49 protein-coding genes (2 of these 49 cut by a window edge) are annotated in these 57671 nt (G+C 66.8%); 38 read left to right on the top strand and 11 right to left on the bottom strand.

Annotated features, from left to right (window positions below; translation table 11 throughout):
- On the bottom strand, positions 1–247 hold the 5' portion of the coding sequence (locus ASF63_RS13465; protein ID WP_056514783.1) for a MarR family transcriptional regulator. The gene continues 215 nt to the left of window position 1, outside the view; 247 of the gene's 462 nt are visible here — the first part of the coding sequence; it begins with the start codon at positions 245–247; the stop codon falls past the left edge of the window.
- 164 nt (positions 248–411) lie between these two features.
- On the opposite strand from ASF63_RS13465, the gene ASF63_RS13460 reads away from it, so the two are divergent.
- The 3 genes from ASF63_RS13460 to ASF63_RS13450 all read left to right on the top strand — a co-directional run bounded on the left by ASF63_RS13460 (position 412) and on the right by ASF63_RS13450 (position 4610).
- Positions 412–2256 (top strand): flavin-containing monooxygenase, encoded by a 1845-nt coding sequence (locus ASF63_RS13460; RefSeq protein WP_056514781.1) that lies wholly within the window; start codon positions 412–414, stop codon positions 2254–2256.
- Positions 2253–3269 (top strand): SMP-30/gluconolactonase/LRE family protein, encoded by a 1017-nt coding sequence (locus tag ASF63_RS13455; protein WP_056514778.1) that lies wholly within the window; start codon positions 2253–2255, stop codon positions 3267–3269. Before ASF63_RS13460 ends, ASF63_RS13455 begins: the two co-directional genes overlap by 4 nt.
- Positions 3270–3386: 117 nt before the next feature.
- Positions 3387–4610, top strand: a complete 1224-nt coding sequence (locus ASF63_RS13450) for a family 1 glycosylhydrolase (protein ID WP_056514775.1) — start codon at positions 3387–3389, stop codon at positions 4608–4610.
- A 30-nt stretch (positions 4611–4640) separates the two neighbouring features.
- Here ASF63_RS13450 and ASF63_RS13445 read toward each other — a convergent pair whose 3' ends face one another.
- Entirely contained in the window at positions 4641–5228 is a 588-nt protein-coding gene (locus tag ASF63_RS13445) for a TetR/AcrR family transcriptional regulator (RefSeq protein WP_056514771.1), read from the bottom strand.
- 102 nt (positions 5229–5330) lie between these two features.
- Here ASF63_RS13445 and ASF63_RS13440 point away from each other — a divergent pair, with 102 nt between their 5' ends.
- The 4 genes from ASF63_RS13440 (at position 5331) to ASF63_RS13425 (ending at position 10783) form a co-directional block, all read left to right on the top strand.
- Positions 5331–7499: a hypothetical protein gene (locus ASF63_RS13440; protein ID WP_157534335.1), complete on the top strand. Its 2169-nt coding sequence runs from the start codon at positions 5331–5333 to the stop codon at positions 7497–7499.
- A gap of 301 nt (positions 7500–7800) precedes the next feature.
- Positions 7801–8961: an ABC transporter substrate-binding protein gene (locus ASF63_RS13435; RefSeq protein ID WP_056514766.1), complete on the top strand. Its 1161-nt coding sequence runs from the start codon at positions 7801–7803 to the stop codon at positions 8959–8961.
- Positions 8958–9893: a carbohydrate ABC transporter permease gene (locus ASF63_RS13430; protein ID WP_082478134.1), complete on the top strand. Its 936-nt coding sequence runs from the start codon at positions 8958–8960 to the stop codon at positions 9891–9893. Before ASF63_RS13435 ends, ASF63_RS13430 begins: the two co-directional genes overlap by 4 nt.
- On the top strand, positions 9890–10783 hold the full coding sequence (locus ASF63_RS13425; protein ID WP_056514761.1) for a carbohydrate ABC transporter permease: 894 nt from the start codon (positions 9890–9892) through the stop codon (positions 10781–10783). The genes ASF63_RS13430 and ASF63_RS13425 overlap by 4 nt, the downstream gene beginning before the upstream one ends.
- An 83-nt stretch (positions 10784–10866) precedes the next feature.
- On the opposite strand, the gene ASF63_RS13420 is transcribed toward ASF63_RS13425, so the two are convergent.
- The 3 genes from ASF63_RS13420 to ASF63_RS13410 form a co-directional block, all read right to left on the bottom strand.
- A complete protein-coding gene (locus tag ASF63_RS13420) occupies positions 10867–11643 on the bottom strand; it encodes an ATP-binding cassette domain-containing protein (RefSeq protein ID WP_056514757.1) in 777 nt (258 codons plus the stop codon).
- A complete protein-coding gene (locus ASF63_RS13415) occupies positions 11640–12731 on the bottom strand; it encodes an ABC transporter permease (protein ID WP_056514755.1) in 1092 nt (363 codons plus the stop codon). The genes ASF63_RS13420 and ASF63_RS13415 overlap by 4 nt, the downstream gene beginning before the upstream one ends.
- Before the next feature lie 75 nt (positions 12732–12806).
- Positions 12807–13835, bottom strand: coding sequence for a substrate-binding domain-containing protein (locus ASF63_RS13410; RefSeq protein WP_157534334.1), 1029 nt, complete (start codon positions 13833–13835; stop codon positions 12807–12809).
- Between the two features lie 134 nt (positions 13836–13969).
- On the opposite strand from ASF63_RS13410, the gene ASF63_RS13405 reads away from it, so the two are divergent.
- Complete coding sequence (locus tag ASF63_RS13405) at positions 13970–14821, top strand: sugar phosphate isomerase/epimerase family protein (RefSeq protein WP_235560791.1); 852 nt, start codon at positions 13970–13972, stop codon at positions 14819–14821.
- Positions 14822–14837: 16 nt separating this feature from the next.
- On the opposite strand, the gene ASF63_RS13400 is transcribed toward ASF63_RS13405, so the two are convergent.
- Complete coding sequence (locus ASF63_RS13400; RefSeq protein ID WP_056514745.1) at positions 14838–15599, bottom strand: GntR family transcriptional regulator; 762 nt, start codon at positions 15597–15599, stop codon at positions 14838–14840.
- Between the two features lie 161 nt (positions 15600–15760).
- Between ASF63_RS13400 and iolC the strand changes: the two genes are divergently transcribed.
- From iolC to ASF63_RS13360, 8 genes are all read left to right on the top strand, one after another.
- Positions 15761–16717: a 5-dehydro-2-deoxygluconokinase gene (iolC, locus tag ASF63_RS13395; protein WP_056514742.1), complete on the top strand. Its 957-nt coding sequence runs from the start codon at positions 15761–15763 to the stop codon at positions 16715–16717.
- Positions 16714–17625, top strand: coding sequence for a hypothetical protein (locus ASF63_RS13390; protein WP_056514740.1), 912 nt, complete (start codon positions 16714–16716; stop codon positions 17623–17625). Before iolC ends, ASF63_RS13390 begins: the two co-directional genes overlap by 4 nt.
- 23 nt (positions 17626–17648) lie before the next feature.
- Positions 17649–19169, top strand: a complete 1521-nt coding sequence (locus ASF63_RS13385) for a CoA-acylating methylmalonate-semialdehyde dehydrogenase (RefSeq protein ID WP_056514737.1) — start codon at positions 17649–17651, stop codon at positions 19167–19169.
- Positions 19170–19231: 62 nt separating this feature from the next.
- Positions 19232–20170 carry a 5-deoxy-glucuronate isomerase gene (iolB, locus tag ASF63_RS13380; protein WP_056514734.1) on the top strand — a complete coding sequence of 313 codons (939 nt, stop codon included), beginning with the start codon at positions 19232–19234 and terminating at the stop codon, positions 20168–20170.
- Positions 20170–22083, top strand: coding sequence for a 3D-(3,5/4)-trihydroxycyclohexane-1,2-dione acylhydrolase (decyclizing) (iolD, locus tag ASF63_RS13375; RefSeq protein WP_056514731.1), 1914 nt, complete (start codon positions 20170–20172; stop codon positions 22081–22083). Before iolB ends, iolD begins: the two co-directional genes overlap by 1 nt.
- An 18-nt stretch (positions 22084–22101) precedes the next feature.
- Complete coding sequence (locus ASF63_RS13370) at positions 22102–23052, top strand: sugar phosphate isomerase/epimerase family protein (RefSeq protein ID WP_056514729.1); 951 nt, start codon at positions 22102–22104, stop codon at positions 23050–23052.
- A 27-nt stretch (positions 23053–23079) separates the two neighbouring features.
- Positions 23080–24093 (top strand): Gfo/Idh/MocA family oxidoreductase, encoded by a 1014-nt coding sequence (locus ASF63_RS13365; protein WP_056514727.1) that lies wholly within the window; start codon positions 23080–23082, stop codon positions 24091–24093.
- 17 nt (positions 24094–24110) lie between these two features.
- Positions 24111–24977, top strand: a complete 867-nt coding sequence (locus tag ASF63_RS13360; protein WP_056514724.1) for a sugar phosphate isomerase/epimerase family protein — start codon at positions 24111–24113, stop codon at positions 24975–24977.
- Positions 24978–25115: 138 nt separating this feature from the next.
- Here the strand turns inward: ASF63_RS13360 and ASF63_RS13355 are convergent, their stop codons facing one another.
- On the bottom strand, positions 25116–26564 hold the full coding sequence (locus tag ASF63_RS13355; protein WP_235560790.1) for a sugar porter family MFS transporter: 1449 nt from the start codon (positions 26562–26564) through the stop codon (positions 25116–25118).
- 176 nt (positions 26565–26740) lie between these two features.
- On the opposite strand from ASF63_RS13355, the gene ASF63_RS13350 reads away from it, so the two are divergent.
- Complete coding sequence (locus ASF63_RS13350; RefSeq protein WP_056514719.1) at positions 26741–27148, top strand: tautomerase family protein; 408 nt, start codon at positions 26741–26743, stop codon at positions 27146–27148.
- Between the two features lie 27 nt (positions 27149–27175).
- On the opposite strand, the gene ASF63_RS13345 is transcribed toward ASF63_RS13350, so the two are convergent.
- Positions 27176–28210, bottom strand: coding sequence for a LacI family DNA-binding transcriptional regulator (locus ASF63_RS13345; protein ID WP_056514717.1), 1035 nt, complete (start codon positions 28208–28210; stop codon positions 27176–27178).
- Between the two features lie 141 nt (positions 28211–28351).
- On the opposite strand from ASF63_RS13345, the gene uxaC reads away from it, so the two are divergent.
- From uxaC to ASF63_RS13310, 7 genes are all read left to right on the top strand, one after another.
- The gene (uxaC, locus tag ASF63_RS13340) at positions 28352–29749 is read left to right on the top strand and encodes a glucuronate isomerase (protein ID WP_056514716.1); all 1398 of its coding nucleotides are present in this window, start codon (positions 28352–28354) and stop codon (positions 29747–29749) included.
- Positions 29746–31044, top strand: coding sequence for a mannitol dehydrogenase family protein (locus ASF63_RS13335; RefSeq protein WP_056514711.1), 1299 nt, complete (start codon positions 29746–29748; stop codon positions 31042–31044). Before uxaC ends, ASF63_RS13335 begins: the two co-directional genes overlap by 4 nt.
- Before the next feature lie 131 nt (positions 31045–31175).
- Positions 31176–32735, top strand: a complete 1560-nt coding sequence (locus ASF63_RS13330; RefSeq protein ID WP_056514710.1) for an ABC transporter substrate-binding protein — start codon at positions 31176–31178, stop codon at positions 32733–32735.
- 55 nt (positions 32736–32790) lie between these two features.
- A complete protein-coding gene (locus ASF63_RS13325; protein WP_056514708.1) occupies positions 32791–33732 on the top strand; it encodes an ABC transporter permease in 942 nt (313 codons plus the stop codon).
- Positions 33729–35552 carry a dipeptide/oligopeptide/nickel ABC transporter permease/ATP-binding protein gene (locus ASF63_RS13320; protein WP_235560789.1) on the top strand — a complete coding sequence of 608 codons (1824 nt, stop codon included), beginning with the start codon at positions 33729–33731 and terminating at the stop codon, positions 35550–35552. The genes ASF63_RS13325 and ASF63_RS13320 overlap by 4 nt, the downstream gene beginning before the upstream one ends.
- Positions 35549–36373 (top strand): ATP-binding cassette domain-containing protein, encoded by an 825-nt coding sequence (locus ASF63_RS13315; protein WP_056514704.1) that lies wholly within the window; start codon positions 35549–35551, stop codon positions 36371–36373. The genes ASF63_RS13320 and ASF63_RS13315 overlap by 4 nt, the downstream gene beginning before the upstream one ends.
- A complete protein-coding gene (locus ASF63_RS13310) occupies positions 36370–37836 on the top strand; it encodes a glycoside hydrolase family 43 protein (RefSeq protein WP_056514701.1) in 1467 nt (488 codons plus the stop codon). The genes ASF63_RS13315 and ASF63_RS13310 overlap by 4 nt, the downstream gene beginning before the upstream one ends.
- Here the strand turns inward: ASF63_RS13310 and ASF63_RS13305 are convergent, their stop codons facing one another.
- Positions 37837–38451, bottom strand: a complete 615-nt coding sequence (locus ASF63_RS13305) for a TetR/AcrR family transcriptional regulator (protein ID WP_056514697.1) — start codon at positions 38449–38451, stop codon at positions 37837–37839.
- A gap of 100 nt (positions 38452–38551) precedes the next feature.
- Between ASF63_RS13305 and ASF63_RS13300 the strand changes: the two genes are divergently transcribed.
- The 10 genes from ASF63_RS13300 (at position 38552) to ASF63_RS13255 (ending at position 50158) form a co-directional block, all read left to right on the top strand.
- Positions 38552–39796, top strand: a complete 1245-nt coding sequence (locus ASF63_RS13300; RefSeq protein ID WP_056514696.1) for a glycoside hydrolase family 1 protein — start codon at positions 38552–38554, stop codon at positions 39794–39796.
- A gap of 27 nt (positions 39797–39823) precedes the next feature.
- Complete coding sequence (locus ASF63_RS13295) at positions 39824–41194, top strand: MFS transporter (RefSeq protein WP_082478131.1); 1371 nt, start codon at positions 39824–39826, stop codon at positions 41192–41194.
- A gap of 27 nt (positions 41195–41221) precedes the next feature.
- Positions 41222–42049 (top strand): SDR family NAD(P)-dependent oxidoreductase, encoded by an 828-nt coding sequence (locus tag ASF63_RS13290; RefSeq protein WP_056514990.1) that lies wholly within the window; start codon positions 41222–41224, stop codon positions 42047–42049.
- Between the two features lie 78 nt (positions 42050–42127).
- Positions 42128–43933, top strand: a complete 1806-nt coding sequence (gene uidA / locus ASF63_RS13285; RefSeq protein ID WP_056514695.1) for a beta-glucuronidase — start codon at positions 42128–42130, stop codon at positions 43931–43933.
- 29 nt (positions 43934–43962) lie between these two features.
- The gene (gene manD, locus ASF63_RS13280; RefSeq protein ID WP_056514692.1) at positions 43963–45201 is read left to right on the top strand and encodes a D-mannonate dehydratase ManD; all 1239 of its coding nucleotides are present in this window, start codon (positions 43963–43965) and stop codon (positions 45199–45201) included.
- Positions 45198–45713, top strand: coding sequence for a gluconokinase (locus ASF63_RS13275; RefSeq protein ID WP_235560788.1), 516 nt, complete (start codon positions 45198–45200; stop codon positions 45711–45713). Before manD ends, ASF63_RS13275 begins: the two co-directional genes overlap by 4 nt.
- 23 nt (positions 45714–45736) lie before the next feature.
- Entirely contained in the window at positions 45737–46774 is a 1038-nt protein-coding gene (locus tag ASF63_RS13270; protein ID WP_056514689.1) for a LacI family DNA-binding transcriptional regulator, read from the top strand.
- Between the two features lie 146 nt (positions 46775–46920).
- Entirely contained in the window at positions 46921–48360 is a 1440-nt protein-coding gene (locus ASF63_RS13265; protein ID WP_056514686.1) for an MFS transporter, read from the top strand.
- Positions 48353–49324, top strand: coding sequence for a Gfo/Idh/MocA family protein (locus tag ASF63_RS13260; protein ID WP_056514681.1), 972 nt, complete (start codon positions 48353–48355; stop codon positions 49322–49324). The genes ASF63_RS13265 and ASF63_RS13260 overlap by 8 nt, the downstream gene beginning before the upstream one ends.
- A 33-nt stretch (positions 49325–49357) precedes the next feature.
- Positions 49358–50158 carry an SDR family NAD(P)-dependent oxidoreductase gene (locus tag ASF63_RS13255; protein WP_056514677.1) on the top strand — a complete coding sequence of 267 codons (801 nt, stop codon included), beginning with the start codon at positions 49358–49360 and terminating at the stop codon, positions 50156–50158.
- Positions 50159–50219: 61 nt separating this feature from the next.
- Here ASF63_RS13255 and ASF63_RS13250 read toward each other — a convergent pair whose 3' ends face one another.
- Entirely contained in the window at positions 50220–51887 is a 1668-nt protein-coding gene (locus tag ASF63_RS13250) for a serine hydrolase (protein WP_056514673.1), read from the bottom strand.
- 229 nt (positions 51888–52116) lie between these two features.
- Positions 52117–53046 (bottom strand): LysR family transcriptional regulator, encoded by a 930-nt coding sequence (locus ASF63_RS13245; RefSeq protein WP_056514670.1) that lies wholly within the window; start codon positions 53044–53046, stop codon positions 52117–52119.
- Positions 53047–53170: 124 nt separating this feature from the next.
- On the opposite strand from ASF63_RS13245, the gene ASF63_RS13240 reads away from it, so the two are divergent.
- From ASF63_RS13240 to ASF63_RS13225, 4 genes are all read left to right on the top strand, one after another.
- Entirely contained in the window at positions 53171–54772 is a 1602-nt protein-coding gene (locus ASF63_RS13240) for an ABC transporter substrate-binding protein (RefSeq protein WP_082478127.1), read from the top strand.
- An 81-nt stretch (positions 54773–54853) separates the two neighbouring features.
- Positions 54854–55870, top strand: coding sequence for an ABC transporter permease (locus tag ASF63_RS13235; protein ID WP_056514664.1), 1017 nt, complete (start codon positions 54854–54856; stop codon positions 55868–55870).
- Positions 55867–56760, top strand: a complete 894-nt coding sequence (locus tag ASF63_RS13230; protein WP_082478125.1) for an ABC transporter permease — start codon at positions 55867–55869, stop codon at positions 56758–56760. The genes ASF63_RS13235 and ASF63_RS13230 overlap by 4 nt, the downstream gene beginning before the upstream one ends.
- A protein-coding gene (locus ASF63_RS13225; protein ID WP_056514661.1) for an ABC transporter ATP-binding protein crosses the window boundary here: on the top strand, positions 56757–57671 show its 5' portion. 81 nt of this gene lie beyond the right edge of the window; 915 of the gene's 996 nt are visible here — the first part of the coding sequence; its start codon is at positions 56757–56759; the stop codon falls past the right edge of the window. Before ASF63_RS13230 ends, ASF63_RS13225 begins: the two co-directional genes overlap by 4 nt.

Raw genomic sequence — 57671 nt, 5'->3', positions numbered from 1 at the left:
GCCCCTGGTCGACGAGCCGCTCGACGAGCTTCGACATCGTGGCGAGTGACACCTCGAACGACGACGCGAGGCCACTGATCGTGCTGCGATCCGACACGACGGTGGATGTCAGCACCTTGAGCTGCTGGATCGTCAGCTGCGTGCTCAGCAGGGAGCCGATCATGCGGGGGAGTGAGCGCACCGAGACCGCCAGGGTGAGGGCATCGATGTTCTCCAGTGCCTCCGCACGCCTCCGGTCATCGCTCACACCTGTACCGTAACGCGCTCTGGGGGTATTCCCAGCGACATTTACTTAGCTTCAAGCTAACCTTCTGACAAGGAACCGATCCGGGGTCGTGTCGGGCTCAGGTGAACGGCGTCCCCGGTTCGCGTCGACCTGTGCCCGCGCCCCGGCGACAGGAGGACGGAACCATGGCGGACGACGCACACGGCATCGAGGATGAGACCCAGCATCTCCGGGCGCTGCGAGAGAAGTACGCGCAGGAGCGGGAGCGGCGGGTCCGCCCCGACGGAGCGACCCAGTATCGATCGGCTCTCGGCGAATACGGCTACTACGCGAAGGATCCGTACACGCCGAGGCTCGACCGGGAGCCGCTGCGAGACCGTGTCGAGGCGCTCGTGATCGGAGCGGGTTTCGGCGGGCTGCTCACCGGCGCGGGGCTGCGTGATGCGGGGATCGCATCCGTGCGGCTCATGGACGAGGCGGGTGACGTCGGGGGAACCTGGTACTGGAACCGATACCCCGGCATCCACTGCGACATCGAATCGTACGTCTACATGCCGCTCCTCGAAGAGACCGGCTACATCCCGAGCACGAGGTACGCGCCGGGCGAAGAGATCCGTCAGCACGCCGTGCGCATCGCGGAGCACTACGACCTCTACCGCGACTTCGTCGGGCATACGCGGGCGACAGGGCTCACGTGGGACGAGGAGGCCGCGGAGTGGGTCGTCGAGACTGACCGCGGCGACGTGTTCCGCGCTCGCTACGTGATCACCTCCTCGGGCACGCTCACGCAGCCGAAGCTCCCCGGCATCCCGGGGATCGAGCGCTTCACCGGGCACACCTTCCACACCAGCCGCTGGGACTACGCCTACACGGGCGGATCGGCGGACGGCGGGCTGACGAAGCTCGCCGACAAGCGGGTCGCCGTGGTGGGCACGGGGGCGACGGGGCTGCAGGTGATCCCGCACCTCGCCGAGCATGCACGCGAACTCCTGGTGTTCCAGCGCACGCCTTCGACCGTCGACGTGCGCGACAACCGCCCGACGGATCCGGAGTGGGTGGCGACGCTCTCTCCCGGGTGGCAGCGCGAGCGGATGGACAACTTCCTCGAGGTGCTGGCCGGTGAGCCCGTCGAGTCCCTCGTGGACGACGGGTGGACCTCGACGCACCGGCTGCAGCGGAGCATCCTCTCGGGAAGTGTCGACGGCTCTGTGCCGGACGAGGACCGCCTCCTGCGCGAGGAGCTCGACGACGCGGCGAAGATGGATGCGCTGCGCACCCGGGTCGACGAGATCGTCGACGACGCGTCTACCGCGGCCGCGCTCAAGCCCTGGTACCGGTACATGTGCAAGCGGCCGGGGTTCAGCGACCTCTATCTGCAGGCGTTCAACCGGTCGAACGTCACTCTCGTCGACACGGCGGACACCCACGGCATCACCGCACTCACCGAGACATCGATCGTCGTCGGCGAGGCGGAGTACGAGGTGGACTGCCTCATCTTCGCCACCGGATTCGACGTCGGGGTCTCAGGGGTGGTGTCGGGCACCCTGCCCGTGTCCGGGCGGGGAGGGCGTGCGCTTCTCGAGGCCTGGGGGCTGGGGCCGCGGACGCTGCACGGATTCACCACCCACGGGTTCCCCAACCTGTTCCAGCTCGGCCCGATGCAGAACGCGAACTCGGTGAACTTCGTGCACATCCTGCAGGAGCAGGCGCTGCACATCACCGCGGTGATCGAGCGGGCCGAGCGGGTCGGCGCTCGCCGCATCGAGCCGACCGCCGAGGCCGAGGACGCCTGGTGCCGCACGGTCGTGGAGACCTCGAGAGATGTATCGGAGTTCCAGGCCCAGTGCACGCCCGGCTATTACAACGGAGAGGGTTCGCGCACGATCGGCGGGCTCACATACTCGCCGGGACCGGTCGCCTTCCATCGCCTGCTGCGCGAGTGGCGTGAGGGAGACATGGCCGAACTGCTCGTCGTCGATGATGCGGACGAACGCATGCGCGAGTCGTCGGAGATCGGAGTCTCGGCATGAGGCCGGCGCTGGCGACCGCGGTAGGTGCGATCGGGGTGGTGGCTCTGCTGGTCGGCTGCGCGCCCGCCTCTTCGGATGCGTCGCAGACCGACGCTCCATCGGACGGGCCCGCTGCGGAACAGATCTCGGACGAGCTGCTCCAGGTGACCGAGCCTCACGAGCTCACCGGCGGGACGCTGCTCGAGGGGCCGACTTTCCACGAAGACGGTTCGCTCTTCCTGGTCGACGTGATGGCTCCCGCCGGGGAGGCCAAGGTGCTGAGTGTCGACGTGGCGGAGCGCACGGTCGATCAGGTCTTCACCGACGAGACGAGTGCGTTCACCTCGGCGCAGTTCCACCCGAGTGACGGCCGCCTGTACCTCACCGACTTCCTCGGCGGTGGTGTCATGAGCATCACGGCTGAGGGAGAAGACCCGCAGGTGCACTTCTCGGGCGACGTCGACGGCATCGCGATGCTGCCCGACGACATCGCGTTCCATCCCGACGGCACGATGTTCGTGACCGACACCCGCGGCATGGACGCACCAGGATGGGAGACCCCGGGGCGTGTGGTGAGAATCGGCACCGACGGGCAGGCGTCGACCCTCGCGGGCGACCTTCCCTCCCCGAACGGCATCGTCTTCGACGAGGAGGATGCGGGGCTCTGGGTCGCGCAGTACAACGCGAACCGGATCGACTACTTCGCCCTCGACGAGACGCGCACCCGGGTCGTCTCGGCGTATCCCGCGATCCACGTCGACGGCGGGATCGGACGCATCGACTCGACCGCGGTCGACGCCGAGGGGAACATCTATCAGATGTTCCACGAGAAGGCCGAGATCGTGGTCTTCGCCAAGACCGGTGAGCAGATCGGCACGATCCGCGTGCCGGGTGAGGGGCTGGAGTCGGCGACCAACATCGCCATCGCACCCGGCACGACCGACGGATACCTCGTCGTCAGCGGGCCGGCGGGCGGGTTCGTGCACACCTTCGAGGCCTACGGGGAGGGCATCCGTCAGTCCAACGGCGGGTGAAGCCACCCGCGGGAGTCTCGGCGGGCGAAGGGCGCCCGCCGAGACCTGTGCTTGGGGACTCCTCGACGTATCGGCTAGTATTCTGAAATTACTAGTTGACTCAGAATTGGAGCATCGATGCCCACGTTCCCGAAGAACTTCCTCTGGGGTGCGGCCAGCGCGCCGCACCAGGTGGAGGGCAACAACGTCAACAGTGACTTCTGGATGCAGGAGGCGCACATGACCGGGGCCGATCGCAGCGGCGACGCGCTGGACAGCTACAACCGCTTCCCCGAGGACATCGCTCTCGTCGCCGACTCGGGCTTGGACACCTATCGGTTCGGGATCGAATGGGCCCGCATCGAGCCGGCTCCGGGCCAGTTCTCGCGTGTGCAGCTCGCTCACTACCGGCGAATGATCGACACGGCGTTGGCGGCAGGAGTGCGGCCCTTCGTCACGCTGCATCACTTCACCTCGCCGCGCTGGTTCGCCGAAGAGGGAGGATGGCGCTCGCCGCAGGCCATCGACAGATTCCGTGCGTACGTCGAGGTCGCGGCGACGATCCTCGACGGTGTGGAATGGGTCTGCACGATCAACGAGCCGAACATGCTCGCGATCATGGTGGGCGAGGCCGAGGCGGCTCTGGATCCGGATTCCGAGACCGAGTGGCTCAGCCCGACGCTCGAAGCCGACACCCCGCGCCCGGTCAAGCCTGCGCCGTCGGAGGAGATCGGTCGACGCCTCATCGAGGCGCACCACGCCGCGCGAGAGATCCTTCGCGCGCGCACCGATGCCCGCATCGGGTGGTCGGTCGCCAACCGTGCGTTCGAGACGCGTCCCGGGGCCGAAGAGGTGCGGCGCCGATTGGAGCATGTCTGGGAAGACCTGTATCTGGAAGCTGCGGTGGACGACGACTACATCGGCGTACAGGCGTACTCGGCTCAGTGGGTCGGTCTCGACGGGATCGAGCCGCACCCCGTGCGCCCCGACAACACGCTGGTGCGCACGGCTTACCGTCCGGATGCCCTCGGGATCGCAGTGCGCCACACGGCTGAGGTGCTCCCGCAGGTGCCGGTCGTCGTCACGGAGAACGGCATCGCCACGTCCGACGACGCGCGCAGGATCGCCTACACCGACGCGGCCCTCGGCTCCCTCGCGGAGGCCATGGACGACGGCGTCGATGTTCGCGGCTACATCCACTGGAGCCTTCTCGACAACTACGAGTGGGGTCACTGGGATCCGACCTTCGGCCTCGTCGCCGTGGATCGGGAGACCTTCGAGCGTCATCCCAAGCCCAGCCTGCGGTGGCTCGGGAATGTCGCGAGGCGGAACCGTGGGGGAAGCGGCGACGGCGCGGTGTGAGCCGGGCTCGCAGTGGTCGAGGCGGGCGCGTCAGTCCAGTGCGCCCGCTCCGAGCAGTGCGCGGATGTGCGATTCGACCCGGGCGCGGATGTCGAACGGCGGACCCTGCATCCACTGCAGCTGCAGACCTTCCCAGGCTGCCAGCAGAAGATGCGCCGCAGCATCCGGATCGATGGAGTCGTCGATCCGCCCTGCCTGCTGCAGCCGGCGGATGTCTGTGGCCACGACAGCCGTGGATCGCGCCCAGCGCGCTTGGAAGAAGTCGTTCGCCGGGTGCGAGGGGTCGGCGGAGGCCCCGGCGAGCTCGTTGTAGAGGCGGGCATAGTTCGTGCGCCGCACCCCCGCTTCGGCGCGCTCGCCCATCTCGGCGATCGCGCCTGCTTCGGCCCCCCGCGCGCGGATGTTCTCCTCGTCGTGCTGTGCGAGTGCGGCGATGAACAGCGCTTCCTTGGTGGGGAAGTGGTAGAACACGGTCGCCTCGCTCGTCTCGGCGAGCTCGGCGATGTCCGACACCGACACGTTGCGGTGGCCGTGCCGGCGCACGAGATCGAGTGCGGCCCTGCTGAGTGCCTGGCGTCGTTGGTCCGACTTCGCGTACGGACCTCTCTTCTGGGCCATCAGCGTCCTTCCGATTGCTCTTGAGTGTGGCGCTCAGGCAATGTTATGCTCATCCGGCCAAAGTAATAGTCGACTCAGAATTGAGTCGAGGGAAAGGTGAAGATGCCTGCGTCGACCGTCGATCGCCGTCGCCTCGTGCGACGGCACAATCCTGTGCTGACGGCCGCGCATCCCACCGCGGCTCTCACCCTCGGCAATGGCGACGCAGCGCTGACGGTCGACATCACGGGGCTTCAGACGTTCCCCGACGCCCATGAGCTTGTTCCCGACCCTCACCGGGTCGCGGTCGCCGGAATCGACGGGCTGCCCGAGCAGCGCGTGCGGGTCTTCGACGCCGATGACTTCCAGATTCCGCTGCGCACGCAGTCGTCGTGGGGCTGGTACCGCACCAGGACGACGCGAGAGTTCGATCGTGACGAGACGGTCACCCGGTACGACACGGCGCGAGGTGCGGTTCCGTATCTCGACCGGATGGGGCTCCAGAGGGCTGGCGATGAGATCGCCGACGAGTTCGCCGCCGGTGCCTGGTTCCACTACAACCCGCGGCGTGCCCACCTCGGACGTCTGGCCCTCACACCGCCGGTCGGTCGACCCGATCGCATCGACGTCACCGCGGTGAGGGATCCGAGGACCGAACTGGATCTCTGGTCGGGTCGCGTGCACGCGCAGTTCGTGCTCGAGGGAGAGTCGGTCACCGTGACGACGGTCGCTCATCCCGAGAAGGACGTCTTCGCCGTGTCGGTCGAATCGCCACTGCTTCAGCACGGATGGGGTGTCGCGTGGATCTTCGACACTCAGCCGGACGACTTCGCGACATTCGAGCTGCCGCTGGAGGAGTCCACGCACTGGGAACGCCATACCCCCGGGCACTGGACCGCTCGCCGTCGCATCGAGACGACGGCGTATCGGGTCGACATGTCGACGAACGGTGGGCTCGCGCTCCGCGGAGCCGACGCCACCGTCGCCACATCGGACGGAGAGCGGCTCGAGGTCGTCGTCTCCCTGCATGCCGACGACTCGGTCGACGATCTGCGCCAGCCGACGTATGGTCAGGTCGCCCGTGCCGCGGAGACATGGTGGGAGGGGTACTGGTCGAGCGGCGTCGCCGTCTCCTTCGAGGGCAGCGACGACGAGCGAGCGACCGAACTCGAGCGTCGCGTCGTCCTGTCGCAGTATCTGGCCGCCGTCAACAGTGCGGGATCGACCCCGCCTGCCGAGACCGGGCTGACCTACAACACGTGGACCGGCAAGTTCCACCTCGAGATGCACTGGTGGCATGCCGCGCACTTCGCCCTGTGGGGGCGGGGGCACCTGCTCGAGCGCAGTCTCGGCTGGTACCACAGTGCGCTCGACGCCGCGCGTTCGACGGCCGACTGGCAGGGGTATCGCGGTGCCCGCTGGCCGAAGCAGACCGACCCCTCGGCGGCCGAGTCGCCGAGCAACATCGGCGTCTTCCTGGTGTGGCAGCAGCCCCACATCATCCACCTTCTCGAGCTGCTGCGGCAGGAGGGCCGGGGCTCGGAGTTCTTGCGAACGCACTACCCGCTTGTCGAGGCGACCGCGGAGTTCATGGCGGATTTCGTCGAGGAGCGGGACGGCGCCTTCCACCTGCCGCCACCGATCATCCCCGCTCAGGAGAGCTATCTCGCCGACCGCAGGACGAACGCCGACCCGACTTTCGAACTGGCGTACTGGTCATGGGCTCTCGAGGTCGCCAACGAGTGGCGCTCGCAGCTGGGGCTCGGGGTGCAGCCTGAGTGGGAGCGGGTCGCGCAGAACATGACCATGCCGACGCTTCTCGACGACGGAACGTACGCCGCGCTGCGCACTCCGCCGCATCTGATCCGCAAGGACCACCCGTCGATGCTCATGGGACTCGGATGGCTCCCGCCGACCGACATCATCGACGCCGACATCATGAGCGAGACGCTCGACGCCGTGTGGGATCGGTGGGATCTCCAGTCCAGCTGGGGGTGGGACTACCCGGTCATGGCCATGACCGCGGCTCGACTCGGCGACCTTGCGCTCGCCTTCGACGCTCTCCTGCTGCCGTCGCCCAAGAACGAGTTCCTCGCGAACGGACACAACCCGCAGATCCCCGGCTTCCTGTCGCTGTACCTGCCTGCCAACGGCGGGCTGCTCTCCGCGATCGCGCACATCGTCGGCGCGATCCGCGCCGGTGATCGCGAACCGGACGGGTGGCGGGTGACCTATGACGGTGCGCCATCGCCATCGCCATCGCCATCTCACGCGGCCGCCGCCGCAGTCTGACCTTCCCACGCACTGCATGAGAGAGAGGATGATCTTGTAAAGGGCAACCGGTTGACACTGGTCGAGACCAGCGCCGTATCGCCCCCCCGCAGCAACCGATTCTGAACCGCCAGACGGTTCATCGTTCGAAGGATTTTCAATGATGAGGACCACGCGTTACACACACTCTTCTCGCAGCCCACGCCGCCTGACGCTCGCTGCAGGCGGCATCGCCCTCGCGACGGCGCTCACGCTCTCTGGGTGCTCTTCGCCAGAGCCGGCGGAGTCCCCGGAAGAGGCAGGAGACGTCGAACTGACGTTCATGAACCAGTCGCGCGGACAGGAAGCCGCTCTCACGCAGCTCGCCGAGCAGTACTCGGAAGAGACCGGGGTCACTGTCACGATCGATTCGCCCGGACCCGCCGACTACCTGCCGAAGCTGCAGGCGCGAGCGCAGTCGAACTCGATGCCCGACATCTATTCGTCTTTCCAGGCCACCGACATGGCGCCGTTCTACAAGGCCGGTTGGGCGATGGACCTGTCGTCCGAGCTCGAGGGCGAGTGGAGCGATGACTTCAGCCCGGCGATCATCGAGATGTCGACCTTCGAGGAAGGCAACAATCTCGATGTTCCCCCGGGGATCTACACCGTGCACTGGGAGACGCAGACGTACGGCTTCCTCGTGAACCCGACGCTCACCGGCATGACGTTGGACGACGCCCCGTCGACGGTCGACGATTTCATCGAGGCGCTCGCCGATGCGGATGACGGGGCCGCCGGCTTCTCGGTCGCGGCGTCGCTGACGCCGCAGTTCCTGCAGGCGATCGCGTCCAACTGGCTCACCGACGACGAGATCGCCGCGACCTTCAACGGCGAGGAGAGCTGGGAGCAGGATGCCTGGCGAGAGGCCTTCCAGGTGCTCGTCGACATGAAGGATGCCGGCGTGATCGCCAACGACGCGCTCGTCGGGGGTCAGGACGACAACCCGAACGTGGAATCGTCGTTCTTCACCCAGGCGATGGGGTCGATCTTCGACGCGTCTCCCGGTGTCTCCGTGGGCCTTCGCACGAACCCCGAGTTCGAGGACTACTTCTCGGTGGGCATCCCGGTCGTCGACGGCGGCACCGAGGATCCCCGTTCCCCGGGCGTCCCGGGAAAGGGCGCGATCATCAACCCGAAGGGTGAGCACCCCGAAGAGGCCCTCGCGTTCGTGAAGTGGCTGACCGAGCCCGAGCAGCAGGCGGTGTTCGCCGAGGTCGGTCGCATCCTGCCGACGAACCCCGAGCTGCTCTTGAGCGGCGACGTGCCGACGCAGCTCGCGGGCTTCGCCTCGGGAGTCGAGACCGTGCAGGTCATGTCGGCGACATTCGCGACCGACGTGCGCACCGCGATCGTCGCCGAGGCTCAGCGGGTCGTGCTGGGTGAGGCGACGATCGATGAGGCTCTCGCCAACATCCAGGCCGCCCAAGACCGAGTGTCATGACGACCTCCTCTCTCCCGCTTGCTGCGCGGCGCCCCACCCGGGCGCCGCGCAGGAAGCGCTCGTTGCGCGCCAACCTGCTGGGCTGGCTGTTCCTGGCCCCCGCCATCGCGCTGATCGGCATCTTCACGATCGTCCCCTTCGGGCAGGCGATCCTCCTCAGCTTCCAGTCGTGGGACGGCGTGAGCCCCGACACTCCCTGGGTCGGATTCGCGAACTACGAGTTCATCGCAGGCGATCCCGTCTTCTGGGCGTCGATGAGGAACGTGCTGTTCTTCGGAGTGGTCGGCTTCTTCGTGGGCAACGGCGTCGCTCTGGCGATGGCGCTCGCCGTGAACCGCATCACTCGGGGCAAGACCTTCTTCCGCACAGTCTTCTACCTGCCCGGCGTGCTCTCGGTCGTCGTCGTCGGTCTGCTCTTCTCCTTCATCCTCGCGCCGGGTTCAGGCGTGCTCAATCGTGTTCTCGAGATGGTCGGTCTCGGGTCTCTGCAGCAGAACTGGCTCGGCGATCCGTCCGTCGCGCTTCCCGCGGTGGCCGCGGTCTTCGTCTGGTTCCACTGGGGGTTCGGCTTCCTGCTTTTCCTCGCGGGGCTGCAGGACGTGCCCAAAGAGCTGTATGAGGCTGCGGAGCTCGACGGCGCGAGTCCGTGGACCCAGTTCCGCTACATCACCTGGCCGCATCTCGCACCGGTCACCTCGATCGTCAGCCTGCTGACCCTGCTCGCCGCTCTGCAGATCTTCGGAACGGTGCAGGTGCTCACGAACGGGGGTCCCGGCTATCACACGATGGTTCCCACGCTGGCGATCTTCAACGAGGCGTTCGTGAACTGGCGCTACGGAAGTGCGGCCGCGATGTCCGTGGTCTTCGGTGGCGCTCTCGTGCTGCTCTCGGTTCTCCAGCTCGCCATCACCGGGCGGAGGTCCCGCGCATGACACTCATCACCCAACCGCCGGTCGAGGAGGCGGAGACCACGATCGACCAGCCCCGGCCGCGACCGCGTCGTCGCATCCGCGCCGACAGAGTGGGGCTCTACGGGCTCCTCATCATCGCGGCGCTGACAGCGCTGCTGCCTCTGCTCTGGATGCTCTCGGGGTCATTGCAGAGCCTCACCGAGTTGCTGTCGAACGACACCTTCCTGCCGGCTGACCCTCAGTGGCAGAACTACATCACCGCCTGGGTGCAGGGCGACCTCGGCACGTATCTGCGCAACAGCGTGATCTACACGGGATGCGCCGTCGCCGGCATCCTGATCGTGTCGAGCCTGGCGGGCTACGCGCTCGCGCGCCTCGACTTCGCAGGCAAGGGCGTCTTCACGTTCATCATCCTGGCGGTGATGATCATTCCGGCTCCTGCGATGTTCCTCGCGCAGTACAAGCTGCTGATCTCGCTCGGTCTGACCAACAACCCGGTGGGCTACGTCCTCATCCTGATCACATCGGGCATCCCCATGTCGACCCTCATCATGCGCAGCTTCTTCGTGAGCCAGCCTCGAGACCTGGAAGAGGCCGCGGCGTTGGACGGCGCGGGGCCCCTCCGCATCTTCTGGAGCGTGATCCTGCCGCTCGCGAAGCCAGGGCTCGCAGCCGTGGCGGTCATCCAGGGTCTCGGAGCGTGGAACGAGTACCTGATGGCGCTCGTGCTGTTCGACGACAACGCACTGATGCCCATCCAGCGAGGTCTCACCGCGTTCACGTCCGCAGAGACGCCGCAGCAGCAGATCCTGCTCGCCGCGACCACGATCTCGATCGTGCCTGTGGTGATCTTCTATCTGATGGCCCAGCGCCACATCGTGAAGGGCATCGGCGCCGGGGCGATCAAGTAGCGTCTTCGCATCATCGGTACTGCCGGGCACAGCGAGGCCCCGCACTGCACTGCAGCGCGGGGCCTCACCTGTGGAGATGCCGGTCAGATGCCCACTCCGGCGCGGAAGCGGTCGACCCCGATCTGGCCCTCGACCACGGCTGCGGTCAGCTCTTCGACACTGGTGTCCTCGCGACGCACATCGAGGATCTTCCTGCCGTGATTCATCACGATGTGCCGATCGCAGACCTTGTAGGCGTGGTGCAGGTTGTGGGTGACGAGAACCGAGCTCACGCCCTCGGTCTTGAGCTGTCGGAGGTAGTCCAGAAGAGCCTCGGTCGCACGCACGGCCAGGGCCGATGTCGGCTCGTCGAGGATGAGCAGGCTGCGCTTGAAGTGCACCGCGCGCGCGATCGCGACCGCCTGCGCCTGTCCTCCCGACAGCGACGAGACGAGCTGCTTCGAACTCTTGATGCCCTCGATCGTGACGACGGTGTCGAGGATGTTCGTCGCGATGGCATCCATCTGCTTCAGCTTCATGAAGCCGAGGGGGTTCGTGATCTCCCGACCCATGAAGATGTTGCGGGTGATCGACATCTGATCGACGAGGGCGGAGTCCTGGAAGATCGTCTCGACGCCCAGCGACTCGGTGGTCGGTCGGTTGACGGTCGGCACGGCGGTGCCGTCCCAGTAGTAGGCCCCCGAGGTCATCGGCACGACACCCGACATGATCTTCACGAGGGTCGACTTGCCTGCGCCATTGTCGCCGAGCAGGCCGACGACCTCGCCGCGGCCGATGTCGAACGAGACGTCCTTCAGCACGGTGTTCGCGCCGTACTTCTTGGTCACGCCCTCGAGACGCAGCAGGTAGTCGGAGGTCATGATGCCTTGCCTTCCATGAGCTTGTTGAAGACGGCGGCGATCACGATGATGAGGCCGACGAAGAGCTGGATGTAGAAGCCCGGTGCCTTGGCGAGGATCAGGCCGTTCTCGATGAGTCGGATCAGGGCGGCGCCGATGATCATGCCGATGACCGACCCGCGACCGCCGTTCAGAGAGGTGCCGCCGACGACGGCCGCAGCGATCGCCATGAGCGTGTAGTCATCGGTGCTGCCCGGCTGCATGGAGCCGGTGCGGACGGAGATCAGGATCGACGCGAAACCGACGAGCAGGCCGAAGACTCCGAAGGCCAGGAGACGCACGGAGTTGGGCTTGATCGAGATCGCCTTGGCCGCAGACGCGTTGCCGCCCACCGCGAAGATGTGGTTGCCGAGCTTGTGGCGATGCAGGAACGCCCACGCGGCGAGGCCGATCAGGACCAGCCAGACCAACTGCGACCGGAAGAAGCCGAAGTCGCCGGCGAACACCGTGACGAGAACGTCGTCCTTGCCGTCGACGAGGATGGCGGGAGAGGTGCCGTTGACGAAGATGCTCGCGCCCACCCAGAAGAACCCCATGCCGAGTGTGGCGATGAAGGACGGGATGCGGGTGAGCACCACGATGAGTCCGTTGATCAGGGCGATGGAGGTGGAGGTGGCGAGTCCGGCGACGATGCCCCAGCCCCAGCCGACGCTCTCGGAGACGTTGATGAAGACGATCGCGGTGAAGCCGACGTTCGCGCCGAGCGAGAGGTCGAACTCGCCGGCCACCATCAGGATGCCGGCGCCGAGGCCGAGCAGGGCGAGCACGGGGATGCTCTGCGAGATGACTCCGGACAGATTGCTCGCAGAGAGGAAGGGGAAGGCGGCGGGGGCCACCGAGCCGGCGATGATGAAGCCGACGAGCACCAGAGCGACGATCACGCCGATCTCGAGTGCGCCGCGGCCCCGGCTGTAGCGGATGCTCTCGCGGAGGGAATCGCCGAACGTCCGCGGGGTGCTGTCGCCGAGCATCCGCCCGGTGACGACGGTCTCGGTCGGGGCGGGAGCAGTCAGGACGTGCTCGCGCGGTCTTTCTGTGGGCTGAGACATCTCATGCCTTTCGGGAAGTGAGGAAGAAGGAGGCGGGGACCGCGCCCCAGGCTGCGGCCCCCGCGAGTCGGACTCTCAGAAACGGACGCCCTTGAGCTTGTCGTTCTCGAGCAGATCGACGTTGGACTCGTCGATCAGGCCGCGCCCGCCGGAGTTGATGTTGGCGGGGGAGAGGCCGAAGTCGATGTAGAGGATTCCCTGCGTGACGGACTGGAATCCCTGCACATACCCCTGCTGGTCGGCGGTCGCGATGATGTCGCCGCTCTTGATGCCCGCGACGACCTGAGGCGAGGTGTCGAAGCCGACGACCGGCACCTTCACTCCGGCCGCTTCCATCGCGGCGACGATGTTCCGGTGCGGGGTGCCGCCGAGAGGAGCGATCGCGGCGACATCCGGGTTGGCCGTGAGCCAGGCGGTCAGGGAGTTGAGCGCTTCCTCGTCGTTGCCCGAGGTGCGAAGGAATTCGCCCTTCGCGCCGACCTCGTCGAGCGAGGACTGCACGCCGCCGCCCCGGTTGATCGCGTAGGCCTGCTCGGGCTCTTCGGCGGGGAGCAGGACCTTGTCTCCGCTTCCGAGACCTGCTTCTTCGACGAGCCGTTCGCCGACGATCTCCCCGACTTCGAAGAAGTCCTGCCCCACGAAGCCCGACACGCAATCGGCGGCCGACTCGGGGGCCGGCACGTTGTAGGCGACGACGGTGATGCCCGCCTCGGCGGCGTCGCAGGCGACGCCCACCCACTTCTCGCCCTCGTTGAAGGGCATGAAGATCAGGGAGGGATCGGTGGCGATCGCCGTCTGCACGAGGTCGACCATCTTGTCGGGGTCGCCCTCGGCGGTCTGGTGCGTGAGCGTCAGATCTCCGAGTTCGGCGGCATCCTCGCCGCCCTGCAGGATCTGGGCCCAGAAGGGATCGCCCGCGGGGTTGTAGTAGGTGAAGAAGTAGGCGTTGCGGTTCTCTGCAAGAGAGCCGTAGCCGCTCTCGAGACCACTGGACGCGTCGGTCGAACCGTCGGAGGCGGCGGCGGAGCAACCCGCCAGGGCGAGGGCCGACACGGCGACGGCGACGAGTGCCATCCCGGTGCGGGAGCTGTGTGTGAGTGTCACGACGTCGTGATCCTTTCTTGCGCCGGCGGGTTCCGGCTACCGTCATTGGTGCGCTGAGCGTATCCAGCACCTGGCAAGAAGTCAATAGAATGTTCTGACATTCGGACCTATAGGGTGGTCCAGTGAAGATCTCGATGAATTCCACCGCTTCTTTCCACGGCACCACCCTGCGAGACATCGCCGTCGCGAAGTCGGCGGGGTTCGATGCGGTGGAGCTGCAGACGCCGAAGCTGTTCCGGTTCCTCGACGTCGGCTTCACGGCGCGCGACCTCGTGGGTCCGCTCGACGGATTCGCCGTCTCGGGAGTGGGAGCGATCCAGGAGGCACCTCACGACCGGTTCGTCCGCGATGCCACCCGGCTGGCCGAGGTTGCGGAGGTGGTAGGCGCTCCCTTCGTGCAGATGTGCACGGGGCCGGTCGATGTGCAGGTCGTCAAGGACTTCCGTGCGGGGACGTTGACGCCCGGCGACCTGCGCTATCGCGGCTCGCTCGGCCTGACGGACGCCGAGTCGCTCGCCGAGACGGCGCGCCGGGTCGCGCTCGCCGCAGACATCGCAGCCGATCACGGGGTGGGCTTGTATCTGGAGCCGTTGGCGTGGTCGCCGATCAATCGCGTGGCGCAGGCGCTCGAGATCTTCGAGCGGATCGACCGCGCGAACGTGAGGCTGTGCGTGGACTTCTGGCACTTCTGGGCTTCGGGAGACGAGCCGGAGGACGTCGCCGCGCTGCCTGCCGATCTGATCGCGGCCGTCCACGTCTGCGACGGCCTGCATGTGCCCGCGGGGGAGATCCCCGATCAGGGCGTCTCTCGCAACGTATGGACCGGAGCGGGCGACATCCCGTTGCAGGAGTGGGTGGACGCTGTCCGCTCCACCGGGTACGACAGCTGGTACTGCTCGGAGATCTTCTGCGACAAGGTCGCGGAGCTCGACGACGAGCTCGTCGCCTCGACGCTGCGCAACACCATCAGCATGCTGCTGCGGTGAGGGCGAGCAGGTCGCGCTACTTGGCGACCAGCGTGGTCTCGAAGCTGTAGAGGTCGGGTCGGTAGATGTGCACCCCGAACTCGATCGCTCGGCCGGCGCCGTCGAACGAGGTGCGCTCCATCTGCAGCACGGGCCCGTCACGATCGATGTCGAGCAGCTTGCCCTCATCGTCGTGAGCCCGTCGAGCGCCGATCCGCTGCTTCGCGACGCGGATCGTCACGCCTCGACTGCGCAGAATCTGGTACAGGCCCTGATCCTCCAGCTGCTCCCGGGTGATCTCGGCGATATCGGCGGGGAACCAGTTCTCGAGGATCGCCACGGGGCTGCCGTCGGAGGTGCGACGGCGGCGGATGTGCAGCACCTCGGCACCCACGGGGACGCTGAGGTGCTCGGCGACGTTCTCGGGGGCGGGGGAGAGCTCGTGCAGCAGCACCGTCGTTCCGGGGTTGTGCTTCGTGCTCTGCAGATCGTCGAAGAGACTGGTCAGCTCGACCTGGCGGGTCACCTGTCCTTGCACCACCTGCGTGCCGATTCCGCGGCGACGTACGAGGAGGCCCCGATCCACGAGCTCCTGGATCGCTCGCCTGACGGTCGGGCGAGAGAGTCCCAGGCGCTCACCGATCGCGATCTCGTTCTCGAGGCGCGCACCCGGCGGGATCTCGCCTGATCGGATCGCCGCCTCGAGCCTGCTCGACACCTGGAAGTACAGGGGAATCGGCCCTGTGCGATCCAGATCGTGGAACAGGTGGTCCGGCCATACGCCGTCCGTCGTCGCCATCTCGTGGTCTCCCTCGTTTGTCGCGACAATATTACCTCCCGCCGACTTTGTCACCTCAGAGCGTGAGAGCCGCGAGTGCGGACCCCTTGCAAGAATCGACCCTTGTGTTATTGTTAAGACATATCCCGTCCATCGCGATCAGGAAAGTTGTACACAGGAGTATGACCGGAGAAAAGACCTTCGACGTCGTCGCCCTCGGGCGCCTCGGCGTCGACATCTACCCCCTCGAAAGTGGCGTCGGTCTCGAGGACGTATCGACGTTCGGCAAGTACCTCGGCGGAAGCGCGGCGAACGTCGCCGTGGCTGCCGCTCGTTACGGTCGGGCCGTGCAGCTCGTCTCCCGGACGGGCGACGACCCCTTCGGCCGCTACCTGCATCGGGAGCTCACGAGGCTCGGCGTGGACGACTCCGCCGTCGCAGTCGATCCGGATCTGAAGACGCCCATCACCTTCTGCGAGATCTTCCCTCCCGATGACTTCCCGCTGTACTTCTACCGCGAGCCGAAGGCACCGGACCTCAACATCACGTCCGACCAGCTCGATGCGGGCGCCATCCGTGCAGCCGGCGTCCTCTGGGCGACGGTGACCGGTCTTTCGCAGGAGCCCAGCCGCCAGACGCACTTCGATGCCTGGGCGATGCGTGGTCGCGCAGATCACACAGTCCTCGATCTCGACTACCGGCCCATGTTCTGGGCCGACCCGAGTGAGGCGACCGCTCAGGTGGGTCGCGCTCTCGAGCACGTGACCGTGGCCGTCGGCAATCGCGAGGAGTGCGAGGTCGCCGTCGGCGAGACCGAGCCCCTCCGAGCCGCGGATGCTCTGCTGGAGCGCGGTGTGCGCCTGGCCATCGTCAAGCAGGGACCGAAGGGCGTGCTCGCCAAGACGGCCGACGAGACGGTCGAGGTGCCGCCCCACTTCGTGGACGTCGTCAACGGCCTCGGCGCCGGCGACGCGTTCGGCGGCGCCCTGTGTCACGGGCTCCTCTCAGGCTGGGGTCTAGAGGAGATCCTCCGATTCGCCAACGTCGCCGGCGCGATCGTCGCCTCGCGACTTGAATGCTCGACCGCCATGCCCACCGCGTCCGAGGTGCAGCAACTACTCGAAGGAGCCCGAGGATGACCGGCATCACCCTCTCGGCAGACGACTTCTCCCGTCTCCGTGACCTGCGCGCATCTGCGCCGCACGAGATCGCGACGCGACTGCGCAACCGCCGCCGCCGCGACCTGCTCGGGGTCGACGGGAAGCTGTTCATCGTCGCAGCCGACCACCCCGCCCGCGGCGCTCTCGCCGTGGGCTCCGACCCCATGGCCATGGCCGATCGGTACGACCTGCTCGATCGGCTCGCGACGGCATTGAAGCGCCCGGGCGTCGACGGCGTGCTCGGCACCCCGGACATCATCGACGACCTGGCCGCCCTCGGGCTGCTCGACGACAAGATCGTCGTCGGGTCGATGAACCGAGGCGGCCTGCGGGGCGCGACCTTCGAGATGGACGACCGGTACGGTGCCTACACGGTCGAGGAGCTCGCAGCGATCGGCGCAGATTTCGCGAAGACCCTGATCCGGATCAATCTCGACGATGCAGGAACCGCACCCACGCTGCAGGCGACGGCCGATGCTGTCACCGCCGCCGCGAGAGCTCGGCTGCCGATCATGCTCGAGCCGTTCCTCAGCCGCTGGAAGGACGGCCACATCGTCAACGATCTCTCGACGGATGCCGTCATCGCCTCGATCGCCATCGCGGCCGGCCTCGGCGCGTCGTCTGCGTACACGTGGATGAAGCTCCCGGTCGTCGAGGACATGGAGCGGGTGATGGCGGCGACCACCATGCCGACGCTGCTTCTCGGCGGCGACTCCGGCGCCGATCCCGACCAGACGTTCGCCGCGTGGGAGGACGCTCTCACCCTTCCCGGCGTGCGCGGGCTCACCGTCGGCCGCACGCTCCTCTATCCCCCTGATGGTGACGTCGCCTCAGCGGTCGATGCCGCAGCCGGGCTCGTCCGCGGCGCCGCCGCCTCCATCCGCTGAACTGCCTCCACGAAGGATCACCCATGAGCACCACTGAACCTCGCGTCATCTCCCACTGGATCGACGGCGCCGACAGTCCGTCGAGCAGCGGACGCACCGCGCCCGTCTACAACCCCGCCACCGGAGCGGTGCAGGCGCACGTCGCGCTGGCCGATCAGGCCGAGATCGATGCGGCCATCGAGTCCGCGCAGCGCGGGTACCAGGTCTGGAAGACCTATTCGATCGCGAAGCGGCAGACCGTCATCTTCGCGTTCCGCGAGCTGCTGAACGCCCGCAAGCGCGAGCTCGCCGAGATCATCACGGCCGAGCACGGCAAGGTCGTCTCCGACGCCATGGGCGAGATCCTCCGCGGCCAGGAGGTCGTCGAACTCGCCACAGGATTCCCGCACCTCATCAAGGGGGCCTTCAGCGAGAACGCCTCGACCGGAGTCGATGTCTACTCGCTCAAGCAGCCCCTCGGCGTGGTCGGCATCATCAGCCCGTTCAACTTCCCCGCCATGGTGCCGATGTGGTTCTTCCCGGTCGCGATCGCCGCAGGCAACGCGGTCGTGCTCAAGCCCAGCGAGAAGGACCCTTCGGCTGCCCTCTGGCTCGCTCAGCTCTGGAAGGAAGCCGGTCTTCCCGACGGCGTGTTCACGGTGCTGCAGGGCGACAAGCTCGCCGTCGACGGTCTGCTCCACAGCCCGGTCGTGCAGTCGATCTCGTTCGTGGGCTCGACGCCGATCGCGCAGTACATCTACGAGACGGCGTCGAAGAACGGCAAGCGGGTGCAGGCTCTCGGCGGCGCGAAGAACCACATGCTGGTGCTGCCGGACGCCGACCTCGACCTGGTCGCCGATCAGGCCGTCAACGCCGGATACGGCGCCGCCGGTGAGCGGTGCATGGCGATCTCGGTCGTGCTGGCCGTCGAGCCCGTCGCCGACGAACTGATCGCCAAGGTCTCGGAGCGCATCGCGAACCTGCGCATCGGAAACGGCGCGGGTGCCGACGGCGTCGAGCCCGACATGGGCCCCCTGATCACCGATGCGCACCGCGACAAGGTCGCCTCGTACGTCGACATCGCAGAAGCCGACGGTGCGAAGATCGTCGTCGACGGCCGTGGCCTGAAGATCGACGGCCACGAAGACGGCTTCTTCTTCGGGCCCACCCTGATCGACGACATCCCGATCACCTCGCGCGCCTATACCGAGGAGATCTTCGGCCCGGTGCTCTCGGTCGTGAGGGTGCAGACCTTCCAGGAGGGTCTCGACCTGATCAACTCGGGCGAGTTCGGCAACGGCACCGCCATCTTCACCAACGACGGAGGCGCCGCCCGGCGCTTCCAGAGCGAGGTGGAGGTCGGGATGATCGGCATCAACGTGCCGATCCCCGTGCCGGTCGCGTACCACTCCTTCGGCGGCTGGAAGGCCTCGCTCTTCGGCGACGCGAAGGCGTACGGTGTGCACGGGTTCGACTTCTTCACGCGGGAGAAGGCGATCACCAGCCGCTGGCTCGACCCGGCCACGCACGGCGGAATCAACCTCGGATTCCCGCAGAACAACTGACACGATCCGGATGCCGCCCCGCGGGGGAGCGGGGCGGCATCCCTGTCTCTGAGAGCACGAAGATGAGCACTGCAGAAGAACGTTGGTTCCACCGTCGGGGCGCGCTCGCGCGCGACGGATGGCAGAGCGTGGTCGACGCCTCGCTCACCGGCTGGCAGCACACCGGCATCCGCATCGCCGAGCTGACGGATGGCGACGAGCTCGAGCTCACGGCCCTCGACGTCGAGCGGATCATCGTGCCGCTGGCCGGATCGTTCCGCATCGCGCATCACCATCACCCGGGTGAGTGGCACACACGACTGCACGGTCGTGCGTCGGTGTTCGACGGGCCGACCGACGTGCTCTATCTGTCGATCGGCACGACGGCGACCATCAGCGGCGAAGGCCGCGTCGCGGTCACCGAAGCGCCGACCGCCGAGCGTCGCGACTGGCAGTACATCGCCGCCGAGGAGACGCCCGTGGAGCTCCGCGGGGCGGGGCGCTCCAGCCGTCAGGTGCACAACTTCGGCACTCCGCAGGCGCTGGACGCCGCTCGGCTGATCGTCTGCGAGGTCATCACCCCGGCCGAGAACTGGTCGTCGTACCCTCCGCACAAGCACGACGAGCACAAGCCGGGGCACGAGTCGCGCCTCGAGGAGATCTATTACTTCGAGAGCGCCCCGTCGCGCTCGGGCGGCAACCCGGACGCGGCCGACGGCGCCTTCGGGATGTTCAGCACCTACTCCTCGCCCGCAGGTGAGATCGACATCAATGCGATGGTCGGCACCGGTGACATCGCACTCGTGCCCTATGGCTATCACGGCCCGGCCGTCGCCGCCCCGGGGTACGACCTCTACTACCTCAACGTCATGGCGGGTCCCGACCCGGAACGCACGTGGCTGATCAGCGACGATCCCGCTCATGCGTGGGTTCGCGACACCTGGGACGGTCAGGAGTTCGACTCCCGGCTGCCGTACGAGAACGAGAACGAGAACGAGAACGACAAGGAAGGCCAGCCCTGATGGCGAACACGAAGACGATGACCGTCAGCCAGGCGCTGGTCGAGTTCCTCGGACACCAGTGGACCGTCGACGGCGACATCCGCGAGCGAACGGTGGCGGGCATGTTCGGCATCTTCGGACACGGCAACGTCGCCGGCATCGGCCAGGCGCTCAAGCAGTTCAACGTCGAGCAGCCCGACCTGATGCCCTACTACCAGGCGCGCAACGAGCAGGCGATGGTCCACCAGTCCGTCGGCTACGCCCGGATGCACCGGCGCAGAGGCACTCTCGCCTCCGCGGCCTCGGTCGGACCGGGTGCGGCGAACATGCTGACCGCGGCCGCCCTGGCGACCTCGAACCGGCTTCCCGCGCTGCTGCTGCCGAGCGACACCTTCGCCACCCGCGTGGCCGATCCCGTTCTTCAGCAGCTCGAGCACCCGCACGACCCCGGCATCCAGGTGACCGATGCCTTCCGGCCGCTGTCGGTGTTCTTCGACCGGGTTCAGCGCCCTGAGCAGCTGTACTCGATCGCGCTCGGCGCGATGCGCGCTCTCACCGACCCGGTGCAGACCGGAGCGGTCACGATCGCGCTGCCGGAGGACGTGCAGGCCGAGCGCATCGACGTGCCGCTGGAGTTCCTGCAGGATCGCGAATGGCACCTGCGTCGGCCTCTGCCCGAGCGCGCGGCGCTCGCTCGTGCAGTCGCCGCCATCCGCTCGGCGAAGCGTCCGTTCATCGTCGCCGGGGGAGGCGTGCTGTACTCCGGTGCCGAAGATCACCTGCGCACACTCGTCGAGGCGACCGGCATCCCGGTCGGCACCTCGCAGGCGGGTGGCGGCTCGCTCGTCTGGGATCACCCGCAGTACCTCGGCGGCGTCGGGGCGACCGGCACGCTGGCGGCGAACCGCATCGCGGCCGAGGCCGACGTCGTGATCGGCATCGGCACGCGCTACAGCGATTTCACGACCGCCTCCCGCACGGCGTTCCAGAACCCCGATGTGGTGTTCGTCAACATCAACATCGCGTCGTTCGACGCCTACAAGCACGGCTCGCAGCTGCCGGTCGTTGCGGATGCACGCGAGGCGCTGAGTGAACTCGCCATCGAGCTCGAGGGCTGGGAGATCACCTCCGAGTACACCGAGCGCATCGCCCGCGAGAAGGCAGCGTGGGATGCGAGCGTCGATGCGGCCTTCGCGCCGTCAGGACTCGCGTTGCCCGGGCAGTCCGAGATCATCGGCGCCGTGCAGTCGGCTTCCGCACCGGAAGACGTCATCGTGCAGGCCGCAGGCTCGCTGCCCGGAGACCTGCACAAGCTGTGGCGGGTGCGCGACCCCCTCGGGTATCACGTCGAGTACGCGTTCTCGTGCATGGGGTACGAGATCGCGGGCGGAATCGGTGCGAAGCGCGGGCTGGTCGCCGACGGCGACGACCGAGACGTCATCGTCATGGTGGGCGACGGTTCGTACCTGATGCTCAACACCGAACTCGTGACGGCCGTCGCCGAGGGCATCAAGGTGATCTTCGTCCTCATCCAGAACCACGGCTACGCGTCGATCGGGCACCTCTCCGAGACGGTCGGCTCCGACCGTTTCGGCACGTGGTATCGCGAGTACGACCCTCAGGCGCGCAACTTCCAAGGTGAGCAGACCTTGCCGATCGATCTCGCCGCGAACGCCCGCAGCTACGGACTCGACGTGATCGAGATCGAGCCGGGAGCCGGGGCCATCGACGCGCTGTCGGTGGCTGTCGCCGAGGCGAAGGCGTCGGCGACCTCGACCTTCATCCACATCAACAGCGACCCACTCATCTATGCGCCCGACGGCGACGGATGGTGGGACGTGCCCGTCCCCGAGGTCTCCACGCTCGCCAGCACGCAGCAGGCGCGCACCGAGTACCTCGCACAGCAGGCGCACCAGCGTCCGCTCCTCGGCTGACTTCAACGGAGAACTGACATGACTGACACCACCACCACTCCCGCCGCCGCGGCAGCAGGCGCCAACCCGGGTCTGCGCATCGGCACCGCCCCCGATTCCTGGGGCGTCTGGTTCCCGGACGACCCGAAGCAGGTGCCCTGGCAGCGCTTCCTCGACGAGGTCGTCGCCGCCGGGTACTCGTGGATCGAGCTGGGCCCGTATGGGTACCTGCCGACCGACCCGCATCAGCTCGAGGACGAACTCGGCTCGCGGGGGCTCAAGCTGTCTGCGGGCACCGTCTTCACCGGATTCCACAAGGGCGACGACCAGTGGCAGCGCGCCTGGGACCAGGCGCTCGCCGTCGCAGGCCTCGCATCGAAGCTGGGCGCCGAGCATCTCGTCGTCATCCCCGACCTGTGGCGCAGCGATGCGACCAGCGAGGTGCTCGAGGCGCGGACCCTCACCGACGAGCAGTGGAAGAAGCTCGCCGCAGGGCACGACCGCCTGGGCAAGGCTCTGCTCGAGGAATTCGGTGTCAAGCAGCAGTTCCACTCGCACGCGGACAGCCACGTGGGCACCACCCGTGAGGTCGTGCGCTTCCTCGACGAGACAGACGAGCGGTACACCAACCTGTGCCTCGACACCGGCCACTTCGCCTACTACGGCGGCGACAACGTCAAGCTCATCCAGGAGCGCCCCGAGCGCATCGGCTACCTGCATCTCAAGCAGGTCGACACCTCGCTGCTCTTCGACGTGCTGAAGAACGACGTTCCTTTCGCTGATGCCGTCACGCAGGGCATCATGATCGAGCCGCCGCACGGCGTGCCCGATCTCGGGCCGATCATCGACGCGGTCGCCGCGATCGATTCCGAGATCTTCGCGATCGTCGAGCAGGACATGTACGGCTGCGACGTCGACTACCCCTTCCCCATCGCCCAGCGCACACGCGAGCACATCTTCGGATGCACCCATCTCGCCCGCATCCACTGATCCCTTCTCTTCTGGAGCACTGAACTCATGACCTCTGACCTCCGTATCGGCGTCGTCGGCGCCGGACTCATGGGCGCCGATCACATCGCGCGCATCACCCATCGCATCTCGGGCGCCGTCGTCTCGGCGATCGTCGAGCCCGATCCCGGGCGCGCGGCGGCGGCCGCGGAGAAGGCTCCGGGAGCCGTGACCTTCAGCCGTGTCGAAGACGCGATCGCCGCAGGGGCACTCGACGCCGTGCTGATCGCGACCCCGGGTCAGTTCCACGAGCCGGTTCTGGTGCCGGCACTCGAGGCCGGTCTTCCGATCCTGTGCGAGAAGCCGCTCACACCCGACTCCGCCACGTCGTGGGACATCATCCAGCGCGAGCAGAAGCTCGACAAGCCGCACATCCAGATCGGCTTCATGCGCCGCTTCGACCCCGAGTACGCGGCCCTGCGCGAACTGATCGCCTCGGGCGACGCCGGCGATCTGGTCATGGTGCGCGGCGTGCACCGCAACCCCTCCGTGCCCGACAGCTACACGCAGACGATGCTCATCACCGACTCGGTCGTGCATGAGTTCGACGTCATCCCGTGGTTGGCCGGATCCGCTGTGAAGTCGGTCGAGATCAAGTTCCCGCGGCGCAACACCCTCACCCCCGAGCACCTGCGCGAGCCCATCCTCGTGATCATGGAGCTCGAGAACGGTGTGCTCGTCGACGTCGAGATGAACGTGAGCGTGCAGTTCGGCTACCAGGTCGGCACCGAGGCGGTGTTCGAGAAGGGCATCGCCCGCATCGGGCAGCCGTCGGGCCTGCAGCAGTGGCGCGACGGGCAGTTCTCGGTCAAGGACCACACGAGCTTCACGACGCGCTTCGCGGAGGCGTACGACCGCCAGATCCAGCGGTGGGTGAACGCCGTCAAGGACGGCCGCCTCGTCGACGGTCCTAATGCCTGGGACGGATACCTGGTCGCGCTCGCGTGCGAGGCGGGGGTCAAGGCGCTCGACGGCGGTATCGTTCCCGTCGAGGCTGCTGAGCGTCCTGCGTTCTACGCCTGAGCCGGAGAGGAACCGACATGGTCCGCATCGCACTCGACCCCACGCCGTACCACCACGATCACGCGCTCCTCGACTTCCCGGACGTCGCCGCGCGTCTCGGGTACGAGCATCTGCACCTCACGCCGCACGCCGATTTCGCTCCGTTCTTCCGGCATCCGAAGGCCGACGACGCGCTCGCCGCCGCGCTCAAGAAGCGCGCGGCGGACGCCGGTGTGACGATCCCCGCGCTGCTCCCGGTGCAGCGCATCTCGTCTCCCGTCGAGGCGGAGCGCACAGCGGCCGTGCGCAACATGCGGCGCATCATCGAGCTGGCCGTCGCTCTTGACGCCCCGGTGCTGAATACGGAGTTCTCGGGTCGACCGGAGCTCCAGGAGGAGAGTGAGGACGCGTTCTACCGCTCGATGGAAGAGCTGCTGCCCCTGCTCGAGCGTGAGGGGGTGCGGCTGAACATCGACCCGCATCCCGACGACTTCGTCGAGGACGGGCTCGAGGCCTGGCGGGTCATCCGCGGGCTGAACTCGTCGGCCGTCGGATTCGTGTACGTCGCCTCGCACACGTTCCACTACGGCGACCGTGCGGCGACCCTGCTTCCCGAGATCGGTGAGCGACTGGGCGCGGTCTACGCGGCCGACACCTTCGACCACCATCGCTCTCATGGCCTGCGCTACATCTCGAACCCGCCCGGCAATGCGGCCCGCGTGCACCAGCACCTGCAGATCGGTGACGGCGACGTGAACTGGATCGAGCTGTTCGACACGCTGCGGACGACCGGCTATCTCGATCACCCGGATGCGCTGCTGGTCTCGAACGTCTTCGCCGAGGATGAGCGGGCGGACGAGGTCTCGCGCTTCCAGCTGCAGAGGCTGCGCGAGCTGATCGGCTGAGTCCCGCGCACGAGCCGCGCATCGCGCAGACAAGCCCCCTCCTCGATCTCGAGGAGGGGGCTTTTCCATGGCCAGGGCGCACGAAGAGAGGGGGTGGGGAGCCGGTCAGGCTCCCCACCCCCTCTCAGAGGCGATGCATCAACGACCCGCGAGGCGCTCCCGACGAGGGATGGTGCGGATCGCCTGGGTGCGGAAGTCGGTCTCGAGCGTCTCGAGCGAGCGGCCCTTGGTCTCGGGGACCTGCGTCAGCACGAACCACAGCGATACGGCGTTGATCGCCGCGAACAGAGCGAAGGTCCAGGTGGATCCGATGCCCTCGACGATCTGCGGGAACACGAAGGAGATGAACGCGTTGACCGTCCACAGCACGAACACGGCGAGACCCATGGCGAGACCTCGGATCGCGAGCGGGAAGATCTCGCTCAGCAGCAGCCAGACGACGGTGCCGATGAAGCCCTGGACGAAGGCGACGAAGAGCATCATCGCCGCGAGAATCAGGTAGCTGACCCCATCCGACTCGGGCAGCAGGAAGACCAGGGAGAGCACGATCTGCGAGCCGACCACGCCGCTGAATCCGATGGCCAGCATCCTGCGTCGTCCGATGAATCCGATCAACCAGATCCCCACGATGGTCATGATGACGCTGGTGAGCCCGACGCCGATCGTCGCGATGAGGGCGGCCTGGTCGCCGAGACCTGTCTGGGTCAGGATGCTGGGAGCGTAGTAGTTGACCGTGTTGATGCCGGTGGCCTGCTGCACCGTCGCGAGACCGAAGCCGACGTACAGGAGCCGTCGCATCCAGCGGTTGTCGCGCAGCGCCCGCCACGCGTGGCGACGCTGATCGCCCTCGACGCTCGCGTTCTGCGCGATCTCGGCAAGTTCTGTCTCGACCTCGTCGGGAGTGCGGCTCTTGCTGAGCACGAGTCGTGCCTCATCGAGTCGGCCTCGGGCGCCGAACCAGCGGGGCGATTCGGGCAGGAGCAGCATGCCGACGAGCAGGATGATCGCGGGCACGGATGCGACCGCCAGCATGATGCGCCAGACGTGCGTGTCACTGATCAGCACGGCGAGCAGCGCGTTGATCGCGAAGGCGAGCAGCTGACCCGTGACGATCATCAGCTCGTTGATCGTGACCATGCGGCCGCGTTTGTCGGCCGGCGCCATCTCTGCGAGGTAGAGGGGGCACGCCACGGCGGCGGCGCCTACTCCGAACCCGAGGAAGATGCGCGCGATCACCATGATCGTGACGTTCGGGGCGATCGCGCAGGCGATGGCTCCGATCAGGAAGATCACGGCGCAGACGAGAAGGCTGCGCTTGCGCCCGAGCGCATCGGCGATGCGCCCACCCAGCAGCGCGCCGAAGGCGGCGCCGGGGAAGAGGAGTGCGCTGACGACCCAGGCCTCTTCTCCCGTGGACATCGCGAGGTCATCTCGCATGTACAGCAGCGCACCGGAGATGACTCCGGTGTCGTAACCGAAGAGCAGGCCGCCGAGGGTGGAGATCACCGTGAGGCGAGCGAGGAACCCCCGCCCTGCGGTGCCGCCGGTCACAACCGACGACGGTCTGGTGATGCGGGAATTCGACACGAAGACGCTCCTTTGCGTGAAATCGCCGCGCGGTGGGCTGCGGCGAGTGAGAGTGAGGAACACAACACGGGGTTCCATGTAAAGACATTCTTGCATGGATGAAAGATCGGGCGCAAGAGTTTGACGAACCGATCCGGGAAATGTGAGAATGTCAGGACAAATCCTCAGGAGGAATCATGCCACTCGTACGTATCGACCACAGCGACACCCGTTCGAACTCCCAGGAGATCTCGGAAGCGATCCACGACGCGATCGTCGAGGTGTACGGCATTCCGGTCCGTGACCGATTCCAGGTGGTCACCTCGCGATCGGCGACCACGATCATCGCGGAGGACGCCGGCCTCGGCTTCGATCGGACCGATCCCGTGATCATCCAGATCTTCACCCAGCGCGGGCGCAGCGACCAGATGAAGCAGAACCTGTACGCCGAGATCGCAGCCCGACTCGCTGCGGTGGGTGTCGCGGGCGAGGACGTCTTCATCGGGTACGTCGAGAACGGCCCTCAGGACTGGTCGTTCGGTTTCGGGCGCGCGCAGTACCTCACCGGGGAGCTCGCCGTGCCTTCTGCCGCTCCCGCGGCCTGACCGCAGGGCATTCGGCGGAGTGGGGCCTCACTCGACGGGTCGCGCGGTCGACTCGCGCACGACGAGATCGAGCGGCAGCACGACCTTCGACGGGAGTCGATTCCGCTCGGGGTCGATCAGTGTCTCCATCGCCCGTGTGCCGATCTCGCGCAGCGGCGAGCGGAGCGTCGTGAGCGCCGGCACGGCGAGCTCGGCGCTGAAGATGTCGTCGAACCCGATCACGCTGAAGGCTTCGGGCAGAGTGAGGCCGGCGCTGCGGGCCGCTCGGAGCAGACCGTGAGCGACCAGGTCGTTGTAGGCCAGAACGGCGGTCACGCCGCTGGCGCGCACGCGCCGCAGTGCATCCGCCCCTGCCTCTACGGTCGGGGCCTCCACGGCGATCTCCACCAGAGAGATGTCACGCGACGTCGCCAGGTCGAGCGTGAGCTCCCACCGGGAGCGATTGATCTGCAGGCCGCTCAGGCCGAGGTAGGCCACGGATCGATGTCCGAGATCGCGGAGGTGATCCATGGCAGCGGTCAGCCCCATCGCCAGGTCGGGAATCACACTCGGCAGCGAGGGCGCCGAGTGGTTGGCCGCCACGATCGGCTTCACGCGAGCCAGGTCTGCGAGGGCTGCATCGTCGAGGCGCGAGGCGACGACGAGCAGACCGTCGACAGAAGGCTGCAGAGCCTCGATGGTCTCCCGTTCGATGTCTGCTCTGGCTTCGGTCTCCGACACGACGAGGGTGAAGCCGCCGGCGCGGGCGACCTGCTCAGCGCCGCGGATCAGTTCGAAGTGAACCGGGTTCGTGATGTCGGGGAGGACGACGGCGTAGGTGCCCGACCGGCCGGTGGGAAGTGCCCGTGCCATGGGGTTGGCGCGGTAGCCGAGCTCGGCGGCCGCCGCGCGGATCTTCTCTTCGGTCGCTGCGTTCGTGCGGCCCGGCTTGTTCAGAGCGCGGGAGACCGTCGAGGGATTGAGGCCGACCCGCTGCGCGATGTCGTAGATGGTGGGTCGGCGAGCCGAGCGTCCGTCATCATCCGGTGCCTCGTCGGATGCGTGTGTCTCGTCTGGCGACATCGAGTGTCTTCCCCTCCATCGTGGCGACCGGCATCCGGTTCCTCGATCGTAGGGCAGGAGTCGCTTCGCGCGGGTGCACAACGGTCTGGGTGCCTTTGGCAACCGATTGACAAAATCGATGGGAACCGGTCTGATAGAGGAATGCTCCAGCCGCAACGCCGCGACCGCGACCGCCTGCTTCCTGCCGACCCGGCGACGCGTTCCGTCGCACGATCCCTGTACGAGAGCGTCTCAGCTGCGCCCATCGTCTCCCCGCATGGCCACGTGCCGGTGGAGTGGCTCGTCGACGATCGTCCTTTCGCCGACCCGGCATCTTTGCTGATCACGCACGACCATTACGTCACCAGGCTGCTGCATGCCTCGGGCATCGGACTCGATGAGCTCGGCGTCGGTGGGGCGACAGCGAACCCGCGCGAGGTGTGGCGGCTGTTCGCCGAACGGTGGACCCTGTTCGCGGGCACTGCGTCGGGGTACTGGCTGAGCGAGTCGCTCGAGAACGTGCTCGATCTGCGGACGCCGCTCACGGCCGCAACGGCAGACGATGCCTACGATCACATCGCCGCGAAGCTCGCCGATCCGAGCATGCGACCGCGCGCGCTCTACGAGAGCTTCAACATCGAGGTGCTCGCGACGACCGACGATCCGCTCGACGACCTTGCAGGGCATGCGGCGCTCACCGCCGAGGGTGCGGTCGGCAGGGTCGTGCCCACGTTCCGGCCCGACCGCTACCTCGACCCGGACGCCGCGGGCTTCGCCGAGAACGTGCAGCGCTTGCTCGAGGCCACCGGGCAGCCGAGTACATTCGCCGGCTACCTCGCAGCGCTCGAACAGCGGAGGCGGTACTTCATCGAGCACGGAGCCGTCTCGGCCGACCACGGCGTCGAGGCGCCCGACACCCTCGATCTCGATGCCGTCGAGGGGCAGGCGCTGTTCGCCCGTGTCCTGACCGGGGGTGCGGATGCGGCCGATCGTCACGCCTTCCGCGCCCACATGCTGCTGCAGATGGCCCGGATGAGCGTCGACGACGGTCTGGTCATGACGATCCATGCGGGCGTGGTCCGCAATCACAATGCGGAGACGTTCGGCAGGTTCGGGCCCGACACGGGCCACGACATTCCCCGGCGCACCGACTTCGTCGGCGGTCTGCGGCCGCTGCTCGAGCGGTTCGGGCTCGAGCGCGATCTGCATCTCGTGCTGTTCGCCGTCGACGAGACCGTCTATTCGCGGGAGGTCGCGCCGCTCGCGGGCTTCTACCCGAGCGTCTACATCGGGGCTCCGTGGTGGTTCCTCGACGCGCCCGACGCCGTGGCCCGATTCCGGTCGGCCGTGACCGAGACCGCAGGATTCTCACGGGGGTCGGGCTTCATCGACGACACCCGCGCGTTCCTCTCGATCCCCGCCCGGCACGACACCGCGCGTCGAGCGGATGCCGCATTCCTCGCCCGCCTCGTGGTCGAGGGCCGGGTGAGCGAAGAATCGGCGGCCACGATCATCGACGACATCGTCGGTCCGCAGCCGAAGCGGGTGTTCAAGCTGTGAGCGGCACGACACTCGGAGTGCGCGAGTCGCCGGCCCCGCCCGTGCGAATCGTCCACATGGGGCTCGGCGCTTTCCACCGTTCGCATCTGGCCTGGTACACGGCCCACGCGTCGGACGCGGCTGAATGGGGGATCGCGGCGTACACCGGACGAAGCGCGGGACTCGCAGACGACCTCACCGCCCAGGACGGCCTCTACACACTGATCGTGCGCTCGCCGGCAGGCGACGAAGCCGAACGGATCGGCAGCATCGTCCGGGCCCATCCGGGCACCGACATCCCGTCCTTCGTGAATGACGTCGCCGCTCCCACGACAGGCATCGTCAGTCTGACGATCACCGAGGCCGCCTACGCCGATGAGCAGGCGTCTCTCGATCGAACCCTGCTCGCAGACTCGGTCGGCGAGGCCCTCGCCAGCGTGCGCCCTGTCACCGCGATCGGTCGTCTGGTGCTCGGTCTCGAGGCGCGCCGCCGCGCGGACTCCGGGGCGATCGCGCTGGTCTCCTGCGACAACCTGCCTGAAAACGGGGAAGTGCTCCGACATGCGGTCCGCGCCGTGGCAGCCGGGGTGCCAGGTCTCGTCGACTGGATCGATGCCCACGTGTCGTTCGTGTCGAGTTCCGTGGATCGGATCACGCCTCGACTCTCGGGCGATGAGGTGGCTGAGCTCGCGGAGCGCTACGGAGATCGCGCACCGGTCGTCACCGAGCCGTTCTCCGACTGGGTCATCGCCGGGGAGTTCCCCGCGGGCCGACCGCAGTGGGAGGCCGCGGGAGTGCGCTTCACCGATGAGCTCGAACCGTGGGAGGCGCGAAAACTCTGGCTGCTGAACGGTGCTCACACCCTTCTCGCCTCGCTCGGTCGGCTTCACGGACATCACACCGTCTCCGACGCCATCGCAGACGCGGACTGTCTTCGTGCTGTCGAGGCGTACTGGGACGAAGCCTGCCGACATCTTCCCCCGGAACTCGGACTGCGGGAGTACCGACTGGCGCTTCTTGACCGCTTCCGAAACCCTCGTATCCGGCACCTCCTCGCGCAGATCGGTCTCGACGCCGATACCAAGATGCGAGTGCGTATCGTGCCGGTGGCCGAGCGTGAACGCAGCGCGGGACGCTCCGCCGACGCGTGTGCGAAGGTCGTCGCCGCATGGCTGGCGATCGACGGACGGGGAACTGACCGCTCGTCCGTCGAAAGCACGATAGCCGACCTCAGCCCCGTGCTCGGCGCTGACGCGGGGTTCGTCGAAGCGGTGCTCGCTAGCCGACGATCGGTCGACGATCTCACACTTCGGTAACAAGTTGGCAATCGGTTGTCATTCGTCCAAAACCCTGCTTTACTGACACCAGACGCCGCCGTCCTCGTCCGCTTCACCCTCACTGACAAGCGGTTGCGCATCAAGTCGTTTCATCCAAAGGAGTATGAACAATGTGGAACACCCGTAAGCACACCCGCGTAGGGCGCCGCGTCGCGTTGCCCGCCGCGCTGCTGATCACGGCGCTCGTCGTCAGCGGCTGCTCGTCCAGCACCCCCGAGGACGAGGGCGATACGACCGCCGTCGTCGAGAAGGACCTCGCGGTCGCCGCGGTGTCGGCCCCCAACTCGCTCGACCCCGCCCAGATCGTCGACGGTCAGCAGATGTTCGTCTGGTCTTCGGTCCTCGACACCCTGCTGCGCAAGGACCCTGAGACAGGGGAGCTGCTTCCCGGCGCCGCGGAGAAGTGGGAGTACAACGAAGACGGCACCCAGCTGACCCTCACTCTGCGTGACGGCATGACCTTCAGCTCCGGAGACCCGGTCGATGCTGCCGCCGTCACTGCCACGCTGCTGCGTTCGAAGGCCACTCCGGGGGCTGTGCAGAGCCGCCTCGCCGCGGTCGCGGATGTCGTCGCGGAGGACGACAAGACCGTCGTCATCACCTTCTCGGCGTTCGACCCGCAGTTCCTCGACAACCTCGCCCAGGGCCCCGGTGCCATCGGCGACCCGGCGACCATGGACGAAGAGCGCACGGCCACCGATCCGGTCGGCTCCGGCCCGTTCACTCTCGATGTCGAGAAGACCGTCCCGGGCAGCAGCTACGTCCTCGTCAAGCGCGACGACTACTGGGATGCCGACAACGTGCCGTTCAAGACGCTCACCGTCAAAGTGCTGCAGGACCCGACGGCATCGCTCAACGCACTGCAGGCGGGCGAGCTCAACGCGGCGACCGTGCAGTCGCAGGTCGTCTCGCAGCTCGACTCGAGCAAGTTCACCATCACGGTGAACGATGCGGTGGCCGTGGGGTACCTCAACATCCTCGATCGCGCCGGCGAGAAGTTCCCGGCGCTCGGTGATGTCAAGGTGCGTCAGGCGATCAACATGGCGATCGACCGCGAGGGCGTGCTCAAGGGCATCTTCAGCGGGGTCGGCATCGCCACGACGCAGCTGGTCAGCCCGTTCGGCGAGGTCTACGACGAGAAGCTGAACGACGAGTACGAGTACGACCCCGAGAAGGGCAAGGAGCTCGTCGAAGAGGCGGGCTACGCCGGCGAGACCTTCCAGATCCCGAGCACCTTCCTCAGCACCACGATCGAGCCCGTGCTGACGCAGGCGTTCGCAGACATCGGCCTCACGCTCGAGTGGGTCACCGTTCCGCCGCAGCAGGCCCAGGCGGCTGCTCGTTCCGGCGACTACGGGCTCTACTACCAGATCCTCGGATTCAACTCCGATTCCGCTGACCTCGCGACCACGATCGGTGCTGCCGGCTTCGGCAACCCGACCGGGTACACCGATGCGACGCTCGACGGCTACTTCGACGAGATCAACAACACCGTCGACTTCGCGGATGCTCTCCCCGTCTACAAGGAGCTGAACCAGTACGTCGTGGATCAGGCGCTCGTCGCCCCCATCGCCTACATCGGCGCGACCTGGGCGACCGCTGACGGGATCACCTACGTCGGCAAGGCGAACACCCTCGCAACCATCCGACAGTTCGACGTCACCGAGTGAGTGACGGGTGGGGGTGCGGTCCGCCGCATCCCCACCGCACACCAGGAGTCTCTTGATGCTCAGCTATATCCTCCGCCGACTCGGCGCCGGCATCGTGCTCGCGATACTGGTCACCCTCATCACCTTCCTCCTCCTCAGCACCTCGTTCCGCGACGTGGCTCAGGCGATCCTCGGTACGTCGGCGACGCCCGAGGTGGTCGACGATCTGATCGCTGCCAAGGGGTGGGATCGACCCGTCCTCGTGCAGTACTTCGACTGGCTGATCCACGCGGTGCAGGGCGACTTCGGTGTCTCGGTGTACACCTCACTGCCGGTCGGTCCGTCGGTGCTGCAGCGGCTCGCGGTCACGCTCTCGATCATCGTCCCGGCGCTGATCCTGACGGTCATCCTCTCCGTCTTCCTCGGAGTCTGGGCGGCATCGCGCGGCGGGATCGTCGACCGCATCGCCCAGGGGATCTCCCTGATCGGCTACATCGTTCCCGGCCTCCTGCTGGCGATCGTCCTCGTGGTCGTGTTCGCGGTGCAGCTCAAGTGGCTTCCGGCAACGGGATTCACTCCGTTCGCGGAAGATCCCGCTGCATGGGTGCGCAGCATCACGATCCCGGTGATCGTGCTCACCATCGGCGGTGTGGCCAACATGGCGGCTCAGGTCCGTGGCCGCATGATCGACGAGCTTCGTCGCGACTACATCCGAACCCTGCGCACGCGGGGATCGTCGACGACGTCGATCGTCATCAAGCACGCGCTGCGCAACGCCGCGAGCCCGGCGCTCACGGTGATGTCGCTGGAGTTCATCCAGATGTTCGGCGGTGCGCTCATCATCGAGAACGTCTTCGCTCTGCCGGGCTACGGCAGCTTCGCGTTCAACGCCTCTCTTCAGGGCGACATCCCCGTGATCATGGGCATCACCGCCTTCGGTGTGCTGCTCGTCACCGTCGTCAACCTCCTCACCGACCTGGCCAACGGCTGGTTGAACCCGAAAGCGAGAGTCCATTGAGCGACGAACGCCCACCCCAGACCAACACCGGCACAGTGACGCCTCCCAGCACCGAGCTGCTCGTCACCCTCGAGAACGCCGCGAAGACCCGCACGTCGACCTGGCGCCGCATCCTGCGCGACCCGCAGGCGGTCGTGACACTCGGGCTTCTCGCGGTGATCTTCCTGCTCGGGCTGCTCACACCATGGCTCGCGCCGCACGGCCCGAACGACGCCGAGCTCTCGATGATCAACGCGCCGGTCGGCACGCCGGGGTACCTGCTCGGTGCCGACGAAGCCGGGCGCGACATCCTCTCGCGGCTGCTCCACTCGATCAACACGGCAGCGATCTCGGCTCTGATCGGGGCCGGTGTCGCTCTGCTCGTCGGAGTCGTCGCCGGCCTGATCGGCGGCTACTTCGGAACCGTGACGCGAGCGACCACCGAGTGGCTGTTCAACCTCATCATGACCTTCCCCGGCATCCTGCTGCTGATCATCCTGATGCCGGTCACCGGGGGCGACTACCGCTTCACGATGCTGATCTTCGGCGTGCTGCTGTCGCCGGGCATCTACCGCATCGTCCGCAACCTCGTGCTCGGCGTGAAGAACGAGCTCTACGTCGATGCCGCCCGGGTGTCGGGACTCGGCAACCTGCGCATCCTCGGTCGCCATGTGCTCTTCGTCGTGAGAGGGCCGATCATCATCGCCGCGGCCTTCATGGCAGGCTCCGCGATCGCCGTGCAGTCGGGTCTGGCGTTCCTCGGCGTCGGTTCGCTGCAGATCCCGAGCTTCGGCTCGATGATCTCCTCGGGCTTCCGCAACCTCTACATCGCTCCGACGCAGTTCCTCTGGCCAAGCCTGCTGCTCGGCGTCATCACGGCTTCGCTCGTGCTGCTCGGCAACGCTCTGCGCGACATCCTCGAGGGGTCCATGCCGAAGCCCGCCAAGGTGGGTCGCGGTCAGCGTGTGCTCGACAGCGCCGGAGAGGCGACGGCCGCGCGGACGGGGCTGCTCGAGATCAACGACCTCGCCATCGCTTATCCGCGACCGAGCGGCGGCCTGAACGAGGTCGTGCGCGGCGTCGACCTGTCGATCGCCCGTGGGCAGATCGTCGGGCTGGTCGGCGAATCCGGATCGGGAAAGTCGCAGACCGCGTTCGCCTCGCTGGGGGTGCTGCCCAACGAGGCGGTGATCACCCGCGGGTCGATCCGCTTCGACGGGCGCGAGCTCGTCGGACTCACGGACGCCCAGATGCGTCCGCTGCGGGGCAAGGAGATCGCCTACATCCCGCAGGAACCCATGTCGAACCTCGATCCGTCCTACAAGGTCGGCGCACAGCTCGTCGAGGGCGTGCGGTCGGCGCTCGGCGTGACACGCGCAGAGGCATCCGCTCGCGTGCTCGCACTGCTGGAGAGGGTGGGCATCGCCGACCCGCAGCGCACCTTCGACTCGTACCCCCATCAGATCTCGGGTGGCATGGCGCAGCGTGTGCTGATCGCGGGCGCGGTCGCGAGTCGGCCGAAGCTGTTGATCGCCGACGAGCCGACGACCGCACTCGATGTCACGGTGCAGGCCGAGATCCTCGACCTGCTGCGAGATCTGCAGTCCGAGCTCGACATGGCGATCCTCCTGGTGACGCACAACTTCGGCGTCGTCGCCGACCTCTGCGATCGCATCGCGGTCATGCAGAACGGCGTGATCGTCGAGTCCGGCACGGCTGCGGACGTGTTCTCGCACCCGACGCACGAGTACACGAAGATGCTGCTCGGTGCGATCCTCGACGAGAGCACGGTCCGCACGGATCCGCCCGTCGCCGCCCCCGATGAAAGGACCGAGCGATGAGCCTCCTCGAGGTCGATGAGCTTCGTGTCGCCTTCCCCGGACGGGGATGGCGGGCCAAACCGGTGGAGGTGCTGCACGGCGTCTCGCTCGACGTCGCGCCGGGGGAGACCCTGGGCCTGGTCGGCGAATCCGGATCGGGTAAGACCACGATCGGACGCGCGGTGCTCGGCCTGGTGAAGCCGTCCGGCGGGGACATCCGGTTCGACGGGACGTCGATCGCCGGGATCTCACCTCGCGATCGACGTCGCCTGTCTCGCGACATCCAGGTGGTGTTCCAAGACCCGTACACATCGCTCAACCCCTCGATGACGATCGGAGACATCCTCGCCGAGCCGCTGGTGATCCAGGGCGCGACGGCGAAGGATGCCCGTTCGCGGGTCAAGACCCTGCTCGACCAGGTGGGGTTGCCCTCGGATGCGGTCGAGCGGCTGCCCCGGGAGTTCTCGGGCGGTCAGCGTCAGCGGGTAGCCATCGCGCGCGCGTTGGCTCCCGAGCCTCGCCTGATCGTGTGCGACGAGCCGGTGTCTGCCCTCGACCTCTCGACCCAGGCGCGCGTGCTCGATCTGTTCGTCGAGATCCAGCGGGCGACCGGGGTCGCCTATCTCTTCGTGTCGCACGATCTCTCCGTCGTCCGCCACATCAGTCACCGGGTGGCAGTGCTGTACCGCGGCGACTTGGTCGAGACGGGACCTGCCGAGCATGTGACCTCGACCCCCGACCATCCCTACACGCAGAAGCTGCTGCTCGCGGCGCCGGTCGCCGACCCCGCCCGTCAGCGCGAGCGGCGACTCGAGCGCCGCCGCATCATGGAGGCATCATGACCCAGAATCCGATCATCCCCGGCTACCACCCGGATCCCTCGATCTGCCGCGTCGGCGACGACTACTACCTCGCGAACTCGAGCTTCGAGTACTCGCCGGGCGTCCCGCTGTTCCACTCCCGTGACCTGGTCTCGTGGACGCAGATCGGCAACATCCTCGACCGACCGGAGCACCTCGACGTGCGCACCGGACTCGCGGGTGCCAGCGGCGGGATCTACGCTCCGACGCTGAGGCACCACGACGGCCGATTCTGGATGATCACGACGAACATCCACGAGGTCGGCCGCGGTCACATCCTGACTCATGCCGACGACCCCTCAGGCCCGTGGAGCGAACCCGTCTATGTCGCAGGACTCATCGGCATCGACCCCGACATCGCCTGGGACGACGACGGCACCTGCTTCGTGACCTGGAGCGACGTGATGCGCGGGGGCATCTCGCAGGCGGTCATCGATCCGTTCACCGGCGAGGTGCTGTCGGAGCCGCGGTCGCTGTGGGCGGGAACCGGCGGAGCGCACGCCGAAGGACCGCATCTGATCCGCCGCGGAGAGTGGTGGTACCTGCTCGTCGCCGAGGGTGGCACCGGGCCCGGCCACATGGTGACGATCGCGCGTTCGTCGAGCATCAGCGGACCTTTCGAGCCCGCACCGACGAACCCGATCCTCACCCACCGCAGCACGAGCGCGGCCGTGCAGTCGACGGGGCACTCCGATCTCGTCGAGCTCGCCGACGGATCGTGGGCGCTCGTGTTCCTCGCGACGCGGCCGCGCGGCACCTTCCCTCGCTGGCACACCAACGGGCGGGAGACGTTCCTCGCGGGGGTGGACTGGGTCGATGATTGGCCGGTGATCGACGAGGAGCGCTACGACGTCCCGCTCGCGAAGACCTCGTTCGTCGAGGAGTTCAAGGACGAGTCATTGCATCCGCGGTGGATCTCGCCGGGAACCTCGCCGTCGTCGTTCGCCCGCACGAGCACCGACGGCCTGCTCCTCGAGCGGGGGAGGGACGCGCTCGCCGAGAGTGCCGAAAGGCTGCTCGCGGTGCGCGCCGAAGATGAGCTCTGGTCGGCCCGCCTGCACGCTACGGGTGACGTCGCGCTCTCGGTGCGCATGGATGACGCGCACCAGCTGCTGATCGAACGCCGCGGCGCAGAGGTGCGCGCACGCATCGTCATCGGGCCGCTGAGCGACGTGGTCGCGCGGGCAGAGGCTCTGGCGGATGCGGTGCTCGAGATCCGAGCCACGGAGTTCGAAGCTGAGCGCGGCGCGCGTCGCGGTCCCGACCTGCTGCGCGCCGGTCTTTCTTCGGCGGAGGGCTTCGTCGAGCTCGCCACCCTCGACGGTCGGTATCTGTCGACCGAGGTCGCAGGTGGTTTCACGGGACGGGTCATCGGTGTCGAGGCTCTCGGAGAGCAGGTCGTCGTCAGCAGGTTCGAGTACGAGTCGGGTGCTGCTGCGGAGTGATCAGTCCTGCGCGTCGGGCTTCAGCTCAGGCACGAAGGTCGACATCAGCGACGTGACGCACGCATCGACGTCGATCGCCGAACGGTCGAAGAGCCACTGCGTGTGCAGCCCGTCCATCGCGCCGATGGTGATCGCTGCGAGGTGTGCCGGGGGCAGGTCCGTCGACAGGCGCCCCTCATCGCCGAGCCGGCTGAACAGGCGGGTCACGAACGAGCGGATGTTGCGGTAGCGCGTCTCGAAGTAGTCGTGCGCCGGGTGAGCGGGCGCCGTTGCCTCACCGGTGAGCACGGCGCTCAGCTCCACCAGGCCGACGCGCTGATCCCGTTCGATCAACGTCGTGGCCATGCCGCGGAGCACATCGAGCGGATCGGCTCCGGTGCTCAAGACCTCGTTGCGTGCGAGGTAGTCGGCGCTGCGCTCGTCCTGCAGCGTGAGAACGGCCATGAGCAGGTCCTCTTTACGGGGGAAGTGATGCAGCAGCCCGGTGTGGCTGATGCCCGCCCGACGAGCGATCTCGGCCATCGAGGCCCCGTGGAACCCGGACTCGCCGAAGATCGTGAGGCAGGCATCCAGGATGCCGCGGCGGACCGCTGCGGTCTTGGCGTACTGGGCCATCGATACCTCCGGCGATAAAAATAGTGAGGACTTACTATTTTATGTTACCGTTAGCTGGCAATCGGTTGTCACGGTTGCTCACGATCGAGAGGATCCCTCAATGACGAACTTCCCCACCGGCTTCCTCTGGGGCGCCGCCACCGCCGGACACCAGATCGAAGGCAACAACGTCAACAGCGACTGGTGGGAGCGCGAGCTGACCATGCCGGGCATGGAGCCCTCCGGCGACGCCGTCGACAGCTACCACCGCTTCCGCGAGGACATCGACCTGCTCGCCGATGCCGGCCTCGACACCTACCGCTTCAGCCTGGAGTGGTCGCGCATCGAGCCGGTCGAAGGCCAGTTCTCTCGCGCAGAGCTCGCGCACTACCGCCGTGTGATCGACTACTGCCTCTCGCGCGGTGTCACTCCGTTCGTCACCCTGCAGCACTTCACCACTCCGCGCTGGTTCGCGAATGACGGCGGCTGGACGTCGCCGAAGGCAAAAGACCGCTTCCTGAGCTTCGTGACCCAGGCCACCACGATCCTCGACGGCGTCGAGTGGGTGGCCACCATGAATGAGCCGAACATGCAGGCGGCCATCATGACGGCGATGCGCCGCATGGCCGCTCAGGGCGGACAGTGGCAGAGTCCCACGGTCGAGGCGGACGCGGCCGAGAGTGAGGCACCCGCGGAGAAGAAGGACGAGAAGAAGCAGCACGGCTCGTTCCTGCAGGACGCAGACCCCGAGATCGGCCGCGCGTTCGTCGAGATCCACCACGCCGCCCGCGAGATCGTGCGTGCCCGCACGAACGCGAAGGTCGGCTGGACCATCGCCGCAGGCGCTCTCACCGCGGCCCCCGGTGGCGAGGAGAAGCTGAAGCAGATCCGCTACGGCAAGGAAGACGTCTACTGGGAGGGCTCCCGTGGCGACGACTTCGTCGGCGTGCAGGCGTACTCGTCGCAGGAGGTCGATGCGAACGGTCTGGTTCCGCACCCCCCGCACCCCGACAACACGCTTGTCGGAACCGCGTTCCGCCCGGACTCGCTCGCCATGGCCGTGCGCCATGCGTGGGAGGTCTCCGAGGGTGTCACCGTGATCGTGACCGAGAACGGCATCGCCACGGCCGATGACACCCAGCGGATCCGGTACACGGATGAGGCGCTGCGCGGACTCGCCGACACGATCGACGAGGGCATCGACGTGCGCGGGTACCTGCACTGGACCCTGCTCGACAACTTCGAGTGGGGCCACTGGGCTCCGACCTTCGGCCTGATCGCCGTGGATCGTGAGACGTTCGTGCGCACGCCCAAGCCGAGCCTCGGCTGGCTGGGCGAGGTCGCGAAGCGCAACGGTCTGGCCTGACAGAAGCCGCACACAGAGGCCGAGCAGATGACCGTCGACGTCGACGATCCCCAGGGCGAAGGCCCTGCGGAGGCTGCGGGGCGCGTTCCCGAGGGCAACCTCGCGCTCCCGCAGCCTCTCGCCGCGCCTCTTCCGGAGTCCTCCGGCGGAGGCGTGGCGGGTGATGTCCCGTTGCGATCGATCGTGCTGCTCGTCGCCGCGACCTTCGGGGCCGGCATGGCGATGATCGTGCCGATGGCCTACTCGCTGGCCGTGCGACTCGACCAACTGGCCCCCGGGCGCACCGAAGCCCTCGGCATCGTCCTCGCGGTCGGCTCGGCGGCCACGCTCGTGCTCGCTCCTCTCACCGGCATCCTCAGTGATCGCCTGCGCAGCCGCTGGGGGCGGCGGCGTCCTTTCACCGTGATCGGTCTGCTGATCGGCGCGGCCTCGGTGCCGGTCATGGCACTCGCCCCGAATCTCAGCGTGCTCACGATCGGATGGACGCTCTCGACCGTCGGGTGGGGAACCGCGGCCGCCTCGCTCGGCAACTGGCAGGCGGATCGCCTGCCGCCGCATCAACGCGGTCGCGTCTCCGGCCTCACGGGCGTCACGATGCAGGTCGCGCCCGTCGTCGGCATCATCCTCGTCGGATTCTTCCGAGACCAGGTGCTCCTCGTCTTCGCGCTGCCCGCGGCGGTCGGTGTCGTGCTGGTGGTCGCGTTCCTCGCCGTCGTGCGCGATCCCGACAGCAGGGGAATGGTGCTCGACCGCCGGCTGACGGTCGGCGGACTGCTGCGGAGCTACGGCTTCGATCCGCGCAAAGCCCCCGACTTCGCCTGGAACTGGCTCGGCCGCTTCATCTTCTTCTCGGGGCTGACCCTCACCACCAGCTTCACCGTGTTCTTCGTGGCCCAGCGCCTCGAGCTGCGCGTGCCGGATGTCGCCGGAGTGCTCGCGATCGTCTCGGCGTCGAGCATCGTCACGGCCACGGTCGGTTCGCTCGGCGGGGGATGGCTGAGCGATCGGGTGGGCAGGCGCAAGCCGTTCATCCTCGCGGGCGCCGTTCTCTTCGCGGCGGGATGCAGTGTCTCGGCGTTCGCCCACGACCTGCCGACGCTCATGGTGGGCACCCTGCTGAACTCCCTCGGCATCGCAACCTTCTCGGCCGTCGCCCAGGCGCTGCTGCTCGATGTGCTTCCCGATCGCGAGAGGGAGGCGGGGCGCTACATGGCCATCGCCCTGTTCGCCCAGAAGATCCCGGGCGTCTTCGCGCCGGTGCTCGGCGGGGCAGTGCTGGCGATCGGCGCCGGCGCCGGCGTCGGCGCCGAGAACTTCACCGCGCTGTACCTCCTCGCTGCCGCGCTCGCCTTTGCCGGCGGGCTCGTCATCACCCTCTCGGTGCGCAGCGTCCGCTGATCACCGCCCATTCGAAACGGAGCAATGATGTCCTTTCCCTTCCCTGATGTCTCATCGACCCCCCTCGCCTCGCTGATCGATCTGGCGGGCCGCACCGCGCTCGTCACGGGCGGCGCCCAGGGTCTCGGCCGAGCGGTCGCCGATCGACTCGCCGAAGCCGGTGCGAGCATCGTGATCGCCGACCTCGACGAGGGCCGTTCGCGAGCGGCGGCAGACGAGATCGCCGAACGTTTCTCGGTGCGGGCGGTGGGTGTACGCATGGATGTCACCGACTCCGCATCGGTCGTCGCGGCGACGGACTCCGCAGCGGCCGACGTCGGCGCCCCGGACATCTGGGTGAACAACGCCGGGATCTTCCCCAGCGAGTCCCTTCTCGAGATGAGCGACGAGACCTGGGAGCAGGTCTTCGCGGTCAACACCCGGGGTGTGCGCAATGGGGCACGCGAAGCGGCCCGTCGTATGCCGCAGGGCGGCGTCATCGTCAACATCGTCTCGACCGCGGGCTTCCGGGGGACCGCCCCCGGCCTGTCGGCCTACGTCTCGTCGAAGCATGCGGTGCGGGGGCTGACGAAGCAGCTCGCTCTGGAGCTCGCGCCCCAGGGCATCCGCGTGCTCGGCGTCGCCCCCAGCTATGTGCCGACCGAGGGGAACATGGCGATGGCGGCCGCGGCGATGGAGCAGATGGCGGCGGCCGGCATCGATCCTTCCACCATGCCGGCGGCCATGTCTCAGAGCCTGATCGGTCGCCAGGGGACCCCCGATGACATCGCCCGTGTGGTGCTGTTCTGTGCCAGCGACCTCTCGATGGTCATGACCGGCAGCACGCTGCTCGCGGATGCCGGCGAGACCATCTGACTGGCAATCGGTTGCCATTTCCCTTGAACTCTGCTGTACTGAAACCAAGAACGCAAAGAAGCGCACGAAAGGCCCTTGATGCTCAAGCCCATCGCCACCGCAACCCGTGACCTCGTCAAGCTCGACGGAGTCTGGAAGTTCGGAATCGACTCCCGCCTCCCGGAGGAGCCCTGGCTCGCAGGCCTCGACACGCCTCTCGAAGCCGCCGTTCCTGCGAGCTACAACGATCTCTTCACCGATCCGGCCATTCGCGACCACGTCGGCTGGGTCTACTACCAGCGGTCCGTCCAGGTGCCGCGCGGCTGGGCGGGGGAGCGCATCCTGCTGCGCTTCGACGCGGCAACGCACTCGGCGAAGGTCTATGTCGACGACCAGCTCGTCGGAGGTCACATCGGCGGGTACACGCCGTTCGACATCGACGTCACCGATGTCGTGAAGCCGGGCACCGCGTTCCGGCTCACGGTCGCGGTCAGCCCCGACCTCAGCAACACCACGATCCCGCCGGGCAAGATCGAGGTCGGCATGACCGGCGCCAAGACCCAGACCTACTTCCACGACTTCTACAACTACGCCGGCCTCGCCCGGTCGGTGTCGCTGTACTCGCTGCCGCAGGTGCACGTCGACGACGTCACGGTGGTGACGACCTTCGAGGGCTCGACCGGTTTCGTCGACTACCGCGTCGAAACGGTCGGCGGTGCCGACGTGCGTGTCAGCCTGGCGGATGCCACCGGCAGCGTCGTGGCTACGTCTTCCGGTCCGGAGGGGCGTCTCGAGATCGCAGACGTCGTGCTCTGGAAGCCGGGCGCCGCCTACCTCTACGAACTGACGGTCGAGGCCGTCGACGCCGAGACTGTGCTCGACACGTACTCGCTGGCCGTCGGTGTGCGAACGGTGGCGGTGCGCGGTGAGGAGTTCCTGGTGAACGGGGAGCCGTTCTATTTCACCGGCTTCGGCAAGCACGAAGACACCTTCGTGCGCGGCAAGGGGCACGACGACGCGTACATGGTGCACGACTTCCAGCTGATGGAGTGGACGGGCGCGAACTCGTTCCGCACCTCGCACTACCCGTATGCCGAGGACGTCCTCGACTTCGCCGACCGCCACGGCATCCTGGTGATCGACGAGACCGCGGCAGTGGGTCTCAACATGGGCGTCGTAGGCGGTCTCAGCGGCACGCCGCCGTTCCCCACCTTCTCGGAGCAGTATGCGGGGGCGGAGACGCACGCCGCGCACGCGCAGCACCTGCGTGAGCTGATCGGACGCGACAAGAACCACCCGTCCGTCGTGCTGTGGTGCATCGCCAACGAGCCCGCCTCGAACGAAGACGGTGCACGCGAGTACTTCGAGCCGCTCGTGAATCTGGTGCGCGAGCTCGACCCGACGCGCCCGATCACCTACTCGATGGTCATGTTCGCGACCTTCAAGAATGACCAGATCATCGATCTCTTCGACGTCGTGAGTCTCAACCGCTACTACGGCTGGTACATCAACGCCGGCGATCTCGCCACGGCGGAGATGTATCTGCAGGGCGACATCCAGGGCTGGATCGATCGCACCGGCAAGCCGATCATGATGCTCGAATACGGCGCAGACACGATGCCGGGGCTGCACTCGGTCTGGGACCAGGTGTGGACCGAGGAGTACCAGACCGACCTGCTCGCGATGTACCACCGCGTCTTCGATCGCTTCCCGCAGTTCGTGGGCGAGCAGATCTGGAACTTCGCGGACTTCGCCACGACCAACGGCCTGCACCGGGTGGGTGGCAACAAGAAGGGGATCTTCACCCGTGAGCGCCGGCCGAAGTCCGCGGCCTTCGCGCTGCGTCAGCGATGGCGCGGACTCGACGGACGCAAGCCCGGCACGGACGCCAGCGCAGACGCCTGACCGACCGCCTTCACGACCAGGAGACACACATGACCATCGACAGGGCAGACGTCATCGTCACGAGTCCCGACCGCAACTTCGTCACACTCAAGATCACGACCGCAGACGGTGTGACGGGTCTCGGCGACGCGACGCTGAACGGGCGCGAGCTCGCCGTCGTCGCCTACCTCACCGAGCACGTCGTGCCGTTGCTGATCGGCGCCGATGAGTCGCGCATCGAAGACACCTGGCAGTTCCTGTACCGCAGCGCCTACTGGCGTCGCGGACCCGTGACCATGGCGGCGATCGCCGCGGTCGACATGGCGCTGTGGGACATCAAGGGCAAGGTCGCAGGGCTCCCTGTGTACCAGCTGCTGGGCGGAGCCAGTCGGAAAGGTCTGATGGCCTACGGGCACGCCTCGGGCAAGGAACTCCCCGAGCTCTTCGATTCCATCCGTGCTCATCAGGAGCAGGGATACAAGGCGATCCGGGTGCAGACCGGGGTGCCCACGCTCAAGGCGATCTACGGGATCGCCTCGCAATCGGCGGACACCGGCGGAGGAGAGGCCCGGTACGACCACGAGCCGGCCCGCCGCGGCGCGAAGCCGGTGGAAGAGGACTGGGACACCCGCGCGTACCTGAACCACCTCCCGGGTGTGTTCGAGGCCGTGCGCAACGAGTTCGGCCCCGACATCCCGCTGCTGCATGACGGCCACCACCGGATGACACCGATCCAGGCCGCACGTCTCGGCAAGGATCTCGAGCCCTATGACCTGTTCTGGCTCGAGGACTGCACGCCCGCCGAGAACCAGGAGGCGCTGCGCCTCGTTCGTCAGCACACCACGACGCCGCTGGCGATCGGCGAGATCTTCAACACGGTCTGGGACTTCAAGGACATCATCCGCGATCAGCTGATCGACTACGTCCGCGGGGCCGTCACCCACATGGGCGGCATCAGCGCGCTGAAGAAGACGCTCGACTATGCCGCGATGTACCAGATCAAGTCAGGCATGCACGGCCCGACCGACATCTCGCCGGTGGGCATGGCGGCGGCGATGCACCTGGGCCTCGCGATCCACAACTTCGGCATCCAGGAGTACATGCAGCACGGTTCGCGCACCGACCAGGTGTTCCAGCAGTCCTTCACCTGGACCGACGGCTACCTGCACCCCGGTGACAAGCCCGGTCTCGGTGTCGATCTCGACGTCGACGAGGCGGGCAAGTACCCGTACGAGCAGGCGTATCTGCCGTACAACCGGCTGCTCGACGGCACTGTCCACGACTGGTGAGCGCACACGCATCGCCCCAGATCGTGGTGATGGGGGTGTCGGCTGCGGGCAAGTCGACCGTGGGGCGGCTGCTCGCGACAGATCTCGGCCTCGCGTTCCTCGACGCGGACGACCTGCATCCCGCATCCAATCGGGCGAAGATGAGTGCGGGCACGCCGCTGACGGACGACGACCGGATGCCGTGGCTCGACCGCGTGAGCGATGAACTCGCCGCGCGGTCGGGTTCGGGGGCAGTGATCGCGTGCTCGGCTCTTCGGCGGGTCTATCGGGATCGGATTCGCGAGCGGGTGCCGGGCGTCGTCTTCGTGCACCTGCACGGCGACGACGCTCTGCTCGCAGAACGCGCGACCGGCCGGACAGATCACTTCATGCCGCCTTCGCTCCTCAGATCGCAGCTCGACACCCTCGAGATGCTCGACGCAGACGAAACCGGAGTGGTCGTCGATGTCTCTCGGCCGCCCGCGGAACTCGCCCGCACCGCCGTCGAATGGCTCGAATCGCGCCGGACATGACACGCTGGGAGCTGGGAGGAACCATGGACGACGATCTGCCCGGCGAACTCGCGGAGCGCATCAGGCGACGCGGCGGCGCCGCGACCATCTACGACATCGCGGAGCTCGCCGGCGTGAACCCGTCGACGGTGTCTCGTGCGCTCAGCAAGCCCGGTCGCATAAGCAAGAAGACGGAGGAGCGGATTCGCCTTGCGGCCGACCGGCTGGACTTCCAGTTCAATCCGATGGCGCGCGCCCTGCCGACCGGACGCAGCCACACCATCGGACTGATGGTGGCCGACATCACCAACCCCGTGATCTTCGGAATCGTCCGCGGCGCGGAGCACACCGCCGCAGCTGCGGGGTACACGCTGGTGATCGCCGAATCGCAGGAGTCCGGTGAGGCGGAGGCCGAGGCGGTCTCGCGGCTGCTGCCGAGCGTCGACGGCCTGATCCTGGCGACGACCCGTCTGGCTGACGAGCGGATCCTGCGGTTGGCGGAGCGCAAGCCCGTCATCCTCATCAATCGTCAGGTCGACGGTGTCGTCGGTGTCCTTCCCGAGGTAGATCAGGGCGTCTCGGATCTCGTCGCCCACCTTGCCGATCTGGGCCACCGCTCGATCGCGTATCTCTCCGGTCCTGAGACGTCATGGATCAGTCGACGACGGTGGGAAGCGATGCTCGATGCCGCCGAACGGCGCGGCCTGGCGGTGGTCGAGATCGGTCCGCACACGCCGACGATCGAGGGTGGGCGCGAAGCCCTTCGCCGAGTGCAGGCGTCACGAGCGACCGCTGTCATCGCCTTCAACGACCTGATGGCGATCGGCCTGATCCAGGCGGCGACAGCCGCAGGCATCCCCGTACCGGACGGCCTGAGCATCGCGGGGTTCGACGACATCTTCGGCAGCGAGCTCATCGTCCCCGCACTGACCACCGTCCGTGCCCAGCTGCAGCTGGCCGGAGAGCGTGCGGTCGGCAAGGTGCTCGACGCCCTGGGGGACGCCACGGAGCCGGTCAGCGACGATCCTCTCGCGACGACCCTCATCGTGCGAGGAAGCACGGGCTCCGCTCCTCGCAGCTGAGCGCCGGTCGACGCACGGCGCAGGTCCTCACATTCGATTGGCAATCGGTTGCCGAATATATCGATCTCTGATTTGATGTAACTGTCTCAACAGTGAGACGGTCTGGAGACTTCGATGACGAAAGCACAGCTGGGGAAGCCGCGATCATGAGCGAGCAGATCACGCATCCCACCGGTGAGGAATCCCGGTGGACCTCGAACATCGGTGTGCACTACGACGCGAAGAAGCCGCTCTCTCGATACATCCGCTGGTACCTGCTGCTCTCCCTGGCCGTCTCGGCAGTCTGGGCGGCGACGAACGGCATCCTCATGCCGAACCAGATCCAGATGCTCGAGTTCGGATCCTTCTTCAGCGGCGCAGACGCCGGCGTCGACCTGCAGGCTCTCACCGAGCTCGGCCGCGCTGTCGCAGCCGGGGACGTCACGCCGACCGCGGAACAGACGCGACAGCTGGACCTGCTCTCGAACTTCGAGGCGGCTCGAGCGAACGGGCTGGCATTGGTCACCACGACCAGCGCCATCATCGTGATGATCCTCCAGCCGGTGATCGGAGTGCTCTCCGACCGCACGCGCTCCCGCCTGGGGCGTCGAGCCCCCTGGATCCTCTACGCGGGTCTCCTCGGCGCGGTGCTGCTGGTCGCCGTCCGGTACGCCCCGTCGCTCGTGGTGCTCGTCGTGCTGTGGTCTGCCGCCGAGCTGGCGCTCAACGTCGCGGGCAATCCGCTGCAGGCCACGGTCGCCGACCGGGTGCCGCGCGACCGGCGCGGCCGCGTGACGTCGTGGACGAGCATGGGCGCGATCATCGGCGGCATCCTCGGTGGCATCGGCGCCGGGGCCCTCTTCGGACTCGTCGGGCTGGACTTCTATCTGATCCTCGGCCTGCTCGTGGCGATCGCGACGGTCCTCTTCGTCACCCGCAACCGTGATGCGTCTTCCGTCGACGTCGAGCGTGAGCCCTTCGCCTGGAAGCCCTTCCTACTCGGCTACGCGAGCGCTCTCAAGGCCCGCAACTACCGGTGGCTGTGGATCTCGCGCGTGCTGTTCTTCTTCGGCTACAGCACGTCGACGGTTCTCAATCTCTACATGCTGCAGAGCTACATCTCCCCGGCGCTCAGCGCCGCAGAAGCATCGGCCATGGTCCCTGTCCTCGGGCTCGCGGGCATCCCCTTCACGCTCATCGCCGTGGCGATCTCGGGGCGGCTCTCCGACCGCGTCGGCCGTCGCAAGCCCTTCATCGTCGTCGCATCGCTGCTCATGGCGGTGTCGATGGCGATCCCCCTGATCTCGCCGACACTCCCGGCGCTCTTCGCCCAGGTGATCATCACGGGTCTCGCCTTCGGCATCTACCTGCCGGTCGACAACGCGATGTTCATCGACGTGCTCCCCGATCCGGCACGCGCAGGGCGGGATCTCGGGTTGGCCATCGTCGCCATGAACCTCGGTCAGGCGCTGGCACCGGCGCTCGCCGCGATCGTCGTGTCGGCGACCGGCGGCTATCAGCTCGTCTGGGGAGCCGCTCTCGTGCTCGTCGCCCTCGCGACCCTCACCGTGGCGCCGATCCGCGAACGGAGGGCCGTCGATGCCTAGGTGGGGGATCATCGGCACCGGCGACATCTCCGATCGTCTCGTGTCCGATCTGCTCGCCATCGGCGCTGACATCTCAGCCGTCTGGGGGCGAACCGCCGACCGTGCGTCGGACTTCGCCGCGCGGCACGGCATCCCGTTCGCAACCGCCGAGCGGGCAGCGCTGTTCGCTCGTGACGACGTCGACGTCGTCTACATCGCCACCCCTGCCGTCACACATACCGCGATCACGGTCGAGGCCCTCGACGCGGGCAAGCACGTGCTGGTCGAGAAGCCGATCGCGACTTCGGCCGCCGACGCCGAGTTGCTCTTCGACCGCGCCGCTCAGGCGAACCGCTTCCTCATGGAGGCGATGTGGATGCGGTTCAACCCGCTGCACGTCGAGGTGATCGACCGGATCGCCGCGGGAGAGCTCGGTGCGATCCGACACGTGCGGGCGAGCTTCGGCACCCCGTTCTTCCCGCGCCCGGGCAAAGAGCGGCCGGAAGACGGCGGCAGCATCCTGCGCGACAGAGGCATCTATCCGGTCACGTTGGCCCACTGGTTCCTCGGCGAGCCGCGTGCTCTCGACGCCCGTGGTGTCATCTCGGAGGGAGTGGACCTCTCAGGGCACGCGACGCTCGAACACTCCGGTGGAGTCTTCGCGCAGCTCGCCTGGTCAGGGGTGGACTTTCTCGATCTCTCGGCGGCGATCAGCGGCGAGCGAGGTTGGATCACGCTCGATCCCATGTTCTGGGCGGGCAGTGATGCTCGAGTGCATGCAGGGTCGGCGGAGCGCATCTTCCGCGAGCCGGAGCAGGTGCGGCATCCGCGTGTCGGCAACGGCTACGGCCCGATGCTCGAGGCGGTGGCTGTCGCGATCGAATCCGGTCTGCGCGAGCACCCCTGGCACGATGCGGCGACCACGGTCTCGATCGCCCGGACTCTCGACCGCATTCTCGCGGACATCTCCTCCGAGTCGCGCTGATCGCGACCGGAGCCCACCCACAGAAGGAACAGCATGGACATCTCTGGCAAGGTCTTCGTCGTCACGGGAGCAGGGAACGGCATCGGACGCGAGGTGACGCTGCGGCTGCTCTCGAATGGCGCCTCGGTCGCCGGTGTCGACCTGAACGCCGCGGGGCTCGAAGCGACGGCGGCGCTCGCGGCTGTCGGCACGCGATTCACTCAGCACGCGGTGAACATCACCGACCGGGATGCGATCGACGCGCTTCCCGACGCCGTGATCGCGGCTCACGGCCAGGTCGACGGCGTCGCGAACATCGCCGGTGTGATCCAGAAGTTCGTCAAGGTCAACGACCTGCCGTTCTCCGAGATCGAGAAGGTGATGAACGTCAACTTCTGGGGCGTGATGAACGTGTGCAAGGCCTTCCTGCCCCATCTCCTCGCCCGACCGGAGGCGTCGCTTCTCAACGTCGCGAGCATGGGATCGTATGCACCGGTGCCCGGTCAGGCCGTCTACGGCGCGTCCAAGGCGGCGGTGAAGCTCTTGACCGAAGCCCTGTACGCCGAGCTTCTTGACACGAACGTGCACGTGACGGTGATCTTCCCTGGCGCGATCAGCACCGGCATCGCGGCGAACTCGGGCGTGGATCTCGGGGGCGATGCGTCGGCCGAGAACAGTGCCTACAAGACGACCACACCGGAAGTGGCCGGCCGAGTGATCGTCGACGCGATCCGCAAGGGCCGCTTCCGGGCGACGATCGGTTCGGATGCTGCGACTATGGATCGCCTGTCGCGCCTCAACCCCAAGTTCGCGACGACCATGATCGCGAAGCAGATGGGTGCGCTGCTCGCCTGAGATCAGCCCGCCTGACGAGTCCGTGGCCCGAGCGCACGTGCCACGGACTCGCGTGCACGTCTCAGCCGCCGGTCATCGAGTCAAGCTTGTTGGATTCTGTGACGACGTCTCGCCACGCGAACTCGTCGTTGTCACTGAAGACGTAGTAGCTCGACCCGTTGGGCATGAGTGCGACGGTGATCCCTCCGAACCCCGACATGAACGGAACCGAGAACGCTGAGGTGAAGGCCGCGTTGTCAGCGCTGCTGAAGTCTCGCGCCCAGAAACCGTTGTTGTAGTGAAACGGGGTTGGCCCACCGGTCGTGATGCCGCGATCTGAAGCGTCCCGCTGGAGCGATGCGTCCAGGAGCCCGGGATGCAGCACTTGGGTGCCGCCCGCGACGCCATCATCGGCGACGAGGAGCTTCGCCACCTTCGCGATGTCGTCCGGGGTCCAGAACATGCCGTACCCGCCGAACGGCTCTCCTGTCGGTGCGTTGTCGGTTCGCAGTGTCGTGAGGGAGTCGGGTCCGACTCCCGCGGGCTCGAGCACTTCGTCACGGAGCATTGCGAAGATGTCGGAGCCGGCGCCCTCCCGTTCCTTGAGCACGTCGTCCATCGCCCGGACCGCGAGGAAGGTGTCGGAGGTGTGGTAAGTCCAGATGCTCCCTGGGGCCGCCTTGTGCGGGTAGGAGAGCGCCGCCGTCAGCTTGTCCGTATAAGTCTCTGCCAGAAAGAACGAGGACATCGTGGGTCCGGCTTCGTCGGCTTGGTAGCCGGCGGAGGAGTAGTTGCCGGTTGTCATGTCGAGAGCATGATCGATGGTGACGTCATCCCACGAAGAGGCCGACGCTTCCGGGATGTGATCCTCCAGCAACTCTTCGGAGACGTCGGGGCCGTACTTCTGGGCGAGGCGCATGAGCGCCAGGCCGCCGAATGCAGATTTGGCGGTCGAGTACGAGGGCAATAGGAGTTGACTGCAGAACGGGTAGGCGCCCTGACGGGTGGGGCAGTCACCCACGTAGTTCACTCCGTCGTACACAAACCCGTACGCGCTGAGGGCGCTCGGTGTGATACCTCTCCCGAATGCGGACAGATCGATGCCCGCTCCCGGATTGTCCGTGGCAAGAGTGGAGATCGGCTTCGATGGCAGCCGGTCGGCGACCTCCGTCGCGTACGCATTCCGGATGTCTGCCGCGTTCACGATGCCGCCTGGTGTGTAGCTCGCGCTGACCTGCCCCCACATGTCGAACTGGAAGTACTGGCAGGTTTCGCTCGTGATCTGATAGCGGACGTTCGACACCTTGTTCTTCTTGAACAGGAAGGTGAGGACGCCATTGTGCACGCAGTTGGCGTTGCGTTCCACCAGCGCGAACGGGAGAGAGGCTCGAGACTGGCCGCGGTCACCCTTCTCGCTCCACGCTCGGCCCGCTCCGATGGCAAGATTCCAATACGGGCTGCCGGTGTATTGCACGCCGCGAACCACCGGCACCAGGTGGCTGCCGTTCTGCACCAGCTGTACTGATACGGGAGGCAAGTGCCTCAGCGGCGCCAGGGTGGCGTAGCCGTAAGGGTCCTTGAGGGCGGTGAGCCCGCCAGAGCTGCCCACGTCGTTCAGCGTGAGCGTCCCCTCGAAGGTGTGCTTCGGCATCATCGCTTCGGCCGGAAGCGCGAACGCGTCGTTGGGCACCGTGCCGGCTGGCGCCGTCGTGGAGGCGAGCTCTGCGGCGGTGAGCACCGTACGCGTCACCGCTCCTGAACCAGCCAATGGGTCTCCAGGGACGGGGTCTGCGCTCGGTGCCGGGGCAGCACCGAGCGTGGATGTGAGCGCGGTGGCCATGACGGCCCCGCACAGCAGCAGTGAGAGTGAGCGACGCACGTGGACTCCAGGATCTGTTGAGCGGGTGGAAGTCAGTGTGAACGGCATCCCGTCGATCAGTCCACGACCAGTTCGGCTCCTCCTTGATGCTCGCCAGGCATCACGGCATCGTCACATCCTCACGGATCGCTTCCTTGGCGCTGAATTTCGTCGTCTGTGGGTACAGCTCAGAGTTGAAGGAACTCAGTTCCTTCAGACACGTGGCAATGTGCGCGCTCGCATAGTGCAGCTCGTCCCACACGCCGAAGAGGGTGATGATGAGTTCGCCTCCCGGGGCTGAGATCGGAACAGCAACGAGGTCGTGTTGCGGGTCGTCGGAGAGCACGCAGACGCCACGGCCTGCCGCAGCGAGAGCTTGGGCGAGCACGGGGGAGGATGTTTCGACAGAGGCCGTGAAGGCGAGTCCGGCGCGTGCGGCGGCGGAATCCAGCATCTGCCTCACCCCATGAGCTGGACTCATCACGATAAGAGATTCCTGAAGGAGTTCGGCGATGGGAACACTCGGGCGGCTCGCCAGGGGATGTGACGCCGGCATCTGCGCCCACAGGTAGGCGTGCCCCAGAACCATCGAACTGAGTTCGGCGGGCGGAATCCGCGTGCCGACGGCGAAGTCAGCATCGCCACGTTCGATGACGCTGTACACATTCTCCGGCATCGCTTCAATCGCGTTGCCGATGATCCCTGACGCCCCCGAGCGCACGATGAAGGGGGAGATGATGTCGGCCATCGTGGTCGGAGCTGCGACGACGACGAGGTCGGACACGGTTCCGCGTGCTATCGAACGCGCGGTCGACTGCGCCTGAGTCGCTCTGGTGAGAAGGTCCTCAGCGACCGGAAGGAACATCCTGCCGGCGGCGGTGAGAGACAACCCACGCGCTGAGCGGTCGAAGAGAGTGAAGCCCAAATCTTGTTCGAGTCGCCGAATCTGGCGACTCAGGGATGGCTGAGCGACATGAACGACGGCCGAAGCTGCGTGCAGCGTTCCGGTCGAGCACACCGCCAGGAAGTAGTGAAGCAGACGCAGATCCATTGATGCCTCCGAGGTATCGAGTTAGCCGCATCTAAGTATTGGCGCGTTATTGGTCGGCGTCCATAGACTGGCAAAAATTCGCCGCCGCACCCGACCGGTGGCGATCACACAGCAGGAGGCAGCCATGGCAGTCCCACCGGCGCGGTCACTTCGCGCACCATCAGTTCTTGTGTTCAGCACCGTCGCCGCGCTCGCTCTCGCCGGATGCACGGTAGGCAGCGGCACAGCAGACGACGACTCGGGTTCGTCCGTACTCAGCGTCGCCGCGTCAGCGGCTGTCACGACCTGGGATCCGGTGCGGTCGTTCTCCACCGAGGCTCTCTACCTCGGCAACGTGTACGAGCCCCTCCTGTGGAAGAACGCTGACGGTGCCGCGGAGGAATTCACCCCAGCAATCGCCGAGTCATGGGAAGTGAGCTCGGACGGACTCACCTGGACCTTCACGATCCGCGAAGGCGCGACCTTCCATGACGGAGAGACCGTCGACGCCGAAGCCGTCAAGGCGAGCATCGAAGCCGCACAGGACCACGCAGGTGCATCCTTCATCTGGGCTCCGCTCGAGTCCGTCGAGGCACCAGACGACACCACAGTGGTCATGAATCTCTCCTACTCGGCGCCGATGGATCTCATCGCCGCCTCTACTTACGGTGCATGGATCGTGTCGCCCAAAGCGCTCGAGGCTTCGGCGGACGATGAGGCGTACTTCGAGCAGGGTATCGACGCGGGCTCCGGACCGTACGCCGTCAAGTCCTACACCCCGGGGGAGAAGGTGGTCCTGGAGGCATACGACGACTACTGGAACGAGGATGCCGCCCCGAGCTATGACATCGTCGACATCGCGATCACGCCGGATGCGGTCACGGCGCAGCAGATGCTGACCTCCGGCGAGGTCGATCTCGCGACGAACCTCCCGCTGGAGAACATCGACACGGTGGCGGCCGACCTGGAGTCGTCGGTGAAGACTTCGAATTCGCCGTTCAATTTCCTGGCGCTCTTCAACACGGCCAAAGCGCCACTGAACGACCCGAAGGTGCGTCAGGCGCTCAGCTATGCAGTGCCCTACCAGGACATCATCGATGTCGGTGGCGCTGGGTACGGGACGCAGTCGCGCGGTCCGGTACCGAAGGGCATCTTCCCCTATTCCGAGGACGTTCCGCAGTACACCCAGGACTTGGACAAGGCCAAAGCACTTCTCGCAGAAGCCGGCCATGCCGACGGGCTCACGCTCACTCTCACCTTCGCATCAGAGAACCCGGCTCAGGCCCGATTCGTTCCGCTCATCAAAGATGCGTTCGCGAAGATCGGCGTCACTCTGGACGTGCGGGCGGAGCTGTTCAATCAGCAGTGGGAGAACGCGAAGGCCGACCCTGCTACCGCCCAGGACATCTTCGTTCTGTACTACTGGCCCACATACAGCGATGCCGGCGCGGACAACCTCTACTCCTTGTTCCACTCGAGCGAAGAGCCCTTCTTCAACCTCAGCTACTGGAACGACCCCGAATACGACGCCCTCATCGATGAGGCGGGGACGCTCACCGGCAGCGACCGCCCCGCGGCCCAGGCGAAGTATGAGGAGGCGATGGAGCTGCTCGTCGACCAGGCACCCGCTGTCTTCCTCTACGACGCGCAGGCGGTGAGCGTGGTTCCGAAGGGACTGGAAGTCGCAGACTTCAACGAGAACTACCCCTTCACAACCTTCTTCGCACCGATTCAGCCCGCGAGCTGAAACGCCGGACGTCAGTATCCGGTGGACCGGCGAGCTCGGTCCACCGGATACTGATCCACCGCCTGATCTCTGGAGTCATCTATGTTGCGTTTCCTCGCCAGCCGGCTCGGGACCGCGGTGCTCGTGCTCTTCGTGCTCACGCTCGTCGTGTTCGTGCTGGCACGGGTCATCCCCACCGACCCCGCCGTCGTGTACGCCGGTCCGAAAGCCCCACCCGAGGAACTCGCACGCATCCGCGAACAGCTGGGGTTCGACCAGCCGCTCATCGTGCAGTACCTCGGATATCTCGGAGGACTGATCACGGGCGACTGGGGCAATTCCCTCGCTACCAAGCGTCCCGTACTCGATGAGTTCGCCACACGTCTGCCGGCAACGCTCGAGCTGCTCTTCGCCGCGATCCTGATAGCGATCATCGTGGGGATCGGACTCGGCGTCGTCGCGGCCAAGAAGCCGGGCAAGGCCCTCGACGGCGCGATCCGGTTTCTCGCCATCGGCGGAGTATCCATGCCGGCTTTCTGGCTCGGGTTGCTGCTTCAGGTCCTCTTCGTCGGTCAGCTGAAGCTTCTCCCGGCCACCGGCCAGTTCAGCACCGAGGTCGACTATGTGTCGCCGATCTCCCGCGTCACCGGCTTTCCCCTGTTCGACAGCTTCATCACCGGGAACTGGGTCGCATACAGTGACGGACTGGCTCATCTGATTCTTCCCGCCATCACGCTCGCCGCATATCCGATGGGCCTCATCGCCAGGATGACTCGAGCCTCGATGCTCGAAGTGCTCGGACAGGACTACATCTTCACTGCCAACGCGTACGGGCTGAGGGGTGGTGTGATTCGTTGGAAACTCGCATTGAAGAACGCGTTGCCGCCCACGATGACCATCATCGGCCTCGCCTCGGCGTACGCGCTCACCGGCACGTTCTTCATCGAAGTCGTCTTCAACTGGCCCGGTATCGGCCAGTTCGCCGCCAACGCGATGATTGCGGTCGACTACCCGGCCATCATGGCGATCACCCTCCTCGGGGCCGCCGGCTACCTCATCGCCAACTTCGTCGTGGACCTTGCTCAGGCACGACTCGATCCTCGAGTGAGGCTCTCATGACCTCCACCGCAATACTCCCGACTTTCGTCCCTGTGGGGGGCAGCACCGTCTCGCGGATCATGCGCGTCCTCCGTACGGACCGACTCGCGCTCCTCGGACTCGTGCTCATCATCCTCGTCACGATCCTGGCACTCTTCGGGCCCTGGATCGCGCCCTTCCCCGAACAGGGATACGGCGAGACCAGCGTGGAGAATCGCGGGCTGGCTCCCAGCGCCGTGCACTGGTTCGGTACGGATCAACTCGGGCGGGACATTCTGAGCCGCGTGATCATCGGCACCGGCCCAGCGCTCACGATCTCCCTCTTCGTCGTCGGTATCGCCGCCCTCATCGGCGTCCCTCTCGGCGCGATCGCGGGTTACCGCGGCGGATGGCTCGACACCGTCCTGATGCGCGTCACCGAGATCTTTCAGGCTTTCCCTCCGTTGCTGCTTGCGATGGTGACCGTAGCGATCCTGGGGCCGAGTCTCACGAACGCCGGCATCGCACTGGCGATCTCCTGGTGGCCCTGGTACGCCCGACTGGTCCGCGCGGAAGCACGGGCTCTGCGTGACCGCCCATTTGTCGAGGCGGCGCGCGCGACCGGCGTCCCCGCCTGGAGAATCCTTCCGCGGCACATCCTGCGCAACTGTCTGACACCGATCCTGGTTCAAGCCACGGTCGACATCGGCGCCGTGGTGCTCGCCGCAGGTTCCCTCGCCTTCATCGGCCTGGGAGCGCAACCTCCCTCGCCCGATTGGGGCCTCATGGTCGCGGAGGGGCGCGGACAGATCTTCACTGCGTGGTGGATCTCCGCGTTCCCCGGGTTGGCCATCTTCGTGACCGTGCTCGGGTTCAATCTTCTCGGCGACTCTTTGCGCGACTTCTTCGACCCCCGGCAGGTGAAGCGATGACAACCACCGACCTACTCCGCATCGAGGACCTCCAGGTCGCGTTCGAGGAGCGCGGCGAGCTCACGAACCGCCCCGTGCGAGGAATCACCCTGTCTGTCGCTCCTCGCGAGGTGGTAGGCATCGTCGGCGAGACGGGTTGTGGCAAGAGCCTGACGGCGCTCGCCGTCCTGGGGCTTCTTCCGAAAGGCGCAGTTCCGAGTGGGCGCGTGATACTCGACGGCGTTGAGCAGCCCTTCGGCGGTGGCGGTTCGGCACGCGGCGACGCGATCTCAATCGTGTTCCAGAACCCCGGCACCGCTTTCAATCCTGTTTTCACGCTCGGTCAGCAGATGAAGGATGTCATCGACAGGCATCGTCGTGTCGCGGGACGGAAGTTGTCACGCGCTGCCGCGAAAGCACACATCCTCCACTACCTCGAGCAGGTGGGGCTGCCTGATCCGGATCGGGTCTATCGAAGCTATCCGCATGAACTCTCAGGGGGAATGCTGCAGAGAGCGATGATCGCGATGGCTCTGGTGTGCGAGCCGAAGCTGTTGATCCTGGATGAGCCGACGACTGCGCTCGACGTGACAATCGCGAAACAGATTCTCGAGCTGATCTTGGCGCTGCGTGACCGCTTCGGTTTCGGTGTCCTGCTCATCACCCACAATCTCGGTGTGGTGCAGGAAGTGTGTGACCGTCTCGCCGTGCTGTACGCCGGGCGCGTGGTCGAAACCGGTTCGACGGAAGCCGTCCTGCGTGACCCGTCCCACCCCTACACCCGCGGCCTGCTCGAAGCGCTGCCCGCCCGACACCGCCCGGGACAGAAGCTCGAGGCGATTCCAGGATCGGTGCCGGGAAACCTGCTCAACCTGTCCGGGTGCTCTTTTCGCGACCGATGTCCACTCGCAGTCGAGGCATGCGCGGATATC

The organism is Microbacterium sp. Leaf320, from assembly GCF_001423485.1.
Taxonomy (GTDB): domain Bacteria; phylum Actinomycetota; class Actinomycetes; order Actinomycetales; family Microbacteriaceae; genus Microbacterium.
Note: the sequence above shows the minus strand (reverse complement) of the source record. Positions and strands in the feature narration are given on the sequence as shown.

Bases quoted from the DNA above. Each gene is read 5' to 3' on its own strand.
- ASF63_RS13460 (WP_056514781.1), top strand. From the start codon at position 412: ATGGCGGACGACGCACACGGCATCGAGGATGAGACCCAGCATCTCCGG.
- ASF63_RS13455 (WP_056514778.1), top strand. From the start codon at position 2,253: ATGAGGCCGGCGCTGGCGACCGCGGTAGGTGCGATCGGGGTGGTGGCT.
- ASF63_RS13450 (WP_056514775.1), top strand. From the start codon at position 3,387: ATGCCCACGTTCCCGAAGAACTTCCTCTGGGGTGCGGCCAGCGCGCCG.
- ASF63_RS13445 (WP_056514771.1), bottom strand. From the start codon at position 5,228: ATGGCCCAGAAGAGAGGTCCGTACGCGAAGTCGGACCAACGACGCCAG.
- ASF63_RS13440 (WP_157534335.1), top strand. From the start codon at position 5,331: ATGCCTGCGTCGACCGTCGATCGCCGTCGCCTCGTGCGACGGCACAAT.
- ASF63_RS13435 (WP_056514766.1), top strand. From the start codon at position 7,801: ATGAACCAGTCGCGCGGACAGGAAGCCGCTCTCACGCAGCTCGCCGAG.
- ASF63_RS13430 (WP_082478134.1), top strand. From the start codon at position 8,958: ATGACGACCTCCTCTCTCCCGCTTGCTGCGCGGCGCCCCACCCGGGCG.
- ASF63_RS13425 (WP_056514761.1), top strand. From the start codon at position 9,890: ATGACACTCATCACCCAACCGCCGGTCGAGGAGGCGGAGACCACGATC.
- ASF63_RS13420 (WP_056514757.1), bottom strand. From the start codon at position 11,643: ATGACCTCCGACTACCTGCTGCGTCTCGAGGGCGTGACCAAGAAGTAC.
- ASF63_RS13415 (WP_056514755.1), bottom strand. From the start codon at position 12,731: ATGTCTCAGCCCACAGAAAGACCGCGCGAGCACGTCCTGACTGCTCCC.
- ASF63_RS13405 (WP_235560791.1), top strand. From the start codon at position 13,970: ATGAATTCCACCGCTTCTTTCCACGGCACCACCCTGCGAGACATCGCC.
- ASF63_RS13400 (WP_056514745.1), bottom strand. From the start codon at position 15,599: ATGGCGACGACGGACGGCGTATGGCCGGACCACCTGTTCCACGATCTG.
- iolC (WP_056514742.1), top strand. From the start codon at position 15,761: ATGACCGGAGAAAAGACCTTCGACGTCGTCGCCCTCGGGCGCCTCGGC.
- ASF63_RS13390 (WP_056514740.1), top strand. From the start codon at position 16,714: ATGACCGGCATCACCCTCTCGGCAGACGACTTCTCCCGTCTCCGTGAC.
- ASF63_RS13385 (WP_056514737.1), top strand. From the start codon at position 17,649: ATGAGCACCACTGAACCTCGCGTCATCTCCCACTGGATCGACGGCGCC.
- iolB (WP_056514734.1), top strand. From the start codon at position 19,232: ATGAGCACTGCAGAAGAACGTTGGTTCCACCGTCGGGGCGCGCTCGCG.
- iolD (WP_056514731.1), top strand. From the start codon at position 20,170: ATGGCGAACACGAAGACGATGACCGTCAGCCAGGCGCTGGTCGAGTTC.
- ASF63_RS13370 (WP_056514729.1), top strand. From the start codon at position 22,102: ATGACTGACACCACCACCACTCCCGCCGCCGCGGCAGCAGGCGCCAAC.
- ASF63_RS13365 (WP_056514727.1), top strand. From the start codon at position 23,080: ATGACCTCTGACCTCCGTATCGGCGTCGTCGGCGCCGGACTCATGGGC.
- ASF63_RS13360 (WP_056514724.1), top strand. From the start codon at position 24,111: ATGGTCCGCATCGCACTCGACCCCACGCCGTACCACCACGATCACGCG.
- ASF63_RS13350 (WP_056514719.1), top strand. From the start codon at position 26,741: ATGCCACTCGTACGTATCGACCACAGCGACACCCGTTCGAACTCCCAG.
- ASF63_RS13345 (WP_056514717.1), bottom strand. From the start codon at position 28,210: ATGTCGCCAGACGAGACACACGCATCCGACGAGGCACCGGATGATGAC.
- uxaC (WP_056514716.1), top strand. From the start codon at position 28,352: ATGCTCCAGCCGCAACGCCGCGACCGCGACCGCCTGCTTCCTGCCGAC.
- ASF63_RS13330 (WP_056514710.1), top strand. From the start codon at position 31,176: ATGTGGAACACCCGTAAGCACACCCGCGTAGGGCGCCGCGTCGCGTTG.
- ASF63_RS13325 (WP_056514708.1), top strand. From the start codon at position 32,791: ATGCTCAGCTATATCCTCCGCCGACTCGGCGCCGGCATCGTGCTCGCG.
- ASF63_RS13315 (WP_056514704.1), top strand. From the start codon at position 35,549: ATGAGCCTCCTCGAGGTCGATGAGCTTCGTGTCGCCTTCCCCGGACGG.
- ASF63_RS13310 (WP_056514701.1), top strand. From the start codon at position 36,370: ATGACCCAGAATCCGATCATCCCCGGCTACCACCCGGATCCCTCGATC.
- ASF63_RS13305 (WP_056514697.1), bottom strand. From the start codon at position 38,451: ATGGCCCAGTACGCCAAGACCGCAGCGGTCCGCCGCGGCATCCTGGAT.
- ASF63_RS13300 (WP_056514696.1), top strand. From the start codon at position 38,552: ATGACGAACTTCCCCACCGGCTTCCTCTGGGGCGCCGCCACCGCCGGA.
- ASF63_RS13295 (WP_082478131.1), top strand. From the start codon at position 39,824: ATGACCGTCGACGTCGACGATCCCCAGGGCGAAGGCCCTGCGGAGGCT.
- ASF63_RS13290 (WP_056514990.1), top strand. From the start codon at position 41,222: ATGTCCTTTCCCTTCCCTGATGTCTCATCGACCCCCCTCGCCTCGCTG.
- uidA (WP_056514695.1), top strand. From the start codon at position 42,128: ATGCTCAAGCCCATCGCCACCGCAACCCGTGACCTCGTCAAGCTCGAC.
- manD (WP_056514692.1), top strand. From the start codon at position 43,963: ATGACCATCGACAGGGCAGACGTCATCGTCACGAGTCCCGACCGCAAC.
- ASF63_RS13270 (WP_056514689.1), top strand. From the start codon at position 45,737: ATGGACGACGATCTGCCCGGCGAACTCGCGGAGCGCATCAGGCGACGC.
- ASF63_RS13265 (WP_056514686.1), top strand. From the start codon at position 46,921: ATGAGCGAGCAGATCACGCATCCCACCGGTGAGGAATCCCGGTGGACC.
- ASF63_RS13260 (WP_056514681.1), top strand. From the start codon at position 48,353: ATGCCTAGGTGGGGGATCATCGGCACCGGCGACATCTCCGATCGTCTC.
- ASF63_RS13255 (WP_056514677.1), top strand. From the start codon at position 49,358: ATGGACATCTCTGGCAAGGTCTTCGTCGTCACGGGAGCAGGGAACGGC.
- ASF63_RS13245 (WP_056514670.1), bottom strand. From the start codon at position 53,046: ATGGATCTGCGTCTGCTTCACTACTTCCTGGCGGTGTGCTCGACCGGA.
- ASF63_RS13240 (WP_082478127.1), top strand. From the start codon at position 53,171: ATGGCAGTCCCACCGGCGCGGTCACTTCGCGCACCATCAGTTCTTGTG.
- ASF63_RS13235 (WP_056514664.1), top strand. From the start codon at position 54,854: ATGTTGCGTTTCCTCGCCAGCCGGCTCGGGACCGCGGTGCTCGTGCTC.
- ASF63_RS13230 (WP_082478125.1), top strand. From the start codon at position 55,867: ATGACCTCCACCGCAATACTCCCGACTTTCGTCCCTGTGGGGGGCAGC.